Source organism: Pseudomonas sp. SMN5, assembly GCF_052041925.1.
Taxonomy (GTDB): domain Bacteria; phylum Pseudomonadota; class Gammaproteobacteria; order Pseudomonadales; family Pseudomonadaceae; genus Aquipseudomonas.
In genome coordinates this window covers 1-57,671 of record NZ_JBKGGX010000003.1, presented here as the reverse complement: position 1 = coordinate 57,671, position 57,671 = coordinate 1, and the positions used below count along the sequence as shown (strand labels likewise).

Annotated in this window: 51 protein-coding genes and 1 pseudogene (1 of these 52 running past the window's edge); 22 read left to right on the top strand and 30 right to left on the bottom strand. The window is 62.4% G+C overall.

Annotated features, from left to right (window positions below):
• A protein-coding gene (locus tag ACLEJR_RS03680) for an MFS transporter (protein ID WP_440812500.1) crosses the window boundary here: on the top strand, positions 1-816 show its 3' portion. The gene continues 441 nt to the left of window position 1, outside the view; 816 of the gene's 1,257 nt are visible here — the last part of the coding sequence; its start codon lies off the left edge, out of view; the stop codon is at positions 814-816.
• Between the two features lie 178 nt (positions 817-994).
• Here ACLEJR_RS03680 and gspM read toward each other — a convergent pair whose 3' ends face one another.
• The 24 genes from gspM to ACLEJR_RS03560 form a co-directional block, all read right to left on the bottom strand.
• The gene (gene gspM / locus ACLEJR_RS03675) at positions 995-1,447 is read right to left on the bottom strand and encodes a type II secretion system protein GspM (protein ID WP_440812194.1); all 453 of its coding nucleotides are present in this window, start codon (positions 1,445-1,447) and stop codon (positions 995-997) included.
• A complete protein-coding gene (gene gspL / locus ACLEJR_RS03670; RefSeq protein WP_440812193.1) occupies positions 1,447-2,550 on the bottom strand; it encodes a type II secretion system protein GspL in 1,104 nt (367 codons plus the stop codon). Before gspL ends, gspM begins: the two co-directional genes overlap by 1 nt.
• Entirely contained in the window at positions 2,550-3,395 is an 846-nt protein-coding gene (locus ACLEJR_RS03665; RefSeq protein ID WP_440812192.1) for a type II secretion system protein GspK, read from the bottom strand. The genes gspL and ACLEJR_RS03665 overlap by 1 nt, the downstream gene beginning before the upstream one ends.
• Entirely contained in the window at positions 3,392-3,925 is a 534-nt protein-coding gene (locus ACLEJR_RS03660; RefSeq protein WP_440812189.1) for a type II secretion system protein GspJ, read from the bottom strand. Before ACLEJR_RS03660 ends, ACLEJR_RS03665 begins: the two co-directional genes overlap by 4 nt.
• Positions 3,918-4,304: a type II secretion system minor pseudopilin GspI gene (gspI, locus tag ACLEJR_RS03655; RefSeq protein ID WP_440812187.1), complete on the bottom strand. Its 387-nt coding sequence runs from the start codon at positions 4,302-4,304 to the stop codon at positions 3,918-3,920. Before gspI ends, ACLEJR_RS03660 begins: the two co-directional genes overlap by 8 nt.
• On the bottom strand, positions 4,297-4,764 hold the full coding sequence (gene gspH, locus ACLEJR_RS03650) for a type II secretion system minor pseudopilin GspH (protein ID WP_440812185.1): 468 nt from the start codon (positions 4,762-4,764) through the stop codon (positions 4,297-4,299). The genes gspI and gspH overlap by 8 nt, the downstream gene beginning before the upstream one ends.
• A 2-nt stretch (positions 4,765-4,766) precedes the next feature.
• Complete coding sequence (gspG, locus tag ACLEJR_RS03645) at positions 4,767-5,222, bottom strand: type II secretion system major pseudopilin GspG (RefSeq protein ID WP_440812183.1); 456 nt, start codon at positions 5,220-5,222, stop codon at positions 4,767-4,769.
• A gap of 3 nt (positions 5,223-5,225) precedes the next feature.
• Positions 5,226-6,434 (bottom strand): type II secretion system inner membrane protein GspF, encoded by a 1,209-nt coding sequence (gspF, locus tag ACLEJR_RS03640; RefSeq protein ID WP_440812181.1) that lies wholly within the window; start codon positions 6,432-6,434, stop codon positions 5,226-5,228.
• Positions 6,435-6,438: 4 nt separating this feature from the next.
• A complete protein-coding gene (gene gspE / locus ACLEJR_RS03635) occupies positions 6,439-7,902 on the bottom strand; it encodes a type II secretion system ATPase GspE (protein WP_440812179.1) in 1,464 nt (487 codons plus the stop codon).
• The gene (gene gspD, locus ACLEJR_RS03630) at positions 7,899-9,827 is read right to left on the bottom strand and encodes a type II secretion system secretin GspD (RefSeq protein WP_440812177.1); all 1,929 of its coding nucleotides are present in this window, start codon (positions 9,825-9,827) and stop codon (positions 7,899-7,901) included. Before gspD ends, gspE begins: the two co-directional genes overlap by 4 nt.
• A gap of 7 nt (positions 9,828-9,834) precedes the next feature.
• Positions 9,835-10,362, bottom strand: a complete 528-nt coding sequence (locus ACLEJR_RS03625; RefSeq protein ID WP_440812174.1) for a type II secretion system protein N — start codon at positions 10,360-10,362, stop codon at positions 9,835-9,837.
• Complete coding sequence (locus tag ACLEJR_RS03620; RefSeq protein WP_440812172.1) at positions 10,359-10,904, bottom strand: cytochrome b; 546 nt, start codon at positions 10,902-10,904, stop codon at positions 10,359-10,361. The genes ACLEJR_RS03625 and ACLEJR_RS03620 overlap by 4 nt, the downstream gene beginning before the upstream one ends.
• A gap of 65 nt (positions 10,905-10,969) precedes the next feature.
• Positions 10,970-12,436: an N-acetylglucosamine-binding protein GbpA gene (gene gbpA, locus ACLEJR_RS03615; protein WP_440812169.1), complete on the bottom strand. Its 1,467-nt coding sequence runs from the start codon at positions 12,434-12,436 to the stop codon at positions 10,970-10,972.
• Positions 12,437-12,780: 344 nt separating this feature from the next.
• A complete protein-coding gene (gene hemE / locus ACLEJR_RS03610; protein WP_440812167.1) occupies positions 12,781-13,848 on the bottom strand; it encodes a uroporphyrinogen decarboxylase in 1,068 nt (355 codons plus the stop codon).
• Positions 13,849-14,116: 268 nt separating this feature from the next.
• The gene (locus ACLEJR_RS03605; protein ID WP_440812165.1) at positions 14,117-15,535 is read right to left on the bottom strand and encodes an FAD-dependent oxidoreductase; all 1,419 of its coding nucleotides are present in this window, start codon (positions 15,533-15,535) and stop codon (positions 14,117-14,119) included.
• Between the two features lie 33 nt (positions 15,536-15,568).
• Positions 15,569-20,017, bottom strand: a complete 4,449-nt coding sequence (gltB, locus tag ACLEJR_RS03600; RefSeq protein ID WP_440812162.1) for a glutamate synthase large subunit — start codon at positions 20,015-20,017, stop codon at positions 15,569-15,571.
• Between the two features lie 349 nt (positions 20,018-20,366).
• Positions 20,367-21,962 (bottom strand): AAA family ATPase, encoded by a 1,596-nt coding sequence (locus ACLEJR_RS03595; RefSeq protein ID WP_440812160.1) that lies wholly within the window; start codon positions 21,960-21,962, stop codon positions 20,367-20,369.
• 10 nt (positions 21,963-21,972) lie between these two features.
• The gene (aroB, locus tag ACLEJR_RS03590; RefSeq protein WP_440796905.1) at positions 21,973-23,073 is read right to left on the bottom strand and encodes a 3-dehydroquinate synthase; all 1,101 of its coding nucleotides are present in this window, start codon (positions 23,071-23,073) and stop codon (positions 21,973-21,975) included.
• 148 nt (positions 23,074-23,221) lie between these two features.
• Positions 23,222-23,740, bottom strand: coding sequence for a shikimate kinase AroK (gene aroK / locus ACLEJR_RS03585; protein ID WP_245143524.1), 519 nt, complete (start codon positions 23,738-23,740; stop codon positions 23,222-23,224).
• 4 nt (positions 23,741-23,744) lie between these two features.
• Positions 23,745-25,817 carry a type IV pilus secretin PilQ gene (pilQ, locus tag ACLEJR_RS03580; RefSeq protein ID WP_440812157.1) on the bottom strand — a complete coding sequence of 691 codons (2,073 nt, stop codon included), beginning with the start codon at positions 25,815-25,817 and terminating at the stop codon, positions 23,745-23,747.
• The gene (locus ACLEJR_RS03575) at positions 25,814-26,359 is read right to left on the bottom strand and encodes a pilus assembly protein PilP (RefSeq protein ID WP_440812155.1); all 546 of its coding nucleotides are present in this window, start codon (positions 26,357-26,359) and stop codon (positions 25,814-25,816) included. The genes pilQ and ACLEJR_RS03575 overlap by 4 nt, the downstream gene beginning before the upstream one ends.
• Positions 26,356-26,979, bottom strand: a complete 624-nt coding sequence (gene pilO, locus ACLEJR_RS03570; protein ID WP_440812153.1) for a type 4a pilus biogenesis protein PilO — start codon at positions 26,977-26,979, stop codon at positions 26,356-26,358. Before pilO ends, ACLEJR_RS03575 begins: the two co-directional genes overlap by 4 nt.
• Positions 26,976-27,545, bottom strand: coding sequence for a PilN domain-containing protein (locus tag ACLEJR_RS03565; RefSeq protein WP_440812151.1), 570 nt, complete (start codon positions 27,543-27,545; stop codon positions 26,976-26,978). Before ACLEJR_RS03565 ends, pilO begins: the two co-directional genes overlap by 4 nt.
• Positions 27,545-28,609, bottom strand: a complete 1,065-nt coding sequence (locus ACLEJR_RS03560; RefSeq protein ID WP_440796895.1) for a pilus assembly protein PilM — start codon at positions 28,607-28,609, stop codon at positions 27,545-27,547. The genes ACLEJR_RS03565 and ACLEJR_RS03560 overlap by 1 nt, the downstream gene beginning before the upstream one ends.
• 207 nt (positions 28,610-28,816) lie before the next feature.
• Between ACLEJR_RS03560 and ACLEJR_RS03555 the strand changes: the two genes are divergently transcribed.
• Positions 28,817-31,261, top strand: a complete 2,445-nt coding sequence (locus ACLEJR_RS03555) for a penicillin-binding protein 1A (protein WP_440812498.1) — start codon at positions 28,817-28,819, stop codon at positions 31,259-31,261.
• Positions 31,262-31,405: 144 nt separating this feature from the next.
• Here the strand turns inward: ACLEJR_RS03555 and ACLEJR_RS03550 are convergent, their stop codons facing one another.
• The 3 genes from ACLEJR_RS03550 to rpmE form a co-directional block, all read right to left on the bottom strand.
• Entirely contained in the window at positions 31,406-32,674 is a 1,269-nt protein-coding gene (locus ACLEJR_RS03550) for a malic enzyme-like NAD(P)-binding protein (protein WP_440796893.1), read from the bottom strand.
• A 171-nt stretch (positions 32,675-32,845) separates the two neighbouring features.
• Positions 32,846-33,646 carry a thermonuclease family protein gene (locus ACLEJR_RS03545; protein ID WP_440812149.1) on the bottom strand — a complete coding sequence of 267 codons (801 nt, stop codon included), beginning with the start codon at positions 33,644-33,646 and terminating at the stop codon, positions 32,846-32,848.
• A 41-nt stretch (positions 33,647-33,687) separates the two neighbouring features.
• Positions 33,688-33,909, bottom strand: coding sequence for a 50S ribosomal protein L31 (gene rpmE, locus ACLEJR_RS03540; protein ID WP_440796889.1), 222 nt, complete (start codon positions 33,907-33,909; stop codon positions 33,688-33,690).
• A gap of 231 nt (positions 33,910-34,140) precedes the next feature.
• Here rpmE and ACLEJR_RS03535 point away from each other — a divergent pair, with 231 nt between their 5' ends.
• The 10 genes from ACLEJR_RS03535 to ACLEJR_RS03490 all read left to right on the top strand — a co-directional run bounded on the left by ACLEJR_RS03535 (position 34,141) and on the right by ACLEJR_RS03490 (position 47,256).
• Positions 34,141-36,360, top strand: a complete 2,220-nt coding sequence (locus tag ACLEJR_RS03535; RefSeq protein WP_440812146.1) for a primosomal protein N' — start codon at positions 34,141-34,143, stop codon at positions 36,358-36,360.
• A 209-nt stretch (positions 36,361-36,569) separates the two neighbouring features.
• Positions 36,570-38,306 carry an arginine--tRNA ligase gene (gene argS, locus ACLEJR_RS03530; RefSeq protein ID WP_440812144.1) on the top strand — a complete coding sequence of 579 codons (1,737 nt, stop codon included), beginning with the start codon at positions 36,570-36,572 and terminating at the stop codon, positions 38,304-38,306.
• Between the two features lies 1 nt (position 38,307).
• Positions 38,308-39,003 carry an SPOR domain-containing protein gene (locus ACLEJR_RS03525; protein ID WP_440796883.1) on the top strand — a complete coding sequence of 232 codons (696 nt, stop codon included), beginning with the start codon at positions 38,308-38,310 and terminating at the stop codon, positions 39,001-39,003.
• 263 nt (positions 39,004-39,266) lie between these two features.
• Entirely contained in the window at positions 39,267-39,797 is a 531-nt protein-coding gene (gene hslV, locus ACLEJR_RS03520; protein WP_440796881.1) for an ATP-dependent protease subunit HslV, read from the top strand.
• 50 nt (positions 39,798-39,847) lie between these two features.
• Positions 39,848-41,185 (top strand): ATP-dependent protease ATPase subunit HslU, encoded by a 1,338-nt coding sequence (hslU, locus tag ACLEJR_RS03515; protein WP_440796879.1) that lies wholly within the window; start codon positions 39,848-39,850, stop codon positions 41,183-41,185.
• Between the two features lie 194 nt (positions 41,186-41,379).
• Positions 41,380-41,757 (top strand): gamma-butyrobetaine hydroxylase-like domain-containing protein, encoded by a 378-nt coding sequence (locus ACLEJR_RS03510; RefSeq protein WP_440812142.1) that lies wholly within the window; start codon positions 41,380-41,382, stop codon positions 41,755-41,757.
• Between the two features lie 273 nt (positions 41,758-42,030).
• Positions 42,031-43,710 carry a class II poly(R)-hydroxyalkanoic acid synthase gene (phaC, locus tag ACLEJR_RS03505; protein WP_440796875.1) on the top strand — a complete coding sequence of 560 codons (1,680 nt, stop codon included), beginning with the start codon at positions 42,031-42,033 and terminating at the stop codon, positions 43,708-43,710.
• Between the two features lie 213 nt (positions 43,711-43,923).
• Positions 43,924-44,781 (top strand): poly(3-hydroxyalkanoate) depolymerase, encoded by an 858-nt coding sequence (phaZ, locus tag ACLEJR_RS03500; protein WP_440796873.1) that lies wholly within the window; start codon positions 43,924-43,926, stop codon positions 44,779-44,781.
• A gap of 111 nt (positions 44,782-44,892) precedes the next feature.
• Entirely contained in the window at positions 44,893-46,575 is a 1,683-nt protein-coding gene (gene phaC / locus ACLEJR_RS03495) for a class II poly(R)-hydroxyalkanoic acid synthase (RefSeq protein WP_440812140.1), read from the top strand.
• A gap of 60 nt (positions 46,576-46,635) precedes the next feature.
• Complete coding sequence (locus ACLEJR_RS03490; RefSeq protein WP_440796869.1) at positions 46,636-47,256, top strand: TetR/AcrR family transcriptional regulator; 621 nt, start codon at positions 46,636-46,638, stop codon at positions 47,254-47,256.
• 180 nt (positions 47,257-47,436) lie between these two features.
• On the opposite strand, the gene ACLEJR_RS03485 is transcribed toward ACLEJR_RS03490, so the two are convergent.
• The 3 genes from ACLEJR_RS03485 to ACLEJR_RS03475 all read right to left on the bottom strand — a co-directional run bounded on the left by ACLEJR_RS03485 (position 47,437) and on the right by ACLEJR_RS03475 (position 49,300).
• Complete coding sequence (locus ACLEJR_RS03485) at positions 47,437-48,324, bottom strand: phasin family protein (RefSeq protein WP_440812138.1); 888 nt, start codon at positions 48,322-48,324, stop codon at positions 47,437-47,439.
• A gap of 10 nt (positions 48,325-48,334) precedes the next feature.
• Entirely contained in the window at positions 48,335-48,757 is a 423-nt protein-coding gene (locus ACLEJR_RS03480) for a phasin family protein (protein ID WP_440812137.1), read from the bottom strand.
• A gap of 267 nt (positions 48,758-49,024) precedes the next feature.
• On the bottom strand, positions 49,025-49,300 hold the full coding sequence (locus ACLEJR_RS03475) for a polyhydroxyalkanoic acid system family protein (protein ID WP_440812134.1): 276 nt from the start codon (positions 49,298-49,300) through the stop codon (positions 49,025-49,027).
• A 155-nt stretch (positions 49,301-49,455) separates the two neighbouring features.
• Between ACLEJR_RS03475 and ubiE the strand changes: the two genes are divergently transcribed.
• From ubiE to ACLEJR_RS03425, 10 genes and pseudogenes are all read left to right on the top strand, one after another.
• Positions 49,456-50,226: a bifunctional demethylmenaquinone methyltransferase/2-methoxy-6-polyprenyl-1,4-benzoquinol methylase UbiE gene (ubiE, locus tag ACLEJR_RS03470; protein WP_072397963.1), complete on the top strand. Its 771-nt coding sequence runs from the start codon at positions 49,456-49,458 to the stop codon at positions 50,224-50,226.
• A pseudogene (locus tag ACLEJR_RS03465) lies at positions 50,226-50,850 on the top strand (ubiquinone biosynthesis accessory factor UbiJ). The gene ubiE and the pseudogene ACLEJR_RS03465 overlap by 1 nt, the downstream one beginning before the upstream one ends.
• Positions 50,847-52,451 (top strand): ubiquinone biosynthesis regulatory protein kinase UbiB, encoded by a 1,605-nt coding sequence (ubiB, locus tag ACLEJR_RS03460; protein WP_440796861.1) that lies wholly within the window; start codon positions 50,847-50,849, stop codon positions 52,449-52,451. The pseudogene ACLEJR_RS03465 and the gene ubiB overlap by 4 nt, the downstream one beginning before the upstream one ends.
• Positions 52,452-52,563: 112 nt before the next feature.
• Complete coding sequence (hisI, locus tag ACLEJR_RS03455) at positions 52,564-52,962, top strand: phosphoribosyl-AMP cyclohydrolase (protein WP_003196931.1); 399 nt, start codon at positions 52,564-52,566, stop codon at positions 52,960-52,962.
• Positions 52,955-53,287, top strand: coding sequence for a phosphoribosyl-ATP diphosphatase (locus tag ACLEJR_RS03450; protein ID WP_003186671.1), 333 nt, complete (start codon positions 52,955-52,957; stop codon positions 53,285-53,287). Before hisI ends, ACLEJR_RS03450 begins: the two co-directional genes overlap by 8 nt.
• Positions 53,288-53,311: 24 nt before the next feature.
• The gene (locus ACLEJR_RS03445; protein ID WP_440796857.1) at positions 53,312-53,599 is read left to right on the top strand and encodes a twin-arginine translocase TatA/TatE family subunit; all 288 of its coding nucleotides are present in this window, start codon (positions 53,312-53,314) and stop codon (positions 53,597-53,599) included.
• Positions 53,600-53,609: 10 nt separating this feature from the next.
• The gene (gene tatB / locus ACLEJR_RS03440) at positions 53,610-54,026 is read left to right on the top strand and encodes a Sec-independent protein translocase protein TatB (RefSeq protein ID WP_440812132.1); all 417 of its coding nucleotides are present in this window, start codon (positions 53,610-53,612) and stop codon (positions 54,024-54,026) included.
• Positions 54,023-54,814 carry a twin-arginine translocase subunit TatC gene (gene tatC / locus ACLEJR_RS03435; RefSeq protein ID WP_440796853.1) on the top strand — a complete coding sequence of 264 codons (792 nt, stop codon included), beginning with the start codon at positions 54,023-54,025 and terminating at the stop codon, positions 54,812-54,814. The genes tatB and tatC overlap by 4 nt, the downstream gene beginning before the upstream one ends.
• Positions 54,811-55,518 carry a 16S rRNA (uracil(1498)-N(3))-methyltransferase gene (locus tag ACLEJR_RS03430; RefSeq protein ID WP_440812130.1) on the top strand — a complete coding sequence of 236 codons (708 nt, stop codon included), beginning with the start codon at positions 54,811-54,813 and terminating at the stop codon, positions 55,516-55,518. The genes tatC and ACLEJR_RS03430 overlap by 4 nt, the downstream gene beginning before the upstream one ends.
• 102 nt (positions 55,519-55,620) lie before the next feature.
• Positions 55,621-57,525, top strand: a complete 1,905-nt coding sequence (locus ACLEJR_RS03425; RefSeq protein ID WP_440812127.1) for a methyl-accepting chemotaxis protein — start codon at positions 55,621-55,623, stop codon at positions 57,523-57,525.
• The last annotated feature ends 146 nt before the right edge of the window (positions 57,526-57,671 follow it).

Sequence of the window (57,671 nt, the reverse complement as noted above, 5' to 3'; positions counted from 1 at the left end):
ATCCACCCGCGGCACATTGGCCTGGCGATGGGGCTGTATATCGCCGGGAACGCCATCGGCGGCATGTGTGGGCGCTTGATTGCAGGGGTCTTGATCGATTTCGTCAGCTGGCACACGGCGATGCTGGTCATTGGCGGCCTCGCGCTGATCGCGGCGGCGGTGTTCTGGAGAGTTCTGCCGGAGTCGCGCAACTTCCGGCCTCGCTCGCTGCACCCGCGCAACTTGCTTGACGGTTTCATCATGCACTTTCGCGACGCCGGGCTGCCGCTGCTGTTTCTCGAGGCGTTCGTGTTGATGGGCGCGTTCGTGACGCTGTTCAACTACATCGGCTACCGGTTGCTGGCCGAGCCTTATCACTTGGATCAGGCCTACGTCGGATTGCTCTCGGTGGTGTACCTGTCGGGCATCTACAGCTCAGCGAAAGTCGGCGCCCTGGCGGACAAACTGGGCCGGCGCAAAATGCTCTGGGCAACCATCGCGTTGATGCTGGCCGGCCTCGCACTGACCATGGCCACGCCGCTGGTGCTGGTGATCCTCGGCATGCTGGTCTTCACCTTCGGCTTCTTCGGCGCCCACTCGGTCGCCAGTAGCTGGATCGGCCGTCGCGCCCTCAGGGCCAAGGGCCAGGCTTCATCGCTTTATCTGTTCAGCTACTACGCCGGATCGAGCATCGCCGGTACGGCAGGCGGCGTGGCCTGGCACCTGGGAGGCTGGAACGGCGTCGGACTGTTCATCGGTGGTTTGCTGGTAGTGGCGTTGTGGGTGGCGGTGAAACTGGCGAAGTTGCCGTTGTTGCCAGGTAATGCTCCGGTTTGAATCACAGAGGCGCCGCGACAAACACCTCCATCCGGAGTCAACATGCGATCCCGTGGCGAGGGAGCTTGCTCCCGCTGGGCTACGCAGTAGCCCCTTCAACGAGGGCCGCTTCGCGTCCCAGCGGGAGCAAGCTCCCTCGCCACGGGTTGTCCGTTTAGCACGCGCAGATGGAAAGGCGTCAATTGACCTGTCGCCACTCCACTCGCGCATCCAGCACGCCCTCTCGCGCCTGCAAGGTCAGGGACTGCAATACCGCCCCTTCCCGCTCATGCTGATCCAACCAGTCGAGCAACCTGGCGGCATCACCACTCACCGCCAGTCGCAACGAATCGCCGTCACGCTCCATCTCGGCTATTTCCAACCCCGCCGCTGCCGCACTGTCGTTGACCCGTACCGACAACGAGCGTGCGACAACACGGGTGTCCCGGGCCGGTTCGGCGCGCTGGATCCTGGCGCTCAGCTCAGCCTGTTGACGATAATGTCGCTCGGCAACTTCCAGCCGCTGTCGAATCGGCTGCCAGATCGAGGTGTAACCCACCACGATCAACAACGACACAGCAAGGCCCAGCAACAGTCGTTGCTCACGGGGTGAAACCTTCTCCCAGGCCTGTTTCCACTGTTTGAAATCCATCAACTGTTCTCCAGCGTCAGGGTCGCCTGCACCCGGTTGTCCTGTTTGCTGGCGCTGCCTAACGTCACGGGCAAACCGTGTTGCAGCCCGCGCTCACGTAGCTGTTCGAGCTCGATGAAGCTGCTGGCGGTCAGCTGGATTTTCCAGCCCTCATCTTCGCGAAAATCAATACGCTGCACCTCGACATCGCTGGCGCCAATCACTTGCTCCGTCAATCGGACCAACCGTGCGACCTGGGTTTGCTGGCGTGGCCGTCGCGGGTTCTGCAAGGCCTGGAACTGCGCTGCCAGGTCGACGATGCGTTCCTGTTCGGGATACAGCGTCCGGAATCGCTGTTCGCTTTGCGCGTACAGGCGCCGGGTTTCGCCTTCCATGAACCGTACCCGGACCTCGCCAGCCACCCAGGTCAGCAACACCAGTCCCAGTGCCACGCCTGCCATGGTCCGCCACGGCAGGCGTCGGTGCCGACGCTGAAATTCCCCCTGCAACAGGTCGATGGGGTGCCCGCGCGAGCTCAATAACCACTCATCGATACCCTGGCGATCCCGCTCCTCGTCCAGCCAGTGAATATCCTCTGGCAGGCCGGATTTGAGCGCGGCCAGGGTCCGGACCGACAGCGCCACCGGGGCCGGCAACGCGCCCCCCAATAGCCAACGGCCGAACCAGCGCACACCGAACGCCTTGTCCTCGGGCAGCAGGTCGGCATCGACATGCACCGCCCGCACATCGATGCCCTGCTCGGCGAACAGTGTCAGCAGCGCCTGGAACCGGGCTCGCTGAATCACCCGCACCGGATAGCATTGCTGACGGTCCCGGGGGCCGACACTGATGTGCAGAGCCTCCAGGTTTTCACTCAGTTGCTCTTCGATAGCGAATGCCAGCGCCTGGGCCCGAGGCTTGCGCCGCGAAGGCCAGGGATCGCTGCGCAGGCCGCTGCACATTTCCATCGGCAACAGCACATCGACGGCCCGCCCGCTCAATTCGTGCGCCGCTTCGTGCAGGGGCAGGCAGCGGCGTTCGCCGGTGGGCGACCAGACACAGCAGAGCCAGTTGGCAGAGGGCGCAGCCAGGCCTTCGGCTGTGAGGTAAAGCCAGGTTTTCATCAGGGAAGCTCACTGGGACAGGAAGGTAGAAAACGCCGCTGGCGAACGGTCCAGCGTCCGCTGACGGAGTCGCGCTCGATGTCGGAGGCCAGGTGCAGGCGGCTGTCGGCGTGGGTCACACTCACCGTGATGCGAAACCACCGGCTGCTCACGCCCAGGCCATGGCTCGCCAGCCCCAGGCCAGACAGCAACGGGTCGTTGGTGAACGCCTGCACGCTGGCGTACGGACTGTGGCGACGCTGCCTGACCAGCGCCTGGGCCTGCTCGGCCTCCATGCCCTCCAGGGTCATCAGCACCAGCTGCGGTGCGGTGTTGATATTCAGCCGTGCATCTTTGGGCAGCAGCGCCACCCATGGCTCCAGGCGGCGCAACGTCTGCGCATCGACACCCGGCAACAGGCGCAGTTGACTCAACTCATGCACCACCCCGACCTGGGGCAAGGACAACGCGGGCAGTTCCAGCAGCTCCAGCAACCGTGCCCAGCGACCCAGCGTGACTCGGTCGATTTGTCCTTGGGTCAGCAACGCGTTGAGGTTCAGGCGTCCCGACAGATCCTCGATGTCGATATGCAGCTCAGCGTCTGCCAGGTCGAGTGCGGGCTTGAGGAGTGCCCAGTCCTGGCTCAGGTCAACCGGACCGGTCGGGGTCAGCGCACTGCCTTGCAACACCGCCAGCGCCCAGGCCTCGCCGGCCAGCCCCAATTGCCGCGACTCGATCTGTTGCAACTGCCGGGCGCTGCTGTGCAGCAACAACCGATGACTGCGCAACATGCCGCCCACCAGCAGTAACGCCAGGCTCAGCACCAGCAGCACGCTGATCAGCGCCACGCCGCGTTGCCGGTTCATGGCGACGCCCCTGGCAACAGCAGCACCCGGCGGACCTGTTCGAAGCGCCCCGCCGACACGGTCAACTCCAGCGCCAGCGGCGAAGTATCCCGGGCGTTCACGCTCTGCCAGCCGCGTTGCGAATCGTACAAGCGCCAGCTCAGATCACGCACCTCGTCGAGCAACTTCTGCTGCTGCACGACGACGCTGCCTTCCCCCTGACTTTCACGCCACAACGCGCCGCCTTCGAGCCGATAGCTGACCGTCTGCCGCTCGCTGCGCGGCTGGTCCAGCGGGTTGCGCCAGTGGCTACGCTGCAATTGCAGGTGGCCGGACGCCAATTTGATGGAGCCGGCAACCGCCTGCCACGCATCCCGCTCGATCACCCCGACGGCACGCTGCAAGGCTCGGATGTCCCGTTCGTGCTGAGCACTGCCCTGCTGGGTCCGCACGACGCCATCGAACAGGCGCCAACTGGCCAGGCCAAGCAGGGCAAAAATGCTGATCGCGATGACCAGCTCCAACAAGGTGAAACCCGATTGTCTATTCATGTCGATGACCGATCCATCCTGTGGTGCAGTGTACGACTGTCGGGCTGCCGGCACGGCTGACCCGGATCTCGACCTGGAGCAGGTGCGGGTCGCGGGACGGGGCGATACGCTGTTGCACGGTCCAGTCCCGGCGATCCAGGCGCCGGGTCAGTTGCTGTTGCCCTGGAGGCGTCGCAGCTTGCAGGCGCAGTTCGCTCAATTGGTTATCGGCCAGCCAGGCACCGAACAGGCGATCCTCGAGGCTCACGCTTTGCTTGAGCACGAATTGGCCAGCCGAGAGCACCGCCGCCGCCAGCGTGGCGAAAATCGCCAGGGCAATCATGACCTCCAGCAGGGTGAAGCCTCGGCTACCTGCGGCCAGCCTGCGTGCGTCATTCATCGATCGACGGCTCCGCCAGACCATCACTCGACACCCGGACGAACGCCTGGCCAGCGACCTTGATCGACAACCGGAACGGGCTGATCTCGTCACTGCTGAGCATCAGCAATTGCGGTGCGCCTTGCCCGTCATCAAGGGCCACCCCATGACCGTCCAGTTCCAGCCCCAGCGTCAGGTCACCGGGCAGACGCTGAAGGTTCGCCACCGCTGTCCAACCCTCGGCCTCGAAGCGCAACGCCTGATAGCCGCGAGGCTGCAAGCGCACACCGTATTCCTGGGCATCGAGCACCGCCCGTTCGCGCAGCGCTTGCACCACCTGGATAAAGTCCTGGGCCTGCTGCCGGGCCTCACGTCCTGGACTCGGACCCATGGCGAGGCTGACCATGCCCGCCAATACACCCATCAGGACAATGACAACCATCAGCTCCAGCAACGTGAAACCCCGGCAACGCCTGCCCATGTTCATTGGACCCAGTTGCCGATGTCGGCGGCAACCCCATCGCCCCCCGGCATGCCATCGGCGCCCAGCGAGAACAGGTCGTAGCTGCCATCGGCGGATTTGTAGCCCGGGTTCAGATATTGGTAGGGCGTGCCCCAGGGATCGATCGGCAGGCTTTTCAGATAACCCTGGGGGTTCCAGTTCCTGGGCGCAGGCGTGCCGGACGGGCGTTTGTTCAGCGCCTCCAGGCCTTGCTGGGTCGAGGGGTAGTGGAAGTTATCGAGACGGTACATTTCCAGCGCTGTGGAGATCGCCTGGATATCGGTGCGGGCGGCCGTGATCTTGGCCTGGTCGGGCCGGCTCATGAACTGCGGCACGACAATGGCACCGAGCACACCGATGATGACCACCACCACCATGATTTCGATCAGGGTAAAGCCGCGCTGATGGCGGGCCGCTGGGTTGTTTACAGGTTTCATGGGTCAGTTCACCAATTGGTTGAGGCTCAGGATAGGAAGGAGAATGGCCAGGACGATCAGCAGCACGACGCCGCCCATCAGTACCAACATGGCCGGTTCGAAAAGGCTCACCACCAGGGCGATGCGCGCCGCGAGGCTGGCCTCCTGTTGTTCGGCGGCCCGGGCCAGCATGCTGTCGAGTTCGCCGACCCGCTCGCCGCTGGCGATCATGTGCAGCATCAGCGGCGGAATGTCCCCGCCGAGCTCCAACCCACGGGTCAGGGTCCCGCCCTCGCGGACCGAACGGGCGACATCGGCCATGCGCCCGCGAATCGTCAGGTTGCCGATCACTTGGGCGGCGATGTGCAGCGCCTCCACCAGCGGCACCGCGCTTTTACTGAGGATGGCCAGGGTGCTGGCGAACCGGGCCGCTTCCATGGCCCGCAGCACTTCGCCCAGCACCGGCAGCCGGAGCACCAGACGATGCCAGCGCAGACGCCACGTCGCCTGGCGCAGGCTCCAGCGCCACAACCCGAACAGCCCGGCCAGTGCGCCGAGCAACAGCAGGCCGTAGGCGCGTAACCCATCACTCGCGGCGATCATGGCTCGGGTCAGCCAAGGCAACGACTGGCCGCTGTCGACGAAAATCTTCACTACATCCGGCACCACGTAGCCCAACAGGAACGCGACAATCGCCACGCAGGCCAGCATCAGGATCAACGGATAGACCAACGCCAGCTGGATGCGCTGGCGCGATGCCTGGCGCGCCTGGGTGTAGCTCGCCAGTTGTTCCAGCACCTGGCCCAGGTGACCGGATTGCTCGCCCGCCGCCACCGTGGCGCAGAACAGTTCGGGAAATGCCTGGGGGAATGCCCGCAAAGCCGTCGCCAGCGAATGGCCCTCCATGACGCGACTGCGTACCGCCGACAACAGATGGCTGACGCGGCGCTTCTGACTCTGCTGCGCCACGGCGCCCAGGGATTCCTCAAGGGGCAGGCCGGCCTGGACCAAGGTGGAAAGCTGCAAGGTCAGCAACGCCAGGTCTGCCGCGCTCAAGCGCCTCCCGGTCTGTCGAGGGCCGATCGCTCGTGGCTCGCCGGCATCGTGCACCGCGCTGGGCAGCAGGCCACGCTCGCGCAATAACTGGCGGGCATGACGCGGGCTGTCGGCCTCGATGCGGCCCTTGCAGCGACGGCCACGGGTGTCCTCGGCGCGATAGTCGAAGGTCGGCATGGCGCTACTCCTCCTGGGTGATGCGCAGCAGCTCATCGACACTGGTCAGGCCTTCCAGTACCCGCTGACGTCCGTCCTGGAACAGGCTGCGAGAATTCTTGCGCGCCTCGCAGGCCAGCGCCTGCTCGCTGGCACCCTGGTGAATCAGTTGCGAGAAGGCGGGGCTGACAGCCACCAGTTCATAAATGCCGAAGCGCCCGCGATAGCCTTTCTGGCACTGATCGCAGCCCTGGGCCCGGAACAGCCGTGGGGCGGCGTCGGCTTCCAGACCGAGGCGGCGGCAGGTCGCGGCGTCGGCCACATAGGGCGTCTTGCAGGCCGGGCACAAGGCGCGTAACAAGCGCTGGGCCACGATGCCCGCCAGGGACGAAGCCAGCAGATACGCATCCACGCCCATGTCCACCAGCCGCGTGACCGCGCCGACGGCGGTATTGGTGTGCAGGGTCGACAGCACCAGGTGTCCGGTCAGGGAGGCCTGGACCGCAATCTCGGCGGTCTCGCGGTCACGTATCTCACCGACCATCACCACGTCCGGGTCCTGGCGCAGGATGGCCCGTAAGCCACGGGCGAAGGTCATGTCGACTTTCGGGTTGACCGGCATCTGGCCGATGCCCGGCAGGTGGTATTCGATCGGGTCTTCGACGGTGAGGATATTGCGGCTCTGGTCGTTGATGCTGCTCAGCGCCGCATACAGGCTGGTGGTCTTGCCCGAACCCGTGGGGCCGGTGACCAGCACGATGCCGTGGGGTTTGCCCAGCAGTTGGCGCAGGCCCGCCAGGGTATCGTCGGGCAGCCCCAGGCGCTCCAGCTCCAGGCGCCCGGCCTGCTTGTCGAGCAGGCGCAACACCACCCGCTCGCCATGGGCCGACGGCAGGGTCGAGACCCGCACGTCGACTTCATGCCCGGCCAGGCGCAAGGCCATGCGCCCGTCCTGGGGCACGCGTTTCTCGGCAATATCCAGGCGCGCCATGACCTTGATCCGCGACACCAGCAGACTCGCCAGCTCCCGGCGCGGACGGAGCATTTCCTGCAACTGGCCGTCGATGCGCATGCGCACCGAGAGGTACTGCTCGAAGGTTTCCAGGTGCACGTCGGAGGCGTGTTCCCGCACCGCTTCGCTGAGCAAGGCGTTGATCAGCCGGATGATCGGCGCATCGCCCTGCTCCTCCAACAGGTCGGTGGTCTGCGGCACCTGATCGGCCAGGCTGAGCAGGTCCAATTCCTCGTCCAGGCCTTGGGCAACCTGCTCGGCCGCACTCTGGCCCTGGCGATAGACACTGGCCAGGCGCATCGCGAACGGCGCGGGGTCCAGGAGCTCGACAGGCAGATCCCGACCGCACAGGCGCCGCACTTCCGCCACGGCGCTCAACGGCGCATCCCGGCGCAGGACCAGGCTCAGGTCCGGCCCCTCGCCTTGCAGCAGCACGCCGAAACGCCGGGCGAAACCAAAGGGCAGCTGCTCGCTCACGGTTCCTCCGAGCGCGGTTGACGCAGGTCGCTCACCGGCGCCTCGCTGGATGGCTCGAACAACTGGCGGGCGTCCCGAGGCAACAGCAGCGAGTTGTTCTTGCGCGAACCCGGTTTGCTCAATTCCCGCAACGCGTCGTAGCGCTGGCGACTCACATCGGCCAGGTCTTCGCTGCTGCGCACGATGGTTGGCCGCAGGAACACCATCAGGTTGCTCTTGGTCTGGGTGTCGCGGTTCCAGCGAAACAGCGCGCCCAGGTAGGGAATACTGCGCAGCAAAGGCACGCCGCTTTCCTGGGTCCGGACACTGTCGCGGATCAGCCCGCCGATCACGATGATCTGCCCATCGTCTGCCAGGATCGTGCTCTTCAGGGCGCGCTTGTTGGTGATCAGGTCCGATGAGTCCACACCGGAGACCGCCGGCGCGATGTCCGAGACTTCTTGCTGGACCTCCAGGCGCAAGGTCGAACCTTCATTGATATAGGGCTTGACCTTGAGGCTGATGCCGACGTCCTTGCGCTCCACGGTGGTGAACGGATTGTCCGCCCCGCTGCTGTTGGTGGCGTAGGAGCCGGTCTTGAACGGGACGTTCTGGCCGACGATGATCTCCGCTTCCTGGTTGTCCAGGGTCAGCAGGCTGGGCGTGGAAAGCAGATTGCTGTGGCTGTTACCCGCCAGCGCCGAGACCAGCGCGCTGAAACGATCCCCGCCCAGGCGCAGGACCGCGCCTTCCGGGGCTTTTTCAAGGTCATCGAAATTCAGGCCACCCAGGACCGGGATATTGGTTCCCGGGAAATTGACGAAGCCGTTGGCGCTGCCACTGTTGAGGCTCCACTGCACGCCAAGGGCTTCAGAAATGTCCCCGGTGATCTCGACGATGGCTGCGTGGATAAGCACCTGAGCGCGAGGCTGGTCCAACTCGCGGACGATGTTTTCGATGGTGCGCACCTGGGCCGGTTCGGCGATCAGCACCAAGGCATTCTGGCTCTCGTCGGCTTTGATCACGAACGGGCTGGCAGCGCCGGTCTCCCGCTGGCCAGCCAGCGTCGACGTGGCTTTCTTCTCCTGACCGACGCCTTCCAGCACTTCGGCCAACTGCCTGGCATCGCTGTGGCGCAGGCGGATCACCCGTGCATTGCCTTGGGAGGCGGCTGGCGGTACATCCAGGGTGCGGGCCAGATCGACCAGGCGCTGGCGTACCGCCGGCGCGCCGACGATCACCAGGCGATTGCTGCGCGGGTCGCCGATCACCAGGCCAGCCATGTCCCCCTCGCGCTTGCCGGCAGAAGCTTCCACCAGTGGCGCGATGTCCGCGGCCTGGGCATGCCGCAACGGCAGTACCACATGATTGCGATTGCGCCCTGAATCCAGCTGTTGCACCACCGTGGTGATGCGCTGGACATTGGCGACCGTGTCAGTGACCACCAATGCATTGGACGACACTGAGGGCCCCACATAACCGTTACCCGACACGAGCGGCCGGACCAGTCCGGCGATATCGGCGGCGATGCTCGATTGCAGCTCGACGACCCGGGTGACGAATTGCGACGGCGTGGCGCTTTCGGTATCGCTGGTACCGGCGCGCGTCTTGGCATCGCTGACCGGAGTGATCAGGATCCGCTCGCCTTCGTCGATCACCGTGAAATTGTGTGCATCGAGCACCGAGTAAAACAGCCGACGCACGCCTTCACGATCCAGCGCCTGACGAGACGTGACGCTGATCCGTCCCGACACGCGAGGGTCGAGCACTACGGTCTTGCCGAGGATCCCGGAAATCTCATCGACCACGTCGCGCAGTTCCGCATTGTTCATCGCCAGTTGCCAACGGCCCTCTTCGGCTCGTAGCGAACCGGCAAACGCCAAAGGACAGCACACGGCAAGACAGAACAGGACGCGCGAAACACGCCCCCGGATAAAGCTGTTCATGATTCGATCACTCTGATTGCCCGACCACCGGGCGTAGGTATTGCGAGGAAATAAGCGTCGCAGGGGGCCTGTCGTCGGGCCCCAACCGACGCAACAGCGGCTGAGCGGTCTGTTGCAGGACGACCCGCTCCTCCCGACCGTTGCGCCACAAGGCCACGTGGCCGGCCTCGACCCGGCGCAGTACGCTGCCGCCCGGCAGGCGTTCACCCACCTGGTACATCCGCGCGCCGGCGGCGTCCGCCAGCAATGCCTTCGACAAACCCTGGTCCGCGACAAAGATGGCCTGCAAGGTGATCGGCTCGGCGCTCTGCGCTTGGGCTCCTTCAGGCATCAGACCGAGCACGCTTGCCACGGCTTGTACATTGGGTCGCTCGGGGACCGGGACGGCTGGCGCAACGACCGGTACTGGCACATCACGGTGCAATGCCTGGCGATATCGCCACTCCTGCACCGCCAGGAATACCCCGTACAGCAGCGGAACGAGCACCAGCAGAATCGTCGGCAACCAGCTACCGCCCCCGCGCAGAAGACTCATCGCTGCCCTCGCTCGATCACCGCGCCCGGTGCCTTGGCGAATGACATCCGCCGCACGACCCGGCGCCCGGAACACTCATGCCAGAGCACCGCACACAAATGCAGGGCGACGAGCCCGGAAAGCACCATGCAAGATCCGGTATGGATTACGTTGGCCAGCTCGATCAGCGCCGGGTCGTCCAGTGGTTGGGGAATTCGCACGAGTCCGAAGACGCTAATGGCGCTTTTCATCATCAACACGCCCGTCACCAGCACCACACCGACGGTCAGGTAGATCAGCGTGTGAACCGCCAATGCCAATCGCTTGTTCAGCGAAAGCGCCTGCCCATGAGGCTCAAGCTCGCGAACGAACAGCCAGGCTCGCCACGCGAACAGCGGAATGAGCAACGTGGTCAGCGACACATTGAGCGACCCGACCCAATGTTCCACCGAAGCTGAAACGGGCATGTATGCCACATAAAAACCGGACACCAGCGCCCATAAGATAATCACCGCCGACAGCCAGTGCAGCAGCACCCGTCGCCCGGAATAATTGGAATGCATGTCTGCGTCCTCCTTTAAGGCTCCAGGCAACCACGCGGGTCGCCTGGAGCCGTGCCTGTCAGGACTTACAGCTTGTCCCAGGCGCTCTGCCAGGAGGCACCGACGCCCGGCTCGAAGCCGTTGGCGTTCGGGGTGTATTGCTTGCAGTAGCCGGACGCAGGGAATGGCTTGCATTCGAAGACTTCGTCGGTCTTGGGTTGCAGCACTTTGGTACCGGCGGTGTAGTCGCTGAGCCCTTCAGGGAATACGAAGTCGTACTCGATGCCCGCGCCTTCACCGATCAGGGTGACGCTCTGGGTATCCTGGCGAGTGCTGCGTCCGTCTTCGGTGGTCCCCACCAGCGTCAGGGTGTGGGCGCCCGGCACACTGCGTACATCAATGCTCAGCCCGGTGTTGCCTTCAGCCACGGTCTGGCTCACCGCACCCACCTGCTTGTTGTTTTCATCGAACAGCGTGGCCTGCAGGTCCATCCTGCGATTGGTCTGCGCTGCGAACGCCATGCTGACCCGACCCTTGTCCAGTACATATTCCGGCTGCAGGGAAGCGACCTCCATGCTGGCGCCAGGGTCTTCCTTCATGTCCAACTGCACTTCATAGCGGGTCACGCCGCTTTCTTTCTGGGCGTACAGCTTGTTGGTGCCCTTGATCGGCGTGATATTGCCCTCGTCATCGCGGATACCGGCACGAATCAGGGGATAGGCCTTGTTGAGGGCGTCGGCCAGTTTGAACGACCAGTTCTCAGGCCGGCCTTCCTCGGCGTTGTCGATGCTGATCTCGATGCTGTACTCGGCATTTTCACCGGTTGCGGAGAATGCCCGGGCCTTGACCTTGTCTCCGGCCAGCAGTGGCGCCGACGGCGCAATGCTGCCCACCGGGGACCAGCCGCCCGGCAATGCGGCTTCGGCGAGAATGTTCACATCCGTCGGGTTGTAGAATGCGTTATCGGTATCGCCGACCGTCCAGACCGCCAGGATGACGTGATGGCCCGACTTGCTGTCGGGAATCACACAATTGTGCTCGGTGCCGCTTACCGGAATCTGATTACCGCCATCGATCGTGCAGAACGGTGCGCTGTCGAACGATGCACGCTTGAGTGGCTTGTTCGGGTTCCAACCGTCACGGGTAATGAAATATTCGTGCTTGGTCGCCGGATGCGGGGCGATATATCGCCATTGAAAGGCGATGTTGCGATCACGGATTTCGGTCAGCTGCCAGCGAGTGGAGGACTGCGCATCCAAGGCGGAAAACAGCGAGTTGCCACCACTGGCGATTTTGCCGTCGAACGGGCCTTGCAGCGGGGCGCCGCCTGCTCCGTTCGGGAAGCCCTTGAATGTCTCGCCGGTACTATGAGGTTCGTATTGGGCGCCACCGCAGTTTTTGTTTTCACCTTGTCGGCACAACAATGCGCGCGACGGTGGCACTTCGAGATAACCGTGGGCCAGCGCACCCTGGGACACGGCCAGAGACGACAACATAACTAAGGAGGAGGTGCACCCCATTAATAGATTGCGCTTGTTGAAATTGTTTTTCATATAAGTTCCAGACTATCCATCGAGTTTTAAAAAGACGTATTACCGCCCTTTGCAAGGCGCGCCGGATCGTCAGCGCCAGACCTTACAAGCGCCGAACCTTATAGAAACTCGCACGTTCCCTATGTAGGAAAATTCTCTCAAAACAGAAGGAATGATCTCTGATTCCACTTCCCTTACATAACTAGAGAAACTTCTTACGGGCGGTAAATAACTATCAAACAAAAACCAAACAGATACGTCAGACAAAACCTCTGCCCGAGTGAAAATTGAATAGATAAAACAACAAGACATTAAAAAGCCTGTCCGACACGAGTCCGGACAGGCTGGGTGATTCGGGCTGCGATTCAGGCGTGGTATTGCGCCGACAACTCGTGCACCGCACGCAGGAACGCACCGGCATGTTCCGGATCGACTTCCGGAGTGATGCCATGGCCCAGGTTGAACACATGGCCGCCGCCACTGCCGTAGCTGGCGAGGATGCGCCCGACCTCAGCGCGGATCGCTTCAGGCTTGGCGTAGAGCACGGTCGGGTCCATGTTGCCTTGCAAGGCGACTCGATGGCCGACACGTTGGCGAGCGTTGCCGATTTCGCACGTCCAGTCCAGGCCCAGGGCGTCGGCGCCGGCATCAGCGATGCTTTCCAGCCATAGGCCGCCGTTCTTGGTGAACAGGATCACCGGCACCTTACGGCCTTCGTGCTCGCGGATCAGGCCGCTGACGATCTTGCGCATGTAGGCCAGGGAGAACTCCTGGTACGCCGCTGCCGACAGGTTACCGCCCCAGGTATCGAAGATCTGCACCGCTTGTGCACCGGCCCGGATCTGGCCATTGAGGTAGGACGTGACCGACTGCGCCAGCTTGTCCAGCAGCAGATGCATGGCTTGCGGGTTGTCGTAGAGCATGGCCTTGGTCTTGCGGAAGTCCTTGGATGAACCGCCCTCGACCATGTAGGTGGCGAGGGTCCAGGGGCTGCCGGAGAAACCGATCAGCGGCACACGGCCGTTGAGTTCACGGCGGATGGTGCTGACCGCGTCCATGACGTAGCCCAGGTCCTTCTGTGGATCGGGAATCGGCAGCGCTTCGATATCGGCCAGGGTGCTGACGACATTCTTGAAGCGCGGACCTTCGCCTGTCTCGAAGTACAGGCCCTGGCCCATGGCATCGGGAATGGTGAGGATGTCGGAGAACAGAATCGCCGCATCCAGCTGCGGGTAACGGTCCAGCGGCTGCAACGTGACCTCACAGGCGAACTGCGGGTTCATGCACAGGCTCATGAAGTCGCCGGCCTTGGCGCGACTGGCGCGGTATTCCGGCAGGTAGCGACCCGCCTGGCGCATCATCCACACCGGGGTGACGTCTACGGGTTGCTTGAGCAGGGCGCGAAGGAAACGGTCGTTCTTCAGGGCAGTCATGTCGGCATCCGGAAAAAAAGTGCGGGCATTTTCTCAGAGCGCGACGCAAAAGGCACGGCGAGAGCCGTGCCTTTTATCTATCGGGGCAATTTGTCGCATAAAAGCAGTTGCAAGCTATGAGCGGCAAGCCACAAGTGCCTGCTTCAACTTGAAGCTTGTAGCTTGTAGCTTGTAGCTTGTAGCTTGTAGCTTGTAGCTTGTAGCTTGTAGCTTGTAGCTTGAAGCTTGAAGCTTGTAGCTTGAAGCTTGAAGCTTGCAGCTGGGGTCTTTAGACCCCCAGGTAATCCAGAATCCCCTCAGCCGCATTACGGCCTTCGAAGATCGCTGTCACCACCAGGTCGGAACCGCGGACCATGTCGCCGCCGGCGAAGATCTTCGGGTTGCTGGTCTGATGCTTGTACTGGCCCTGTTCCGGGGCCACGACGCGACCCTGGCTGTCGGTCTGGATGCTGAACTGTTCGAACCAGGGCGCCGGGCTCGGGCGGAAACCGAAGGCGATCACCACGGCGTCGGCCGGGATGATTTCTTCGGAGCCCGGGATCGGCTCGGGACTGCGACGGCCACGGGCGTCCGGTTCGCCGAGACGGGTCTCGACCACCTTCACGCCTTCGACCTTGTCTTCACCGACGATGGCGATCGGCTGGCGGTTGTAGAGGAATTTCACGCCCTCTTCCTTGGCGTTCTTCACCTCTTTGCGCGAGCCGGGCATGTTGGCCTCGTCACGACGGTAGGCGCAGGTCACCGACTTGGCGCCCTGGCGAATCGAGGTGCGGTTGCAGTCCATCGCCGTGTCGCCGCCGCCCAGGACCACGACCTTCTTGCCCTTCATGTCGACGAAATCGTCCGGCGACTTTTCAAAGCCCAGGTTGCGGTTGACGTTGGCGATCAGGAAGTCGAGTGCGTCATACACGCCCGGCAGGTCCTCGCCGGCAAAACCGCCCTTCATGTAGGTGTAGGTGCCCATGCCCATGAACACTGCATCGTATTCTTCGAGCAGTTGCTCCATGGTCACGTCCTTGCCCACTTCGGTGTTCAGACGGAACTCGATGCCCATGCCGGTGAAGACTTCGCGACGATTGCTCAGCACAGTCTTTTCCAGCTTGAACTCCGGGATGCCAAAGGTCAGCAGGCCACCGATCTCCGGGTTCTTGTCGAACACCACCGGCGTCACGCCACCGCGCACCAGTACGTCGGCACACCCCAGGCCCGCCGGGCCGGCACCGATGATCGCCACGCGCTTGCCAGTCGGCTTGACCTTGGACATGTCGGGGCGCCAGCCCATGGCGAACGCGGTATCGGTGATGTACTTCTCCACCGAACCGATGGTCACCGCGCCAAAACCGTCGTTCAAAGTGCAGGCACCTTCGCACAGGCGGTCCTGCGGGCAAACCCGGCCGCAGACTTCCGGCAAGGTGTTGGTCTGGTGCGACAATTCGGCGGCCTGGAGAATGTTGCCCTCGGCCACCAGCTTCAGCCAGTTGGGAATGAAGTTGTGCACCGGGCACTTCCATTCGCAATACGGGTTGCCACAACCCAGGCAGCGGTGGGCCTGGTCGGCCGACTGCTGGGGTTTGAAAGGCTCGTAGATCTCCACGAATTCTTTCTTGCGTTGACGCAACAGTTTCTTCTTCGGATCCTTGCGCCCGACATCGATGAACTGGAAGTCGTTATTCAGACGTTCAGCCATTGTTAAAACCTCATCAAACTCTTCAGGCGCATATCACTGCGGGTTGGCACGAGTGCTGGAAAGCAACGACTTCAGGTTGGCAGCCTTAGGCTTGACCAGCCAGAAACGGCGCAAGTAGTCATCGAGGTTTTCGGCGAGTTCACGACCCCACTCGCTGTCGGTTTCGGTGACGTACTCGTTCAGCACGTTTTGCAGGTGGCTGCGATAGGCTTCCATCGCCTCGCCGCTGATCCGCTGGATTTCCACCAGTTCGTGGTTGACCCGGTCAACGAAGGTGTTGTCCTGGTCGAGCACATAGGCGAAACCACCGGTCATGCCTGAGCCGAAGTTGTAACCGGTCTTGCCCAACACGCAGACGAAGCCACCGGTCATGTACTCGCAGCAGTGATCACCGGTGCCTTCCACCACGGTGTGGGCGCCGGAGTTGCGCACGGCGAAACGCTCGCCCGCGGTGCCGGCGGCAAACAGTTTGCCGCCAGTCGCGCCGTACAGGCAGGTGTTGCCGATGATGGCACTGTCCTGGGTCTTGTAGACGCTGCCCTTGGGCGGAACGATGACCAGCTTGCCGCCGGTCATGCCTTTGCCCACGTAGTCGTTGGCATCGCCTTCCAGGTACAGGTTCAGGCCGCCGGCGTTCCACACGCCGAAACTCTGGCCTGCGGTGCCCTTGAAGCGGAACGTGATCGGCGCCTTGGCCATGCCCTGGTTGCCATGCTTACGCGCGATTTCACCGGAGATCCGTGCGCCGATGGAGCGGTCGCAGTTGCAGATATCCAGCTCGAACTCGGCACCGCTGAGATCGTTGATCGCCGCAGCGGCCATGTCGACCATTTTCTCGGCCAGCTCACCCTTGTCGAAGGGCGGGTTGCGATCAACCTCACAGAATTGCGGCTTGTCCGCCGGGATCAGGTCACTGCCCAGCAACGGGGTCAGGTCCAGGTGATGTTGCTTGGCGGTCTGGCCTTCGATCACTTCCAGAAGATCGGTACGGCCGATCAGCTCTTCGAGCGAGCGCACGCCCAGCTTCGCCAGCCACTCACGGGTTTCCTCGGCCACGTAGGTGAAGAAATTCACCACCATGTCCACGGTACCGATGTAGTGGTCCTTGCGCAGCTTGTCGTTCTGGGTCGCCACGCCGGTGGCGCAGTTGTTCAGGTGACAGATGCGCAGGTATTTGCAGCCCAGCGCGATCATCGGCGCGGTGCCGAAGCCGAAGCTCTCGGCGCCGAGGATCGCGGCCTTGATCACGTCGAGGCCGGTTTTCAGGCCGCCGTCGGTCTGCACCCGGACCTTGCCACGCAGGTCGTTGCCGCGCAGGGTCTGGTGGGTTTCCGCCAGGCCCAGTTCCCACGGTGCACCGGCGTACTTGATGGACGTCAGCGGCGATGCGCCGGTGCCGCCGTCGTAGCCGGAGATGGTGATCAGGTCGGCATAAGCCTTCGCCACGCCAGCGGCGATGGTGCCCACACCGGCTTCCGCCACCAGTTTCACCGAGACCAGCGCCTTGGGGTTCACCTGCTTGAGGTCGAAGATCAGTTGCGACAAGTCTTCGATCGAATAGATGTCATGGTGCGGCGGCGGCGAGATCAGCGTCACGCCAGGCACCGCATAACGCAGCTTGGCGATCAGGCCGTTGACCTTGCCACCCGGCAACTGGCCACCCTCGCCGGGCTTGGCACCCTGTGCCACCTTGATCTGCAGCACTTCAGCGTTGACCAGATACTCCGGCGTCACACCGAAACGGCCGGTCGCGACCTGCTTGATTTTCGAGCTCTTGAGGGTGCCGTAGCGCGCCGGATCCTCACCACCTTCGCCGGAGTTGGAACGCGCACCGAGGCGGTTCATGGCTTCGGCCAGGGCTTCGTGGGCTTCCGGAGACAGAGCGCCCAGGGAAATACCGGCCGAGTCGAAACGCTTGAGCACCGATTCCAGCGGTTCCACTTCGCTGATAGCCAGCGGCGTATCCAGGGTCTTGACCTTGAGCAGGTCGCGAATCATCGACACCGGACGGTTGTCCACCAGCGCGGTGTATTCCTTGAACTTGGCGTAGTCGCCCTGCTGCACGGCGGCCTGCAGGGTGTTGACCACGTCGGGGTTGTAGGCATGGTACTCGCCACCGTGGACGAACTTCAGAAGGCCGCCCTGCTGGATCGGCTTGCGCGGGCTCCAGGCTTCGGCCGCCAGGGCTTTCTGTTCGGCTTCGATGTCAACGAAACGCGCCCCCTTGATGCGGCTCGGCACGCCACGGAAACTCAGCTCGCAGACTTCTTCGGACAGACCGATGGCCTCGAACAGTTGCGCACCGCGATACGAGGCGATGGTCGAGATACCCATCTTCGACAGGATCTTGAGCAGGCCCTTGGTGATGCCCTTGCGGTAGTTCTTGAACACCTCATAGAGGTCGCCCAGCACTTCACCGGTACGGATCAGGTCGCCCAGCACTTCGTAGGCCAGGAACGGATAGACCGCCGAGGCACCGAAACCGATCAGCACCGCAAAGTGGTGCGGGTCGCGGGCTGTGGCGGTTTCCACCAGGATGTTGGAATCGCAGCGCAGGCCTTTTTCGGTCAGGCGATGGTGCACCGCGCCGGTGGCCAGGGACGCGTGGATCGGCAGCTTGCCCGGGGCGATATGGCGGTCGGTCAGCACGATCTGGGTGCGACCTGCACGCGCCGCTTCTTCAGCCTGATCGGCGACGTTGCGGATGGCCGCTTCCAGGCCGACGCTTTCGTCGTAGTTCAGGTCGATGACCTGGCGCGCGAAGCCCGGACGGTCGAGGTTGGTCAGCGAACGCCACTTGGCCGGGGAGATCACCGGCGAGCTGAGGATCACCCGCGAGGCGTGCTCCGGCGATTCCTGGAAGATGTTGCGCTCGGCGCCCAGGCAGATTTCCAGGGACATCACGATGGCTTCGCGCAGCGGGTCGATCGGTGGGTTGGTCACCTGGGCGAACTGCTGGCGGAAATAGTCGTATGGCGTGCGTACACGCTGCGACAGCACGGCCATTGGCGTGTCGTCGCCCATGGAACCGACGGCTTCATAGCCTTGCTCACCCAGCGGACGCAGCACCTGGTCACGCTCTTCGAACGTCACCTGGTACATCTTCATGTACTGCTTGAGCTGGTCGACGTCGTAGAAAGCCGAGCCGTGGTCGTTGTCTTCCATGGTCGCCTGGATGCGCAGGGCGTTCTTGCGCAACCATTGCTTGTACGGATGACGGGACTTGAGTCGGTTGTCGATGGCATCGGTGTCGAGGATCTGGCCGGTTTCGGTGTCCACGGCGAAGATCTGGCCAGGGCCTACGCGGCCCTTGGCAATGACGTCTTCGGGCTGGTAGTTCCAGACGCCGATTTCCGACGCCAGGGTGATGAAACCGTTGGTGGTGGTGACCCAGCGCGCCGGGCGCAGGCCGTTGCGGTCGAGCAGGCAAACGGCATAGCGACCGTCGGTCATCACGATACCGGCCGGGCCGTCCCACGGCTCCATGTGCATGGAGTTGTATTCGTAGAACGCCCGCAGGTCCGGGTCCATGGTCTCGACGTTCTGCCATGCCGGCGGCACCAGCATGCGCACGCCGCGGAACAGGTCGATACCGCCGGTCACCATCAATTCGAGCATGTTGTCCATGCTCGAGGAGTCCGAACCCACGCGGTTGACCAGCGGACCGAGCTCTTCGAGGTCCGGCATCAGGTCGTTGGCGAACTTGGTGCGACGGGCCAGCGCCCAGTTACGGTTGCCGGTAATGGTGTTGATCTCGCCGTTGTGGGCGAGGAAGCGGAATGGCTGGGCCAGCGGCCATTTCGGCAGGGTGTTGGTGGAGAAGCGCTGGTGGAACACGCAGATCGCGGTTTTCAGGCGCTCGTCGCTCAGGTCCGGATAAAAGGCGGTAAGGTCCGCCGGCATCATCAGGCCTTTATAGATGATGGTCTTGTGGGAAAAGCTGCAGATGTAGTGATCGGTGTCGGCGGCGTTTGCCACGGACGAGCGACGACGGGAGCTGAACAGCTTGATCGACATTTCCTGGTCGCTCAGGCCTTCGCCGGCGATGAACACCTGTTCGATCTGCGGCAGGCGCTCAAGGGCCAGGCGGCCGAGGACGCTGGTGTCGATCGGCACTTTACGCCAACCCACCAGTTGCAGGCCGGCGGCCAGGATCTCGCGGTTCATGTTCTCGCGAGCCGCTTGGGCCTTCACCGGATCCTGGTTGAAGAACACCATGCCCACGGCGTATTGCTTGGGCAGGGTCACGCCGAACGTTTCCTGGGCAATGGCTCGCAGGAACTCGTCTGGCTTTTGAATCAGCAAGCCACAACCATCACCGGTCTTGCCGTCGGCGTTGATCCCACCGCGGTGGGTCATGCAGGTCAGGGCCTCAATGGCCGTTTGCAAAAGGGTATGGCTGGGCTCGCCCTGCATGTGGGCTATCAGGCCGAAACCGCAGTTATCCTTGAATTCATCTGGTTGGTACAGACCTGCTTTCATAGACACTTTCTCACCAGGCTGCCTCTTTCGAGGCAAATTTCTTTTCAATTCAACCAGTTGCATTCCGCGCCGAACGTACGCCAGCTTTGCGGGGGCAAAAGGGAGGTCATTGTACACACCGACACAGAGCCCCACAAATTTGACGACGAACTGTCGCAAATTCATGTCGCATTTGTGAAAGGTTTAAAGCTATATGCTGTGCTAGTCAAAACTTTTTTGGGTTCGACCGCTACGACTCAAACGCTACTGTGACGCAGACACCACAAGGCGCGCGGCCCGAAAAGGTCGCTCGCCCTTGTGGAAATGTTGAGGTGCCGGGAGAGGCGGCCTGGGTAAGGCCGCCGAATCTTCAGCGAGTTGCAGCCAGTTCCTGTTGGACACTGGCAACAGTGCGAGGCCAAGGTTTACCAGCCTGGACCTTCGCTGGCAAGGCCTTGATGGCGGAAACAGCTGCATCACGGTTGGCAAAGCTGCCGTAAGTGATGACGTACAGCGGCTTGCCGTTAAGGACTTTCTTGAAATAACGGTACTCGCCGCCCTGCTCCTTGACGAAGTTCTGGGCCGTGGCTTCAGAGCTCGTGCCGAGAATCTGCACCACGTAGTTGCCCGGGGCCTGGCCGGCGTACCAGTTGCCACCCGCTGCCTTGGCTGGGGCGGCAGGCTTGGTCGCCGTTGTCGGCGCAGGTGTCGGCGCGGGCTTGGCGGCGGGTGCCGGGGCTGGCTTGGCGGTCGCTACCTGGGTAGGCGCAGGGGTCGGCTTGGCTGCCGGTGCAGGAGCTGGCGTAGGCGTAGGCGTCGGAGCCGGACCCGCCGGCACCCCCACAGGCGGCGCCGTGGTGGTCACGGTCGGCGGAGTATCGCTGCTGTCGTCGATCGGCGGCGCAGCGCCATCGTCGCCTTCGGTAATGCCGCCGGCCGCTTCGGCCAGGGGACCACGCATGACCGGCTGCGATTGGCCGACCAATGGCAGCGGCATCGGCTGGGTGTTACCGGCAAACTCAACCGCCGGCGCGCCGCCAGGCTTTGGTGCGTCCTGGCCAAGAGGCAGTTGCGCCTGTTCGTTGGCGGGGGCGCCCGTGGTGGGTGCCTTGTTGCGACCCGGCATCAGCCAGGCGGCGGCGACCGCAACCACAACCACCGCGGAAATCGCCAATACGTGTTTCTTCGGCATGTTGAACCCCATACTTGGACGCTTCACCGCTGAGCGGCTGGCAATCATGACTTCGATCAGAGCATCGCGGGCGACCTGGTTGATATTGCCAGGCCAGCCTTCGGCGCTTTCGTGAATCTCAGAGATCTGATCGGCGGTAAAAAGTTCGATACCCCGGCCAGCGCCTTCAAGACGCTGGGCCAGATACTCACGGGTTTCTTCTTCGGTGTAGGGCGCCAACTCGATGACGTGGAACCGCTCTTCCTCGAGATTCAACTGCTCCAGCCCGGCGATCAGCGAGGACTCGCCGAACAGGAATACGTGGGGACGACCTTCCGGCGCACCGGCCGCCAGACCCAGCAAGGCTTCGAGGGCCGACTCGTCAAGTTGCTCGGCGTCATCCACCAGCAGATAGACCTCCTGCCCGGTCAAGGCCAGTTGAACGATCTGATCGAGAATTGCACCGACTTCGGCCTGGGCGACATTCAGCGCCTGGGCCACTTGACGCAACACACCGGCCGCATCGCCGGCACCGCGGGCCGATACCACCACGCTCTGCACCGATTGTTTGTTGGTGCTGGCCACCAGCGCCTGGCGCAGCAAGGTCTTGCCGCTGCCCTGGGGACCGGTGACCACCAACAGCAACTGGCTGTAGCGCGCCAGGTGATGCAACTGCCCCAGCACCGGCTTGCGCTGGGCGGGGAAGAACTTGAAGCCCGGGACCCGTGGTGCGAAAGGGTCATGACTCAACTGGAAGTGGCCGAGGAAAGCCTCGTCGGCATGCAAACTAGTCATCGAAATCTTCTTAACCTTTAAGCTGAGCCAGGGCGCGGTAGTCCGCTCCCAGCGTGGCCTGTAGAACCTCTTTCGGATAATCGTCGGTCACCACCGCTTCGCCCATGCGGCGCAGCAGCACCAGACGCAGACGACCGTCGATCACTTTTTTGTCGATTGCCATGTGCTCGAGGAAATCCGCCGCGCTCATTTCCTCGGGCGGAACCACCGGCAGCCCGGCGCGCTGGAACAGGCGGATACCACGATCGCGCTCCTGTTCGCTGATCCAGCCAAGGCGTGCCGACATGTCCAGCGCCATGACCGTGCCGGCGGCAACCGCTTCGCCGTGCAGCCAGACACCATAGCCCATATGGGTTTCGATGGCATGGCCGAAGGTATGACCCAGGTTGAGCGTGGCGCGCACCCCTGATTCGCGTTCATCGGCACCGACCACGGCAGCCTTGGCGGCGCAGGAGCGCTCGATAGCATAGGTCAGCGCCTCCTGGTCCAACGCACGCAGGCGGTCGACATTATCTTCCAGCCAACCGAGGAACGGCTCGTCACAGATCAGCCCGTACTTGATGACTTCCGCCAGTCCTGCGGACAGCTCGCGGGCCGGCAGGGTATTGAGAGTCGCGGTATCGATCAGCACAACGTTGGGCTGGTAGAAAGCGCCAACCATGTTCTTGCCCAGCGGATGGTTGATGCCGGTCTTGCCGCCCACCGACGAGTCGACCTGGGACAGTAATGTGGTCGGGATCTGGATGAAATCGACGCCACGCTGGTAGCAGGCGGCAGCAAAACCGGCCATGTCGCCGATCACCCCACCGCCCAGGGCGACTACCGTAGTGCGGCGGTCATGCCGGGCAGTCAGCAGGCCGTCGAAAATCAGTTGCAGGGTTTCCCAGTTCTTGAACGCTTCACCGTCGGGGAGCACCACCGAAATGACCGAAAATCCCGACAGGCTGCGCGTCAGGCGCTCCAGATACAGCGGGGCAACGGTTTCGTTGGAGATGATCGCCACTTGCCGTCCGGCGATGTGCGGCACCAGCAGCTCGGGCTGGTCCAGCAAGCCTTCGCCAATGTGAATCGGGTAGCTGCGCTCGCCCAGGTCGACCTTAAGTGTCTGCATGTGTCCCCACAGTGAAGATGGAATCAGGCGTCCTGCCTGCAATTAACGAAAATCCACGGTGCCTGCTTTGACGCCATCCAATGGCAATCCGCCACGCCCCAACGGGGCCGCAGCGGGACGTCGAGGATAGCGCATTTCGCCAGGCGCATTAACGGGGAGGCAATTGTTGCAGGCGCTCGAGGATATCCAGGACCACCATGCGCGGCGGCCGCTCATCGGTTTCGACCACCAGGTCGGCGATTTCCCGGTACAGCGGATCACGCAGCTCCAGCAGGTCCCGCAAGGTCTTGGCCGGGTCGGCCGTACGCAACAGCGGCCGGTTGCGATCCCGGGCGGTGCGCCCCACCTGCTGCTCGACAGAAGCGTGCAGATAAACCACTCGTCCGCCGGCGTGCAGCGCCTGACGATTGGCTTCGCGCATCACCGCGCCGCCACCGGTGGCCAGCACCACGCCTTCGAACGCACACAGCTCGGCGATCATCGCCTGCTCGCGGTCGCGAAAGCCGGGCTCGCCTTCTTTATCGAAGATCCATGGGATGTTGGCGCCCGTGCGCAACTCAATTTCCTTGTCGGAATCTTTGAATGGCAGGCGCAGCTCTTTGGCCAGCAAACGGCCGATGGTGCTTTTTCCAGCGCCCATCGGCCCTACAAGAATCAAATTTCGCACAGAATCAACGACTCACAGCAATCGCCTGGTTATTCATGATACGCGGAGTGAGAAACACGAGCAGCTCGGATTTTTTCTCCGAAACCACATCACGCCGGAAAAGGCGGCCAAGATACGGCACATCGCCAAGAAATGGCACCTTATCTACAACCTTGCTCTGAGTATTGGAGAAAACCCCGCCAATCACAATGGTTTCGCCATCATTGACCAGTACCTTGGCGTTGACCTCGTTTTTCTTGATCGGCGGTACATCCTGCACTTTGTTCAGGTAGTCCGGCTCGTCCTTGGTGACCTTGACTTCCATGATGATGCGATTGTCCGGGGTGATCTGCGGGGTGACCTCCAGCGACAGCGAGGCCTCCTTGAACGACACGGATGTCGCGCCGCTGGAACTGGCTTCCTGGTAGGGAATCTCCGTGCCCTTGAGGATTTTTGCAGTCTCCTTGTCGGAGGTCACTACCTTGGGCTGGGAGACGATTTCACCGTTGCCGGTTTTTTCCATGGCCGTCAGCTCCAGGTCCAGCAACACATTGTCGGTAATGAACGCGATACCGATCCCCGAGGTATTGCCCGACGCGCCCATATCGACGAACGGCTGGTTGGTGCTGGTGCTACCCGGCGTGCCGATGGTGGTGGAACTGCCGTTGGTGACCCCGGAAGAATTCCAGTTGCCCTGGTTCTGTATCGAGCCACCCCAGCGGACCCCCAGGCTCTTGTCGTAATCGACGTTGGCTTCGACGATCCGTGCTTCGATCATGACCTGGCGCACCGGGATATCCAACTGGGCCACGATCCGGCGCAACTCATCGAGCCGGTCCTGGGTCTGGTAGGCAATGATGTTGTTGGTTCTTTCGTCCACCGTGATCGTGCCACGCTCGTCGGCCTTCGCCTCGGCACTGGTCACCGACTGGAACAGTTTTGCGATGTCCGCTGCCTTCGCGTAGTTGACCTGCAACAGCTCACGGCGCAGCGGCGCCAGGTCGGCGATCTGCTTCTGGGATTCCAGCTCCTGGCGCTCACGCGCAGCGATTTCGTCGGCCGGCGCCACCAGCAGAACGTTGCCGACCTTGCGCTTGTCCAGCCCCTTGGTCTTGAGCACCAGGTCCAGCGCCTGGTCCCAGGGCACGTTCTGCAAGCGCAGGGTGATGCCGCCCTGCACCGTGTCGCTGGCCACCAGGTTGAGATTGGTGAAGTCGGCAATCAGCTGCAGGACCGAACGCACCTCGATGTCCTGGAAATTGAGGGAGAGTTTCTCGCCACTATAGGCCGCACGGTCGGAATTGCGCTTCTGCAGGTCTTCGACGCTCATGGGCCGCACGCTGACCGTAAGCTTGTTGTCGGTCTGGTAGGTCGAGTAATCGAAGGTGCCACTGGGCTCGATGCTGATGGTCGCCCGATCACTGCCGGCGCTGGCATTGACGAACTGCACCGGTGTGGCGAAGTCCTTGACATCCAGGCGCACCCGCAACGGTTCGGGCAGCTGAGTTCGGGCGAAGGTGAGAATGATCTTGCCATCATGTTCCTGGATATCCGGGGCAACGGATGGATCCGACAGATCGATCACCACGTTGCCTTCACCCTGGGTCCCACGCTGGAAATCCACGCCCCGGATCGCTTTGCCCACCGGCGCGCCGGCCCTTGCCGGCGCAGCGCTGGCTACCGCAGGGCGTGGCGCCTGGGCGGCGGCCTTGGGTGCGGCACCCTTGCCGACCACGACGAACAGGTTGTTGCCTTCGACCCGCGTGGTGTACGGCGCCAGCTGGGTCAGGCCGATGATCAGCCGGGTGCGATCCCCCGCCTCGACCACGGTAGCGCTACGGGCATTGCCACCGCCCAGGTCATGGCTCCTGCTGGCCAGCTGATTGGTCACTCCCGGCAGATCCAAGGCAATTCGCGCCGGTTGCTCGGTGGTGTAGCCCCGGGGTGTCGGGGGCGGCCCGTCGAAAGTCAACTTCAGCTCGACACGGTCCCCCGGAAGCGCCGCGACATCCAGCGTTTTCAGGCTGGCAGCATCAGCCATCGGCGATAACAGCGCTATCCATAGCGAAATACCGAAGGCAGAGAAAATCCTGTTCATTGTTGGGGTTCCACTATTGAGTGCTCTTTCAAAGGTATGGTCCGTGGTCGCTCGAGCCAGGCACCATCGCCATCGGGAACGATCTCCACCACATCGACCTGGGTCGCGCTGATCGAGACGATCCGCCCGTCGTTACGCCCCAGATAGTCACCGACCTTGAGTCGATGCACCCCGCCCGCTCCGCGCAGCAGCGCGAAGGAACCGCTGGCGTTGGAGAGCGTACCGACCATTTCAAACTGCTCGATGTTGAAGCCTTCCAGATACTGCTTGATCCGATTGGGATCGGGCCGGACGTTGTGCGAGCCCTTCTGCCGGCCGGCCAGGTCCACCCGGACCTGCCGGGAAAACGGGCTGCGCAGGTTGGCGGCGCTGTAGGTAAAGGTTTCGGCAGGCTTGAAGGTCGGCGTCGGCTCGATCTTGCCCGGCGGGCGCAGGCGCATTTCGTTCATGTAGGCGTCGAGGTCGCTGAAGCCGTTATCGTTGTTGCAACCCGCCAACGTGAGCAGGCCCACCAGCAGGCAGCTGCGGCACACCGGCTTCATGGCTGCGCCTCCTGCTCGTTGTACCGATAGGTCTTGGCCTGGATGCTCATGCGTAGCTTGGTGCCGGCCTCGGGCTCCATGGGCGCGATCTCAAAATCGTGCAGGGTGACGATCCGGGGCAACCCGGCCACCCCGCTGACAAAGGTCGCCAGGTCGTGATAGTCGCCGGTCACGGTGATCTGGATCGGCAATTCGATGTAGAACGGCTGGGTCTCCTCCGGCAGCAGTTTGATCTCCTCGAACTCCAGGCCACTGCCCAGGCCGGTGCGGGTGATGTCCTCCAGCAGGCCTGGCACTTCGGTATCGCTGGGCAACTGCCGCAGCAACACGCCGAAAGAGGCTTCCATCTGTTTCATCTGCTCGGTGTAGCGCTCCAGGTTGGCCGCCATATGGGCCTTGCCCGCAAACTGTGCCTTGAGGGTGTTTTCTTCCTCGCGCACTTGTTGCAAATGATCTTCTCGCTCACTCAAGGCAAAGTTGTAGCCCAGCCCCAATACCAGGATCACCAGCAGCATTCCGGCCAGCCACTTGACCGGTGCGGGCCATGAGCCAATGTTATTGGTGTCCAGGTCACTGAAATCGACCTTGCGCAGCGCGTCCAGCCACTCCCCAGGCTTCATTGCTCGTCCTCCATTTCGTCGGCCGGACGGGTCTGGCGGACCGTCAACTGGAAAACGTTGGCCTGGTCCAGCTGGCCAGCGGTGGTGGCCTTGACCTCCGTCAGGCTGGGGGCGTCGAACAGGTCCGAGGCATCGAGGTTGCGCATCAGGTCCGAAACCCGATTGTTCGACTCTGCGACGCCCTTGATAGAGAGCGTGTGGTCTTCCATTTTCACTTCGGTGAAATACACCCCGTCCGGCAGGGTCCTTACCAACTGGTCAAAAATACGCCCGCTGACCGGCCGGTTGCCTTGCAGGTCCTGGATGATGCGCATGCGTTCCAGCAGTTGCTGACGGCGGGCTTTCAACTCGCTGATCTGCTTGATGCGCTCATCCAGCACTGCGATCTGTTCTGAAATGTGGCCGTTGCGCGCCAGTTGATGGTCGATCGCGCTGTTGATGTACTGGAGCGCAATCAGCGTCACGCCCACCGCGCCGACCAGCGCCCCCGCCAACGCCAGCAGGAAACGTTTACGACGCTCTTCACGCAGCTCCTCGCGCCATGGAAGCAGGTTGATCCGTGCCATCAGTCGAAACTCCTGAGGGCCAGACCACAGGCAATCATCAGCGCCGGCGCGTCACTGGCCAGGGCACCGGCGTTGACCTTGCTGCTCAGGGCCATGTTGGTAAACGGATTGGCGACCTGGGTCGGCGTGCCCAGGCGCTGCTCGATCAACCGGTCCAGGCCGGCCACCGAGGCCGTGCCGCCGGCCAACAGAATGTGATCGACCGAACTGTACTGGCCCGAGGCGAAGAAAAATTGCAGGGATCGCGAGACCTGCTGTACCAGCGCCTCGCGAAACGGTTGCAGGACCTCGGCGAGGTAATCGTCCGGCAAGCCGCCCTGTTTCTTTGCCAGCCCGGCCTGCTCGGGCGTCAGGCCATAACGGCGCTGGATTTCCTCGGTAAGCTGGCGACCGCCGAACAACTGCTCGCGGGTGTAGATGATGCGCCCGTTGTGCAGGACACTGAGGGTAGTCATGGTGGCGCCCACGTCGACGACCGCAACGGTCAGCCGCTCCTGGGACGCCGCCAACTGCGTGGCGAGCAGGCCAAAGGCACGCTCCAGCGCATAGGCTTCCACATCGACCACCCGGGCCGTCAGCCCCGCCAGGGCAAGGGCAGCCTCGCGCACCTCGACGTTTTCCTTGCGGCAGGCGGCCAGCAGCACTTCGACCCGCTCGGCGCTGCGTGGCGAAACACCCTGCACTTCGAAATCTATGGCCACTTCATCCAGCGGATAGGGAATGTATTGGTCCGCCTCGATCTTGAGCTGGTTTTCCATCTCATCATCGGACAGCCCGGCATCCATCTCGATGGTCTTGGTGATCACCGCCGAGCCTGCCACGGCCACCGCCACACTGCGTACGGGCGTCCGGGCCTTGACCAGCACGCGCGACAGGGCCTGGCCCACGCCTTCGAGCTCGGCGATGTTCTTCTCGACCACGGCATTGGCCGGCAAAGGCTCCACCGCATAGGACTCGACACGATAGCGGTCACCCTGGCGGCTCAACTCGAGCAGCTTCACCGAGGTTGAACTGATGTCGATCCCCAGAAGCGCATGTGTCTTTTTATTGAAGAGTCGTAGCACTACCAATTCCCTATGACTATCCGTGAGTTACGGACTCTCTAATATGCGTTGCGTTCAATCACGCCGGCCCGACGGACGTCCGGGTGGCGTTTGCATCGAAAAAAAATGCTTATAATGCCCAGCGTTTTTTTTCGCTTTGTTGCAAGCTCGGGTCCTTCCCTGCACCTGGCGCCTTTTTCATTCTTGCCTGGATATCCAAAAGCCTTGATTCGTCTGCTGAAATTTTTCGGATGGTCCATCATCGCCGTTTTCTGCGGACTGCTCCTGGGTCTGAGCGGTGCGTTCCTTTACCTTAGTCCGGGATTGCCATCCGTGGAGGCGCTGAGAAGTATTCAGTTGCAGATTCCTCTGCGGGTCTACAGCAGCGATGACAAATTGATCGCCGAATTTGGCGAAATGCGCCGCACGCCGATCCGTTTCGCCGACATTCCACCCAATTTCATCAATGCGTTACTAAGTGCTGAAGACGATAACTTCGCCAACCACTATGGCGTCGACCCCGGCAGCCTGATGCGCGCCGCCAGTCAATTGGTCAAGAGCGGGCACATCCAGTCCGGCGGCAGCACCATCACCATGCAGGTCGCCAAGAACTTCTTCCTGACCAGTGAGCGCAGCTTCTCGCGCAAGACCACCGAGATCCTGCTGGCCCTGCAAATCGAACGGCAGCTGACCAAGGATGAAATCCTCGAGCTGTACGTGAACAAGATTTATCTGGGCAACCGCGCCTATGGCATCGAGGCGGCGGCGCAGGTGTATTACGGCAAGTCGATCCGCGAGGTGAGCCTGGCCCAGATGGCGATGATCGCCGGCCTGCCCAAGGCACCGTCGCGTTTCAACCCGCTGGCCAACCCGGCCCGCAGCAAGGAGCGTCGCGACTGGATCCTGGGGCGCATGTACAAGCTCGGCAAAATCAGCGAGGCCGACTACACCGCCGCGATCAATGAGCCGTTGAACGCCAGCTATCACGTGCCGACCCCGGAAGTGAACGCGCCGTACATCGCCGAGATGGCCCGCGCCGAGATGGTCGGCCGCTACGGCAGCGACGCCTACACCGAAGGTTTCCGCGTGACCACCACGGTACCGAGCAACCTGCAGGAAATGGCCAACACCGCCCTGCATGAGGGCTTGATGACCTACGACCAGCGCCACGGCTACCGCGGACCTGAATCACGCTTGCCAGGCAAGACCAAGGAAGCCTGGGCCCTGGAGCTGACCAAACAACGCGCTATCAGCGGCCTGGAGCCGGCGATCGTCACGTCGGTGGACAAGGACGGCATCAAGGTGCTGACCCGCAATGGCGAACAGGAAGAGCATGTGGGTTGGGAAACCATGAAGTGGGCCCGTCCGTTCCTCAATACCAACAGCATGGGCGCCGTTCCCCGGCAGCCATCGGATGTCGCCCAGGTCGGCGATCTGGTCCGTGTCCAACGCCAGGCCGATAACACTCTCAAATTCAGCCAGATCCCGGCCGCCCAGGGTGCGCTGGTGTCCCTCGATCCGCAGGACGGTGCGATCCGCTCGCTGGTGGGCGGTTTCGCCTTCGAGCAGAGCAACTACAACCGAGCGCTGCAGGCCAAGCGCCAGCCGGGTTCGAGCTTCAAGCCGTTCGTCTACAGCGCGGCCCTGGATAACGGCTATACCGCTGCCAGCCTGGTGAACGATGCGCCGATCGTGTTTGTCGATGAATACCTGGACAAGGTCTGGCGGCCGAAGAACGACACCAACACATTCCTCGGCCCGATCCGCCTGCGCGAAGCGCTGTACAAGTCGCGCAACCTGGTATCGATCCGTCTGCTGCAAGCGCTGGGCGTGGACCGCACCATCGATTACATCAGCAAGTTCGGCTTCAACAAACAGGACCTGCCGCGCAACCTGTCCCTGGCCCTGGGCACCGCGACCCTGACCCCGATGGAAATCGCCACGGGCTGGAGCACCTTCGCCAACGGTGGGTACAAGATCACCCCATACATCATCGACAAGATCGAAAGCCGCAACGGCGACACTCTGTTCGTCGCCAACCCACCGCGAGTACCGACCGGCGAGCAGGCCAGCGACGGCGTCGCTGCACCGGCCACCGAGACGTTCACGGTCAATGCCACGCCAGGCGAAGCCACGACGGCGCCGGCAGTGCCGCAAGCACCGGCAATTGCCGAGCGTATCGTCGACGGTCGCACCACCTACATTCTCAACAGCATGTTGCAGGACGTGATCAAGCTCGGCACCGGTCGCCGCGCCCTGGCCCTGGGCCGTACCGACCTGGCGGGCAAGACAGGCACCACTAACGAATCCAAGGACGCCTGGTTCTCCGGCTACAATGCCGACTACGTGACCACCGTCTGGACCGGCTTCGACCAGCCCGAGAGCCTGGGTCGTCGTGAGTTCGGCGGCACCGTCGCGCTGCCGATCTGGATGAGCTACATGGGCGCCGCCCTCAAGGACAAGCCGCCGCACACCCAGCCGGAGCCGGAAGGCATCCTCAGCCTGCGTGTCGACCCGGTCAGCGGTCGCGCCGCCGCCCCAGGTACCCCTGGCGCGTACTTCGAACTGTTCAAGAGCGAAGACACACCACCGTCGGTCAACGAACTGGGCAACGGCGTCGCCCCAGGCAGCCCGCTGCCGGCGGATGAAGCGGCGCCGATTGATTTGTTCTAGGGGAGCAGCGACGAGCTTCAAGCGACAAGCTTCAAGTGAAGAGCCAGAGCAGTACGCACCGCTTCTACTTGCAGCTTGAAGCTTGCCGCTCGAAGCCCATAAAAAAACCTGGCCTCGGCCAGGTTTTTTTATGGGCGACTGCTGTTAACCGTTGAACACGTCATCCACGCTCTTGAGCGGGTAGTTCTTCGGATAGGGCAGGGTCGCCACGCCGGTCTCGATCGCAGCCTTGGCCACGGCGTCGGAGATCAGGGTGATCAGGCGGGCGTCCATTGGCTTCGGAATGATGTACTCACGACCGAATTCCAGCTTGATGCCGCCGTAGGCATCGCAAACTTCCTGAGGCACCGGCAGCTTGGCCAGTTCGCGCAGGGCGTTGGCGGCCGCGACTTTCATTTCTTCGTTGATGCGCTTGGCGCGAACGTCCAGGGCACCGCGGAAGATGAACGGGAAGCCCAGTACGTTGTTGACCTGGTTCGGGTAGTCCGAACGGCCGGTGGCCATGATCACGTCGCTGCGGGTGGCGTGAGCCAGTTCCGGGGAGATTTCCGGATCCGGGTTCGAGCAGGCGAACACGATCGGGTTCGGCGCCATGCGCAGCAGGTTTTCCGGGCTCAGCAGGTTCGGGCCCGACAGGCCGACGAATACGTCGGCACCGTCCAGTGCGTCGGCCAGGGTGCGCTTTTCAGTCGCGTGGGCGAAGACCGCCTTGTACTGGTTCAGGTCGCTACGGCCGGAGTGGATCACGCCGGTACGGTCGATCATGAAGATGTTTTCGATCTTGGCGCCCATGCTCACCAGCAACTTCATGCAGGAGATGGCCGCAGCGCCGGCGCCCAGGCAGACGATCTTGGCCTCCGGCAGGGTTTTGCCAGCGATTTCCAGGGCGTTGATCATGCCGGCCGCGGTGACGATCGCGGTGCCGTGCTGGTCATCGTGGAACACTGGAATGTCGCACTGCTCGATCAGTGCGCGCTCGATCTCGAAGCACTCGGGCGCCTTGATGTCTTCCAGGTTGATGCCGCCGAAGGTGATGGAGATGCGCTTGACGGTGTCGATGAAGGCTTGCGGGCTTTCAGAGTCGACCTCGATGTCGAACACGTCGATACCGGCGAAGCGCTTGAACAGCACGCCCTTGCCTTCCATGACCGGCTTGGACGCCAGTGGGCCGAGATCACCCAGGCCGAGAATCGCGGTGCCATCGGAAATGACTGCAACCAGGTTGCCCTTGCCGGTGTATTTGTAAGCCAATTCAGGGTCGCGAGCGATTTCGCGTACTGGTTCGGCTACGCCGGGGCTGTAGGCCAGCGACAGGTCGCGGGCAGTAGCGGTGGCCTTGGTGAGCTCGACACTCAGCTTTCCTGGACGAGGATTAGCGTGATATTCGAGAGCGGCAGTTTTCAGATCAGACATGTGGGCATTCCGCTTTTTACTGTGTTGGACAGACGGACCGCCGAGGATACGCGCCTCGTAAAGTCCCTACAAGACTGACCAGTCACCCCTGTCAAGCGCCCTGCCCTACGACTTTGGGCCAAGAGCCACGGAATATAAGGGCTTTATGCATACAATCGAACAAAAAAATGTCTACAATTTTTCAGCTAATGCCATGTTCAACATGGCCGGATCGGTCAGCGGCAGCAACCAGCGGGCCTGCCCGGATTCCAGCCCGCCTCGTCGGGAACGATCCTGCACCCAGCCGCGAGCCTCGACTTGCCGGCCTTCGAGTGCCTCAAGCGCACGCGCGTCGAAGCGCTCCAGCAGATTGGGTGCAACGCGCAATACAACCGATCCCTGCAGCTCGATCCAAACGCCACCCCGATTGCGCTGGACCTTGCTCACCCGACCGGTAAGCACGGCGAACCCGGAAGCACCGATCTGCTCCGCCTTCAGCACCGGGGAACGTCGCCACAGCCCCAGACCGGCCTGACGAGCAGTACGCTCGGCGGCGCGCTGGCAATCCACCAGGTCGACATTCGGCGCGACCGCCACCAGGAAACCCAGCCCATCGGCAAGCATCTGCGCTTCGAGATTAGCGCCGTCGGCGCCGTAGACGTGGGCCAGGATGCGACCGTAGCGGTCCTTGCTCTCCTTGCCCGGCAACAGAGTCACGCGCCCGTTGCTGGCGTCCACCAGCGCCTGCAGACGCTTGCGCGCAGCCACGGCGAACGGCTCGTCGGAACGTCCCCGCTTGCCCAGTTCGGGCGTGTTCAAGCCAATAAGACGCACGTTGCGCCCATCAGCCAGGCGCAGGGTATCGCCATCGACCACCCGCTGCACGGCGACCGGGGTCAGGCCAGCGGGCGCCGGGCAAAAGGCCTGCGCCTGGGCCTGAGCCTGCCAAATCGCGGACACAAAAAAGGCGCCCGCAAGGGACGCCTTTTTCATCAGTCTGGAGCCGTGCAAAGCAGCATCCAAAATGATCAGCCTCAGGCTTTCTTGGCAGCGCCGAAAGCACCGAAACGATCGGCGAACTTCTGAACGCGACCGCCGGTATCCAGAGTCTTTTGCTTACCGGTGTAGAACGGGTGGCATTCGTTGCAAACGTCGATCGCCAGGGCCTTGCCGTAGGTCGAACGGGTTTCGAACTTGTTGCCGCAGCTGCAGGTTACGGCAACTACTGGGTATTCCGGATGGATATCGGTTTTCATGGTGTTTCCTCAGGCTAGCGTGCCGCCACCCAACACGATTGTTGAATACCGCACGTAATTAGGCCGCGGATTCTACCAGACATCGCCGATCACGCAAGCTATGCCTTGTACCAACCGTCTGCTAGGCTCCCCGCCTCATGCGCAAGCGGTTATGTGGGAGCGAGCCTGCTCGCTCCCACATGGATTGCGTTCAGCCCGTGCAAAACTATTCGTCTATCGAGATCCCCCCGCGTGCCCGACGCCATTCTGCGCCTCGCTTTGCCTTCGCCCCTGCGCCGTCTGTTCGACTACCGCGCCCCGGCCGGGATCCCGCGCGCGCGATTACAGCCGGCCATGCGCCTGCGGGTGCCGTTCGGCCGGCGGGAGATGATCGGGATCCTGGTGGAAGTCACCGACCACAGCGAAGTGCCGGCCGACAAGCTCAAACCGGCCCTGGCCCTGCTCGACGACGCGCCGCCGTTGCCTGCCTCGCTGTTCAAGCTGTGCCTGTGGACCGCCCAGTACTATCAGCACAGCCTCGGTGACACCCTGAGCTGGGCATTGCCGGTGCTGTTGCGCCAGGGCGAACCGGCCGAAGCACGACAGGAGCGCTTCTGGTCCGTGGCACCGGGCGCTTCGCTGGACGACCCGCGCATCGCCCGCGCGCCCCGCCAGCGCGAGGCCCTGGCGACCCTGGCGCAGCATCCCCACGGCGTGGCGCATCAACTGCTGAGCAAACTGATGCTCAGCAAAGACAGCCTAGACCTGCTGTTGGCCAAGGACCTGGTCCAGATGGAGGTCCGCCGGCATGCCCCCGATGCCCGCCATGAACATTGGCTGGCCCAACCGGAACTGCCGCTCAATGCCGAACAGCGAGCGGCCTGCGAAGCGATTCGCGCCGGCTTCGACAGCTACCATGCGTTCCTGCTGGCCGGCGTCACCGGCAGTGGCAAGACCGAAGTCTATCTGCAACTGATCCGCCAGACCCTGGAAGCCGGCAAACAGGCGCTGGTGCTGATTCCGGAAATCAACCTCGGGCCACAGACCCTGGCGCGTTTCGAACAGCGCTTCAATGCGCGGATCGCCCTTATCCACTCGGCGGTCAACGACCGCGAACGCCTGGAAGCCTGGCTCGCGGCCCGGGACGGTGAGGCCGACATCATCATCGGCACCCGTTCAGCCCTGTTCACACCGATGAAGCATCCAGGCCTGATCATCATCGATGAGGAACATGACGGCTCATATAAACAGCAGGAGGGCCTGCGCTATCACGCCCGCGACCTGACCCTGGTCCGCGCCCGTCAGGAAAACATTCCCATCGTGCTCGGCTCGGCGACCCCGTCCCTGGAAAGCCTGCACAACGCCTACACCGGGCGCTACGGGTTGCTGCGCCTGAACGAGCGGGCCGGTGGCGCCCAGCAACCGCGCTTCCTGCGCCTGGATGTAAAAAGTCGTCCGCTGGACAGCGGCATTTCCGGGCCCATGCAGCAAGCCATCGGCCAGACCCTTGCCGCCGGGCAACAGGTATTGGTGTTTCTCAATCGCCGGGGCTTCGCGCCGACACTGCTGTGTCATGACTGCGGCTGGATGTCCGGCTGCGAGCGCTGCGATGCACGAATGACCGTACACCAGCGCCATGGCGAACTGCGCTGCCACCATTGCGGACACTGCGAGCGGGTGCCGAGGCACTGTCCGCAGTGCGGCAGAGTCGACCTGCGCCCGGTCGGCGCCGGCACCGAGCGCGCCGAAGAACGGCTGGGCATTCTGTTTCCTGATTACCCGGTGCTGCGGGTGGATCGCGACAGCACTTCGCGCAAGGACGCGATGAGTCAACTGTTTGCGACGATCCAGAAAGGCCAGCCGTGCATCCTGGTGGGCACGCAGATGCTCGCCAAGGGGCACCATTTCCCGCGTGTGACGCTGGTGTCGATCCTCGACGCCGACGGAGGGCTGTTCTCCGGCGACTTCCGCGCAAGCGAGCGCATGGCGCAGTTGATCGTCCAGGTGGCCGGTCGGGCCGGACGCGCCGAAGAGCCGGGCAAAGTGATTATCCAGACCCACCTGGCGGACCACCCGTTGCTGGTCCAACTGACCGAACAAGGCTACTTCGCCTTCGCCGAACAAGCCTTGAGCGAACGGCGCAGCGCCGGGCTGCCGCCCTTTGCCCACCTGGCGCTGCTACGGGCCGAAGCCCACAAGCCAGGACAGGCCGAAGGGTTCCTCGATGAAGCCTGCAGTGAGGCCGAGCGCCTGCTGGCAGAGCAGAGCCTGAGCGGGATCGAACTCTTGGGCCCGGTGCCGGCTCCGATGGAACGGAGGGCGGGGCGCTATCGGGCACAGCTGTTATTACAGGCCAATGCCCGGGCGCCCTTGCATAAACTGCTGAGTGCCTGGCTGCTGGTGCTGGAGCAAATGCCCAGCGGACGGGCGGTGCGCTGGTCGCTGGATGTGGATCCGGTGGATTTGTATTGATCGCAAGATTGCTTCGCGAGCAGGCTCGCTCCCACAGGGGATCGCGTTCCCATGTGGGAGCGAGCCTGCTCGCGATAGGGCCCGAATAGTCACCACACAGTTCCAACCGACCCGCTACAGTTGGCAAGCCCGCCTTCGCCACGGATAATGCCCAGTTTTTCCACCAGCGCCTCGAAGCGCCGCCGCGCCTGCGGTTGAACGAGAAGACCATGAAAGACACCATTCGCCAGCTCATCCAGCAAGCCATCACCCAACTCGTCGCTGAAGGTGTGTTGCCAGAAGGCCTGTCGCCGGCGATTCAGGTCGAAAACACCCGCGACAAGACCCACGGCGATTTCGCCAGCAACATCGCCATGATGCTGGCCAAGCCGGCCGGCATGAAACCGCGCGACCTGGCCGAGAAAATCATTGCCGCATTGCCGGCCGATGAGAACGTCAGCAAGGCTGATATTGCCGGCCCCGGCTTCATCAATTTCTTCCAGAACACCCAGGCCCTGGCCTCGCGCCTGGACGCGGCCCTGGCCGACGCGCGCCTTGGCGTGCGCAAGGCCGGCCCGCTGCAACGCACCGTGGTCGACCTCTCGGCACCCAACCTCGCCAAGGAAATGCACGTCGGCCACTTGCGTTCGACCATCATCGGCGACGGCGTGGCGCGGGTCCTGGAGTTCCTCGGCGACACGGTTATCCGCCAGAACCACGTCGGTGACTGGGGCACCCAGTTCGGCATGCTGATGGCGTACTTGCAGGAAAACCCGATCACCAGCGACGAGCTATCGGACCTGGAGAACTTCTACCGCGCCGCCAAGCAACGCTTCGACGAGTCCCCCGAGTTCGCCGACCGCGCCCGTGGCCTGGTGGTCAAGCTCCAGGCCGGTGATGCCGATTGCCTGGCGCTGTGGACCAAGTTCAAGGACATCTCGCTGTCCCATTGTCAGAAAATCTACGAGTTGCTGAACGTCAAGCTGACCATGGCCGACGTGATGGGCGAAAGCGCCTATAACGACGATCTGATCAACGTGGTCAACGACCTCAAGGCCAAGGGCATGCTGGTGGAGAGCAACGGCGCCCAATGCGTGTTCCTTGAGCAGTTCAAGACCGCCGAAGGCGAGCCGCTGCCGGTGATCATCGTCAAGGCCGACGGCGGCTACCTGTATGCCACCACCGACCTGGCAGCCGTGCGCTACCGCAATGGCGTGCTCAAGGCCGATCGCGTGCTGTATTTCGTCGACCAGCGCCAAGCCCTGCACTTCCAGCAGGTATTCGAAGTGGCGCGTCAGGCCGGTTTCGTTACCCATCCGATGGAGATGGAACACATGGGCTTCGGCACCATGAACGGCGCCGACGGCCGGCCCTTCAAGACCCGCGATGGCGGCACGGTGAAGCTGATCGACCTGCTGACCGAAGCCCAGGACCGCGCCTACACCCTGGTCAAGGGCAAGAACCCGGACCTGGCCGAGGACGAACTGCGCCAGATCGCCAAGGTGGTGGGGATCGACGCGGTGAAATACGCCGACCTGTCCAAGCACCGCACCAGCGACTACAGCTTCAACTTCGACCTGATGCTCAATTTTGAAGGCAATACCGCGCCGTACCTGTTGTACGCCTACACCCGTGTCGCGGGCGTGTTCCGCAAGCTGGGCAAGCGCTTCAGCGAAGTGGACGGCCGGATCGTGCTTGAAGCCGCCCATGAGCAGGAACTGGCGGCCAGACTGGCGCAGTTCGGCGAGGTGCTGAACAACGTGGCCGACAAGGGCACGCCGCACACCCTGTGCGCCTACCTGTACGATGTGGCCGGCCTGTTCTCCAGCTTCTATGAGAACTGCCCGATCCTCAACGCCGATACCCCCGAGCAAATGCAGAGCCGCCTGCGCCTCGCCGCGCTGACCGGGCGTACGCTCAAGCAAGGCCTGGAATTGCTGGGCCTGGAAACCCTGGAGCGCATGTAAGTTGGCCGCCAAGAAAAAACCTGCACCCAAACGCGGCGCCAGTCGTTACCAGCCTCCAGCCAAGAAGCCGATCCCGGGTTGGTTGTGGATGGCCATCGGCCTGAGCGTCGGCGCGTTCATTGTGTTCCTGATGAAGCTGGAGCCGGGCCAGGGCGATGACGTCAAGCGCGTCAAGCAAGAGCAGCAGAAAGCGACGCGCATCGCCGAGGCCAACAAAACCCCGCCGAGCCCGACGCAACCGGTGAAGCCGAAGTATGACTTCTACACCTTGCTGCCGGAGTCGGAGGTCATCGTGCCACCTGACGCCGTGCCGGAGAAAACCCTGCCGACACCACAGGTGCCAACCACCCCGGTGACCCCGGCCGAAGCCGCGAAGATCGACACTGCCCGCGCCCAGGCGGCGCTCGCCGGCATCACGCCACCGCCGGCCCCGCCCGTGCAAAAGGCCGCACCGGTGACCAAGTTCTTCCTGCAAGCCGGCTCGTTCCGCAAGGAAGCCGACGCGGACAAGGTCCGGGCGCAGATCATCCTGCTGGGCCAGTCGGTGTCGGTGGAGTCCGGGACCGTGAAAGACGAAACCTGGTACCGCGTGCTGGTCGGCCCGTTCAGCAATCGCGAAGAACTGACCAAGGCCCAGAAACAACTGGCTGGCAGCGGGTTCAGCAACCTGTTGTTACAACAACGCCAGAGCCGTTGACCCCCCCAACTGAGAACACAGCAGTGACCGGGGGGCCTTTGTGGCGAGGGAGCTTGCTCCCGCTGGGCTGCGCAGCAGCCCCAAAAGCTTGGGACCGCTACGCGGTCCAGCGGGAGCAAGCTCCCTCGCCACAGAAAAGCTCTCTGTCAAAAACCGCCAGGTGCCGCTCGTCCCTTCCCCCGCCCCGCAGTTGAAAAAAACCACGTCACCCCCATATGAGTTCCATCCGGGCATTTTCGCCCCGCTGCGTGGAGACTCTCCCCTTGACCACCATCGTTTCAGTCCGCCGTCATGGCAAAGTCGTCATGGGCGGCGACGGCCAGGTTTCACTGGGCAACACCGTGATGAAAGGCAACGCGAAGAAAGTCCGCCGCCTCTATCACGGCCAGGTCATCGCCGGCTTCGCCGGGGCCACCGCCGATGCCTTCACCCTGTTCGAACGTTTCGAAGGCCAGCTTGAAAAGCACCAGGGCCACCTGATCCGTGCCGCCGTGGAACTGGCCAAGGAATGGCGCACCGACCGCTCCCTGAGCCGCCTCGAAGCCATGCTCGCGGTCGCTAACAAGGATGCGTCGCTGATCATCACCGGCAACGGTGACGTGGTCGAACCCGAGGACGGCCTGATCGCCATGGGTTCCGGCGGTGCCTACGCCCAGGCTGCGGCCAGCGCTCTGCTGAAAAAGACTGACCTGTCGGCCCGGGAGATTGTCGAGACTGCCCTGGGCATTGCCGGCGACATCTGCGTCTTCACCAACCACACCCAGACCATTGAGGAGCAGGACCTCGCGCAATAAGCCCAGGCCCAGCGCCACGGCTCATCGCTGCTTGAGGACCGCCAATTATTATGTCCATGACTCCCCGCGAAATCGTCCACGAACTCAATCGCCATATCATCGGCCAGGACGATGCCAAGCGCGCCGTCGCCATCGCCCTGCGTAACCGCTGGCGTCGGATGCAGCTGCCTGAAGAGCTGCGCGTCGAAGTGACCCCCAAGAACATCCTGATGATCGGCCCGACCGGTGTCGGTAAAACCGAAATTGCCCGGCGCCTGGCCAAGCTCGCCAATGCACCGTTCATCAAGGTCGAAGCCACCAAGTTCACCGAAGTCGGCTATGTCGGCCGCGACGTCGAGTCGATCATCCGTGACCTGGCCGATGCCGCCATCAAGCTGTTGCGCGAGCAGGAGATCACCAAGGTCCGCCATCGCGCCGAAGACGCCGCCGAAGAGCGCATCCTCGATGCCTTGCTGCCACCGGCGCGCATGGGCTTCAACGCTGACTCCGCCGCAACCCAGGATTCCAATACCCGTCAGCTGTTCCGCAAGCGCCTGCGTGAAGGCCAGCTGGACGACAAGGAAATCGAGATCGAAGTGGCCGAGATGGCCGGTGTCGACATTTCCGCGCCGCCGGGCATGGAAGAGATGACCAACCAGTTGCAGAACCTGTTCGCCAACATGGGCAAGGGCAAGAAGAAAAGCCGCAAGCTCAAGGTCAAGGAAGCGCTGAAACTGGTGCGCGATGAAGAAGCCAGTCGCCTGGTCAACGAGGAAGAACTGAAGGCCAAGGCCCTCGAAGCGGTCGAGCAGCACGGCATCGTGTTCATTGACGAAATCGACAAGGTTGCCAAGCGCGGCAACGTCGGCGGCGCCGATGTGTCCCGCGAAGGCGTGCAACGCGACCTGTTGCCGTTGATCGAAGGTTGCACGGTCAACACCAAGCTGGGCATGGTCAAGACCGACCACATCCTGTTCATCGCGTCCGGCGCGTTCCACCTGAGCAAGCCGAGCGACCTGGTGCCAGAGCTGCAAGGCCGCCTGCCGATCCGTGTCGAACTCAAGGCGCTGTCGCCGGAAGACTTCGAACGCATCCTCAGCGAGCCCCATGCGTCCCTGACCGAACAGTATTGCGCACTGCTCAAGACCGAAGGCCTGAACATCGAGTTCACGCCAGAAGGCATCCAGCGCTTGGCGCAGATCGCCTGGCAGGTCAACGAAAAGACCGAAAACATCGGTGCCCGGCGCCTGCACACACTGCTCGAACGCCTGCTTGAGGAAGTCTCGTTCAGCGCCGGCGACCTGGCGAGCAAGCACGACGAAGCGCCGATCCTCATCGATGCCGAGTACGTCAACAGTCACTTGGGTGAATTGGCGCAGAACGAAGATCTGTCGCGGTATATCCTCTGACCCGCACGCTGTGTGAGCGAGCTCCTGTGGCGAGGGAGCTTGCTCCCGCTGGGGCGCGAAGCGGCCCCAGAAAATGACGGGGCCGCGCAAGTCTCAAGTCTTATTGGGGTGGCTGCGCCACCCAGCGGGAGCAAGCTCCCTCGCCACAGGGTACTGTCGGCAAATATCAGGTTCCACGAGACGGACACTCTGCCATGACCAAACTCCCCACCGCCATCAACCTGCACAAAGCCTCCAAGACCCTGACGCTCAAATACGCGCCGGATGAGGAGTACCACCTGAGCGCCGAATTCCTGCGCGTGCATTCGCCTTCCGCCGAGGTCCAGGGGCACGGCAAGCCCATCCTGCAATACGGCAAGCTGAATGTCGGCCTGACGAAAATCGAACCGGCCGGCCAGTACGCACTGAAACTGACCTTCGACGACGGCCATGACAGCGGACTGTTCACCTGGGACTATCTCTATCAGCTGGCGGTGCGTCAGCAAGACCTGTGGAACGATTATCTTGGCGAGCTCAAGACCGCCGGTAAAACCCGCGACCCGGATCAGTCCGTGGTCAGGCTGATGCTCTAGCTCAAGGGCTGGCGCTTTAGGGCGAATTTTCTAGACTCATCTGCTTGAATGCCTGCGCGACAGCGTCAATGACTGGCCTGCTTGCGAAAAAAATTAAACTCGGGTAACCAATGGAGCTGGCAAGTTCCCTGCACAGGAATTGGGGAGTTCCTTGCAAAGGTTTCCTCATTGATCACGATGCGGAATGAATGGTCACCCGAGCAGCGTACCCGGTATCGGCTGTGTGGCTTGACGGCATGGTCCGTGTACTCGTCTGACAATGGAGCGTCGTAGATGAGCAACAAGAACAACGATGACCTGAAGTACCAGGCCTCGGAAAATACCCTGGGGCTCAATCCCGTGGTGGGCCTGCGCAGAAAAGACCTGCTGGCCTCGGCCCGAATGGTGCTGGCCCAGACCATCAGGCAACCACTGCACAGCGTCAAGCACGTGACCCATTTCGGCGCCGAGCTGAGGAAAGTCCTGTTCGGCAAATCCGAGCTGCAACCTGCCAGCGATGACCGGCGCTTCACCGACCCGGCGTGGAGCCAGAACCCACTCTACAAACGGTACCTGCAAACCTACCTGGCGTGGCGCAAGGAGCTGCACGACTGGATCGATGACAGCAGCCTGTCGCCCCAGGACATTAGCCGCGGGCATTTCGTGATCAATCTGATGACCGAAGCCATGGCTCCGACGAACTCGGCGGCCAACCCGGCGGCGGTCAAGCGTTTCTTCGAAACCGGTGGCAAGAGCCTGCTCGATGGCCTGTCGCACCTGGCCAAGGACCTGGTGCACAACGGCGGGATGCCGAGCCAGGTGAACATGGGTGCATTCGAAGTCGGCAAGAGCCTGGGCGTGACCGAAGGCGCGGTGGTGTTCCGCAATGACGTGCTGGAGCTGATCCAGTACCGCCCGATCACCGAGCAGGTGCACGAGCGGCCATTGCTGGTGGTGCCGCCGCAGATCAACAAGTTCTATGTTTTCGACCTCAGCCCGGACAAGAGCCTGGCGCGCTTCTGCCTGCGCAGCAACGTGCAGACTTTCATCATCTCCTGGCGCAACCCCACCAAGGAACAGCGCGAGTGGGGACTGTCGACCTACATCGAGGCGCTCAAGGAAGCGGTGGACGTGGTCACGGCCATTACCGGCAGCAAAGATGTGAACATGCTGGGCGCCTGCTCCGGCGGCATTACCTGCACGGCGCTGCTCGGCCATTACGCCGCCCTCGGCGAGAAAAAGGTCAACGCCCTGACCCTGCTGGTGAGCGTGCTCGACACCACCCTGGACACCGACGTTGCCTTGTTCGTCGACGAGCAGACCCTGGAAACGGCCAAGCGCCATTCCTACCAGGCCGGCGTGCTCGAAGGTCGCGACATGGCCAAGGTCTTCGCCTGGATGCGCCCCAACGACCTGATCTGGAACTATTGGGTCAACAATTACCTGCTGGGCAACGAACCGCCGGTGTTCGACATCCTGTTCTGGAACAACGATACAACCCGGCTCCCGGCAGCGTTCCATGGCGATCTCATCGAGATGTTCAAGACCAACCCGTTGACCCGGCCCAATGCCCTGGAGGTGTGCGGCACGCCGATCGACCTCAAGCAGGTCACCGCCGACATCTTTGCCCTGGCCGGCACCAACGATCACATCACGCCGTGGAAGTCCTGCTACAAGTCGGCGCAATTGTTCGGCGGCAAGGTCGATTTCGTGCTGTCGAGCAGCGGGCATATCCAGAGCATCCTCAACCCGCCAGGCAACCCCAAGTCACGCTACATGACTGGCGAAGACATGCCGGCCAAGCCCGAGGACTGGCAGGAAAACTCCACCAAGCACACCGACTCCTGGTGGCTGCACTGGCAGGCCTGGCTCGCCGAACGCTCGGGCAAGCTGAAAAAAGCCCCGGCCGTGCTGGGCAACAAGACCTATGTGGCGGGCGAGGCGGCGCCGGGGACTTATGTGCATGAGCGCTAGGCAGTACAGCTCGTCTGCCGGGCTGTGGGCTTGCTCACGAATGCACTCAGGCAGCCGACACGCTGTTAACCCCTGTGGGAGCGAGCCTGCTCGCGATGGCGGCGTGTCAGCCAGCGCTGATGTTGAATGTGGCGCCCTCATCGCGAGCAGGCTCGCTCCCACAAGGGATTGGAGAAAATGAAAGACAGCGATCAAAACCACAGGGCTTGAAGCATGCCGCAACCGTACATCTTCCGTACCGTCGATCTGGATGGCCAGACCTTGCGCACCGCGGTACGCCCCGGCAAGCCTCACTTGACGCCCCTGCTGATTTTCAACGGTATCGGCGCCAACCTCGAGCTGGTGTTTCCGTTTATCCAGGCGCTGGATCCAGACCTGGAAGTCATCGCCTTCGATGTGCCCGGCGTCGGCGGCTCATCGACGCCCAGCCGTCCGTATCGCTTTCCGGGCCTGGCAAAACTGGCCGCACGGATGCTCGATTACCTCGACTACGGACAGGTCAACGTGATTGGCGTGTCCTGGGGCGGAGCCCTGGCCCAGCAATTCGCCCATGACTACCCCGAGCGCTGCAAGAAACTAGTGCTGGCCGCCACCGCTGCCGGAGCGGTGATGGTGCCGGGCAAACCGAAAGTGCTGTGGATGATGGCCAGCCCCCGGCGCTACGTTCAGCCGTCCCACGTGCTGCGCATCGCACCGCTGATCTACGGCGGCTCGTTCCGTCGCGACCCGGGCCTTGCGGCCAGTCACGCGGCCAGGGTGCGTTCGGCGGGCAAGCTCGGTTATTACTGGCAGCTGTTCGCCGGCCTGGGCTGGACCAGCATCCACTGGCTGCACAAGATCCACCAGCCGACCCTGGTGCTGGCCGGTGACGACGACCCATTGATTCCGCTGGTCAACATGCGCCTGCTGGCCTGGCGCATCCCCAATGCCCAGTTGCACATCATCGACGACGGCCACCTGTTCCTGATCACTCGGGCCGAAGCCGTCGCGCCGATCATCATGAAATTTCTCGAGGAAGAACGTCAGCGCGCCGTGATGCATCCGCATCCTTCGCCGTTGAGTGGCGGCTGAAACCGCCCATTAGCGCCTGGCAGGACGCCGGGATCGCGCAGCTACCCGAAACAGCGACTATGTTGTCTGGCTCGGTGTGTTGGTTTTTAGCTTGATGAAAGGAGTTGACTCATGCGCGACAAACCGGCGAAGGGCTCCATGCCCGCCCCTGCCAGCTTCATCAACGCACAGAGTGCGGTCACCGGCCTGCGCGGCAGGGACCTGCTGTCCACCTTGCGCAGTGTCGCGTTGCACGGCTTGCGCAACCCGGTGCACAGTGCCCGGCATGCGTTGCGGCTCGGCGGCCAGTTGGGTCGCGTGCTGCTGGGGGAAACCCTGCACCCCACGCACCCCAACGACAAGCGCTTCGCCGATCCTACGTGGGAGCTCAACCCGTTCTACCGCCGCAGCTTGCAGGCGTACCTGAGCTGGCAGAAACAGGTCAGCAGCTGGATCGATGATTGCGGCATGAGTCCCGACGACCAGGCCCGCGCCCACTTCGCCTTCGCCCTGCTCAACGACGCGGTGGCGCCTTCCAACACCCTGCTCAACCCGCTGGCAATCAAGGAGCTGTTCAACTCCGGCGGCTCCAGCCTGGTACGGGGCATCAGCCACTTGGTGGATGACCTGCTGCACAATGACGGACTGCCGCGACAAATCACTCCCGACGCCTTCGAAGTCGGCAAGACACTGGCCACCACGCCCGGTGCCGTGGTGTTTCGCAACGAAATGCTGGAGCTGATCCAGTACCGGCCCATGAGCGAAAAACAATACGCCAGGCCATTGCTGATCGTGCCGCCGCAAATCAACAAGTTCTATATCTTCGACCTGAGCCCTTCCAACAGCTTCGTCCAGTACGCCCTGAAAAACGGCTTGCAGGTGTTCATCATCAGCTGGCGCAATCCCGACGTGCGCCATCGCGAGTGGGGCCTGTCCAGCTACGTCGAAGCAGCGGAGGAAGCCATGAACGTCTGCCGGGCAATCACCGGTGCCCGCGAGGTCAACCTGGTGGGCGCGTGTGCCGGCGGCATGACTATCGCCGCGCTGCAAGGGCATCTGCAAGCCAAGCGCCAGCAGCGCCGGGTCGCCAGCGCCACCTACCTGGTGAGCCTGCTGGACAGCCAGATCGAAAGTCCCGCGACGCTGTTCATCGACGAACAGACCCTCGAAGCCGCCAAGCGCCGCTCTTACCAGAAAGGCATCCTCGATGGCCGCGACATGGCCAGGGTGTTCGCCTGGATGCGACCCAACGACCTGGTCTGGACGTACTTCATCAACAACTACCTGCTGGGCAAGGAACCACCGCCGTTCGATATCCTGTACTGGAATAACGACACCACCCGCCTGCCGGCGGCCTTTCATGGCGACCTGCTGGATTTCTTCAAGCACAACCCATTGACGCATTCCGGCGGCCTGGAGGTGTGCGGCACGCCCATCGACCTGCAGAAAGTCACGGTGGACAGTTTCAGTGTGGGGGGCATCAACGACCACATCACCCCGTGGGACGCGGTCTATCGCTCGACACTGCTGCTGGGTGGTGAAAAACGCTTCGTGCTGTCCAACAGCGGCCATGTGCAAAGCATCCTCAACCCACCGGGCAACCCCAAGGCCAATTACCTTGAAAGCCAGAAACTGAGCAGCGATCCACGAGCCTGGTACTACGACGCCAAGCACGTCGAGGGCAGCTGGTGGACGCAATGGCTGGACTGGGTGCAGGCGCGCTCCGGAGCCCAACGCGAGACCCGGATGACCTTGGGCAACGCCAATTACCCCCCTATGGAAGCGGCCCCTGGCAACTATGTTCGCGTACGCTGAAGACCTCACGCCACGCCCCGCCGGTTGGCCGTGGCGCGACTTGATCACGAAGAAGGCCGGATGAAAACCCGCGATCGCATCCTCGAATGTGCCCTGCAATTGTTCAATGAAAAGGGCGAGCCGAACGTCTCCACCCTGGAAATCGCCAACGAAATGGGGATCAGCCCCGGCAACCTGTATTACCACTTCCACGGTAAGGAGCCGCTGGTCCTCGGGCTGTTCGAGCGATTCCAGGCCGAACTGGCCCCGCTGCTGGACCCGCCCGCAGATGCGCAACTGGCACCGGAAGATTATTGGCTGTTCCTGCACCTGATCGTCGAACGCCTGGCCCAGTACCGGTTTCTGTTCCAGGACCTGTCGAACCTGGCCGGACGCCTGCCGAAGCTGGCCAAGGGCATCCGCCAATTGCTCAATGGCTTGAAACGTACCCTGGCTTCATTGCTCGCGCAGCTCAAGGCTCGGGAACTGTTGGTCAGCGACACCCAGGCCCTGGGGCAACTGGTGGAGCAGATCACCATGACCCTGTTGTTCTCGCTCGATTACCAGCGGATCCTGGATCGCGAAGGCGAGGTTCGGCTGGTGGTCTACCAGATCATGATGTTGGTGGCGCCGCATCTGCCGGCTGCTGCCAAAGGTGCGACCGAGCAACTGGCGTTGCGGTACCTCCAAGAGCACGAGTAAACCCCACCATGGGAGCGAGCCCTGCTCGCGATGGCGGCGGCACATCCGACATCGATGCAAGCTGACCCACCGCTATCGCGAGCAGGGCTCGCTCCCACAGGGGCCCCCCATGTTCTGGATCCGCGACGCAAACAAAAACGCCCGACCTCCTCAGGCCGGGCGTTTTTGCATGTCCTGGACTCAGGATTGACTGGTAGGCGTCGATGGAGCCGGCGCTGGAGTCGGGCTGGCAACCGGGGTCGGAGCCGAGGCGGAGTTCGCCGTGCTCGTGGTGGCTGCCGGCTTGGCGGCCGCCGTCGGTGCCTTGGGCGCAGCGGTTTTCGGCGCGGCCGGTTTTTTCACGGCTGGCTTTTTCGCTGCAGCGGGTTTGGCTGCCGCTTTTGCCGCAGGCTTGGCTGCCGGTTTGGCCGCAACAGGTTTGGCTGCCGCAACTTTGGTCGCAGGTTTTGCCGCAGGCTTCGCTGCCGCCTTGGCCGCGACCGGCTTGGCCGCTGTCTTGACGGCAGGCTTGGCCGCAGCGGTTTTAGCCGCAGGCTTGGCCGCTGCTTTTGCCGCAGGCTTGGCGACCGTTTTCGCCGCTGCCTTGACCAATGGCTTGGCCGCAGCCTTCGTCGCCGGTTTGGCCGCCGCGGTCTTGGTCGCCACCGGTGTAACCTTGGCCCCGGTGAGTTTCTCGATCTGCTTGGTCAGGGTATCGACCTTGGTATGCAGCGCCTTCACTTCATTGCGGCTCGGTACGCCCAGGCGGGAGATCGCGCTGTTCAGGCGCTTGTCGAAAGCCCCTTCCAGTTCATCCCACTTACCGAGTGCCCGATCCTTCACGCCACCGATTCGCGACTTGGCGGACCCGGCAGAGTCCTTGGCGGCATCGACTTGCTTGCCGACCGCTGTCTTGGTGAGTTTTTCGGCCTTCTCGCCGTCCTTGACCAGTGACTCGAAGAGTTTGCTGCCGTCAGTATCGATCTTCGAGTACACGCCTAAACCAGCCAGCCAGATTTTGCGGGAGTACTTTTCAATTTTCCCGGCCCACGAGCTGCCTTCTTTTTCAGTGATCTTTTTGCCAGCCATCCCGTTCTCCTTAATGTTTACGCGCGACACGTTCGAGCAATGCGGTCAGCTCATCGAGCTTAGCCGAGAGTGCCTCAACGTCATGTTTAGACGGAATGCCGATACGATTCAAGGCACTTGCAACACGCGCATCGAATACCCTCTCGACTTTATCGAGTTGCAGTTCAACCCGAGCCTTGAAAGTGGCGACATCGGCCTTGGCTTCAATCAACTCACTATTGGCCGCTTCAAGTTTTCCGGCAACGTTCTTTTTACCTTTGGATTCAATTACTTCGCCGGCCTTAATCAATTCCTGGAAGTACTCGCTGCCCTCCTGACCGACCTTGGTGTAGGCGCCCAGGCCCGCCAGCCAGATCTTGCGCGCGTACGTTTTCACGTCGCTGAGCGTGGAAGATTCAACGTCGGTTTTTTTCTTCAAAATAACTTTGGCCATGGTGCACCTCACTTCAAACGGGTGGGAGGAACTGCCCGCACACGGACGGGCTCAGGCACAAAGTAGTGAGAATATTTAGAAAGGGCACCCTAACAACTGCCACAGATTTCGAGTGCAATGACATCCTGTGGGAGCGAGCCTGCTCGCGATCGCGGTGGGTCAGCAATATTGATATTGGATGACTCGGCGCTATCGCGAGCAGGCTCGCTCCCACAGGGGATGAGTGATGAACCCAAGTTGAGTATCCATCACCACATACTTACAAAATCAAGCCAACGCCTTATCCAGCGCCTTTTCGATTTCCGCCTTGATCGTGCCGCTCATGGCCGACATCAACATCCCCAGTTCTACATCAACGCGGATCGAGTCATCGCCCACATGCACTTCGCCCTTGACCCCGGACCGCTTGAGTTTCAGGGTGTCGCCGGACCACTGCGGCTCCAGGCCGTAGCTGTCGGCCAACTTCTGCGCCAACTTGTCGGCCTTGGCGCGGGCTGCTTCCTTGCCCAGGTCATGGGCACGTTCAACGGTAATACGGGCCATTTGATGACTCCTGTTCTATCGGGACTTGCCTGAACGTTTCGGACGCTGGCTGCGTCAAAACGTCCTGGCGGTGGCTCATCTTACCTTCAGCCTTGCCAAGACAAAGCCCTCCACCGGGATTAGAATGTCCCGCATTCTTTTTTGGTGACAGCGATATGACCGATCAGCGCAAAGGCAGCGATGCCGAACCCACCACCCACTTCGGTTTCAAGAACGTGCCGGAAAGCCAGAAGGCGGAAAAAGTCGCTGAGGTTTTCCACTCGGTGGCCGCCAAGTATGACTTGATGAACGACCTGCTCTCCGGCGGCATGCATCGCCTGTGGAAACGTTTCGCGATCGAACTGTCGGGCGTGCGCAGCGGTAACCGCGTGCTGGACATCGCCGGTGGCACCGGAGACCTGACCAAAAAGTTTTCCCACATCGTCGGCCCGACCGGCCAGGTGGTGCTCGCCGACATCAACGAATCAATGCTCAAGGTCGGCCGCGATCGCCTGCTGGACCTGGGCGTGGCCGGCAACGTCGAGTTCGTCCAGGCCGACGCCGAGAAGCTGCCGTTCCCCGACAACCATTTCGATTGCGTGACCATCGCCTTCGGCCTGCGCAACGTCACCCACAAGGAAGACGCCCTGCGCTCGATGCTGCGGGTGCTCAAGCCTGGTGGTCGGTTGCTGGTGCTGGAGTTCTCCAAGCCGACCAACGCGCTGATGTCCAAGGCCTACGATGCCTATTCGTTTGCCTTCATGCCACTGATGGGCAAGCTGATCACCAACGACGCCGAGAGCTATCGCTACCTGGCCGAATCGATCCGCATGCACCCGGACCAGGAAACCCTGAAGTCGATGATGGTCGAGGCCGGTTTCGACCGCGTGACCTATCACAACATGACCTCGGGCATCGTCGCCCTGCATCGCGGTATCAAGCCCTGATGCTGCTGACCGGACTGCTCGCCAGCGTCGAACTCGGCATCAACCGGGTGCTGCGCCTGGACAGCACGGCGCTCGCGCGCCTGGCGCACTTGAGCGGCAAGGTGATTGCCGTCGACTGTCGCAGTCCGGTGTGGCAGCTGTTTATCCTGCCCAGCGACGAAGGCCTTATGCTTGCCGCGCATTGGGAGGCTGAAGCCGATTGCACGTTGCGCGCCCCAGCTTCGAGCCTGCTGAGCCTGGCCCTGAGCAAGGACAAGACGGCGGTGCTGCACAGTCCCGAAGTCGAGCTCGAGGGTGACAGCGGCGTGCTGTTGGAGCTGGCGGGGATCCTCCAGGACCTGGAACTGGACTGGGAATATGAAGTGTCCCGCTGGATCGGCCCGGTGGCGACCCAATTGCTCAGCGGCCATCTGCGCAGTCGCAGCCGCTGGTACCGCCAGGGCTTCGCCAGCCTGGGACAGAATCTGAGTGAATACCTGGCCGAAGAATCGCGTACTCTGGTAGGCCAACGCGAGGCGCAGGCCCGTTTCGATGAACTGGACCAGATCAAACTCGACCTGGAACGTCTCGAGGCGCGTTTCGAGCGCCTTTCCCGATCCCTTGAACCCAAGCGATAACGCATGAAGCTGCTTGCCGTCCGCCGTCTGTTGCGCATCCAGCGCGTCGTGATCCGTTACCGCCTCGATGACCTGCTGTTCGCCCTGCCGTTGCCGTGGTTCCTGCTGGCACTGCGCTTCGTGTTGCCGTGGCGCTGGTTTCCCCGGCGCGCATTGGACCTGAGCCGCGGCGCCCGCCTGCGCCTGGCCTTGCAAGACCTGGGGCCGATCTTCATCAAGTTCGGGCAGATCCTGTCCACCCGCCGCGACCTGCTGCCCGAAGACATCGCTGATGAACTGATGCTGCTGCAGGACCGCGTGCCCCCGTTCGACTCCAAGTTGTCGGTGGCATTGATCGAGGAGCAACTGGGCAAGACCATCGGCGAAGTCTTCCGCCGTTTCGATGTCGAGCCCCTGGCCTCGGCTTCCGTGGCCCAGGTCCACGCCGCACAGCTCAAGAGCGGTGAAGAGGTGGTGGTCAAGGTCATCCGCCCCGGTCTCAAGCCGGTCATTGCCCAGGACCTGGCGTGGCTGTTCATCCTCGCCCGCGCCGCCGAGCGGCTGTCGGCCGATGCGCGCCTGCTGCATCCGGTGGACGTGGTCCTGGATTACGAGAAAACCATCTACGACGAACTCGACCTTTTGCGCGAAGCCGCCAACGCCAGTCAGCTGCGCCGCAACTTCGAAGGCTCGCCGCTGCTCTATGTCCCGCAGGTCTACTGGGACTGGTGCCGGCCGAAAGTGCTGGTGATGGAGCGCATCTACGGTATCCAGGTCACCGACCTGGCGACCCTGGCCGACCAGCGCACCGACATGAAGATGCTCGCCGAGCGCGGCGTGGAAATCTTCTTCACCCAGGTGTTCCGCGACAGCTTCTTCCACGCGGACATGCACCCGGGCAACATCTTTGTCAGCACCGTGGAGCCGTGGAGTCCGAAATACATCGCGATCGACTGCGGCATCGTCGGCAGCCTCACCCCCGAAGACCAGGACTACCTGGCGCGCAACCTGTTCGCGTTTTTCAAGCGCGACTACCGGCGGGTCGCGCAACTGCACATCGACTCCGGCTGGGTGCCGGCCGAGACCAAGCTCAACGAATTCGAGGCGGCCATCCGCACCGTGTGCGAGCCGATCTTCGAAAAACCGTTAAAGGATATTTCCTTCGGCCAGGTGCTGATGCGCCTGTTCCAGACCGCGCGCCGCTTCAACATGGAGGTCCAGCCGCAACTGGTACTGTTGCAGAAAACCCTGCTGAACATCGAAGGACTCGGTCGCCAGCTGTACCCGGACCTGGACCTGTGGAACACCGCCCAACCTTTCCTCGAACGCTGGATGCGCGAGCGCGTCAGCCCACGCACCTTGCTCGGCAACGTGCAGAGCCAGTTCGAGCAGATCCCGCACCTGGCCAACATGACCCGCGACCTGCTCGAACGCATGTCCCAACCCCATGCCCAGGACCCGGATCCACCGTGGAAACGGCGCAAGGACGACTGGTTCCTGCGCCTGCTGGGTGCCGCCCACCTGGGGGGCGGCGCGGCAGTGGCGGCAGGCGGGCCATTGAACGAACTGGGGCACTGGCCGGCGATTATCATGGTGGCCGTCGGTTTGTATCTGGTCGTTCGTCGATAGCAGGAATCAGTTGCAAGCTTTAAGCTGCAAGCCATAAGTTTCATAGGTACACGAATCCGCTTTTTACTTGCAGCTTGAAGCTCAACGCTTGCCGCTGCCGTCAGGACTCAAGATGAAAAACTGGCAGGACGAGATCAAATGGGACGCTGACGGCCTGGTGCCGGCCATTGCCCAGGATCACAAGACCGGGCGCGTATTGATGATGGCCTGGATGAACCGCGAGGCGCTGGCCCTGACCGCCGCCGAGAACCGCGCCATCTATTGGTCACGTTCCCGTGGCAAGCTGTGGCGCAAAGGTGAAGAGTCCGGGCATGTGCAGCATCTGCACGAGATGCGCCTGGACTGCGACGGCGACGTCATCATCCTGATGGTCGAGCAGGTCGGTGAGATTGCCTGCCACACCGGCCGTCAAAGCTGCTTCTATCGCGTCTTCGAGAACGGCGACTGGAAAACCGTCGATCCGGTGCTCAAGGACCCGCATGCCATCTATTCAGGACATACCCATGAGTGACACCCTGACCCGCTTGGCCCAGGTGCTGGAAGAGCGCAAAGGCGCCGCGGCCGACAGTTCCTATGTCGCCAGCCTGTACCACAAGGGCTTGAACAAGATTCTGGAAAAAGTCGGCGAAGAGTCCGTGGAGACCATCATCGCCGCCAAGGACGCCGCCATCAGCGGCGATTGCAGCGACGTGATCTACGAGACCGCCGACCTGTGGTTCCACAGCCTGGTCATGCTGGCCCAACTGGGGCAGCATCCGCAGGCCGTACTGGATGAACTGGACCGGCGCTTCGGTCTGTCCGGGCATGTCGAGAAAGCCTCGCGCCCGTCCGCCTGATCAACTCTTGAGAGGAATAGCCACATGGGTATCTTTGACTGGAAACACTGGGTCGTCATTCTGGTTGTCGTGGTGCTGGTGTTCGGCACCAAGAAACTGAAAAACCTTGGCACCGATGTCGGCGAGTCGATCAAAGGTTTTCGCAAGGCCATGAACGACGACGAGAAACCGGCCGAGCCGACAGCGGCCCCGACGCAACCGGTGCAGCCGGCTCAACCGGTACACCCTCAGGCCGCCCAGCCGGTGAGCGCACCGCACACCATCGATGTGCAGGCACAGAAAGTCGAAGAGCCTGCCCGCAAAGACTCGTGAGCACTGACTAATGTTTGGGATCAGCTTCACTGAACTGCTGCTCGTCGGCCTCGTCGCCCTGCTGGTCCTGGGCCCCGAGCGCCTGCCGGGTGCTGCGCGCACGGCCGGTCTGTGGATCGGACGCCTGAAGCGCAGCTTCAACGCGATCAAACAGGAAGTTGAACGTGAAATCGGTGCCGACGATATCCGCCGGCAACTTCACAACGAACACATTCTGTCCCTGGAGCAGGAAGCACGGAAAATCCTCGCACCGACCCAACAGGAGCCGACACCGGTCGAGCCTGTGGTCGAGCCGGTGATTGCTCCTCACGCGCCGGTGGCTGACACGGTGCCATTGGCGACGACGCCTGCCAATGCGCCGGAACCGGCCCCGGCGGCGACGCCTGCCGCTCCCCACGACCCTACTTTGCCGCCGCGAGCCCCATGAGCGATATACCGGAAAACGACCAGCCCATGCCGCTGGTATCGCACCTCACCGAGTTGCGCACCCGCCTGCTGCGTTGCGTCGCGGCAGTGTTCATCATCTTCGCCGGGCTGTTTGCCTTCACCCAGCAGATCTACACCTTCGTCTCCACGCCGCTGCGCCAGTACCTGCCGGCCGGGGCGACGATGATTGCCACCGACGTGTCGTCGCCGTTCCTGACGCCGCTGAAACTGACGATGATGGTCTCGCTGTTCCTGGCGATCCCGGTGATCCTGCATCAGATCTGGGGCTTCATCGCACCCGGCCTGTACAAGCACGAAAAACGCATTGCCGTGCCGCTGCTGGTGTCGAGCATCCTGTTGTTCTACACCGGCATGGCCTTCGCCTATTTCCTGGTGTTCCCGCTGATCTTCAAGTTCTTTGCCGCCGCCACCCCGGCAGGCGTGGAAATGATGACCGACATCACCAGCTACCTGGATTTCGTCATGACGCTGTTCTTCGCCTTCGGCGTGGCGTTCGAGATCCCCGTGGCGGTGGTGCTGCTGGTCTGGATCGGCGTGGTCGACGTGGCCTACCTGAAGAAAATCCGCCCGTACGTGATCATCGGTTGCTTTGTGGTCGGCATGATCCTGACCCCGCCGGACATCTTCTCCCAGACGCTGCTGGCCGTGCCGATGTGGCTGCTGTTCGAGATCGGCGTGCTGTTCGGCGGCCTGGTGCGCAAGCGCAGTGAGCATCCGGAAGACGAGCCGGTCGACCACGACGACCAGCCGCCAGCGAAACAAGCGTGAACCTGCTGCTGCTTGAAGAGGCCGATTTCATCGCGCCTGACCGGGTGGTCCTGCGTGACCGCCGGTTGACGCACATGCAGGAAGTCCACCGCAGCGCTGTCGGCGACAGTCTGCGGGTCGGGCGCGTCGACGGCTTGATGGGCAGCGCCCAGGTGTTGCGCCTGGAAGCCCGAGAGGCCGAATTGCAAGTCACCCTCGACCAACCGCCGCCGACCAAGCTGCCGCTGACCCTTGTGCTGGCCCTGCCGCGCCCGAAGATGCTGCGACGGGTGTTCCAGACCGTCGCCACCATGGGCGTGCCGCGGGTGATCCTGGTCAACAGCTATCGAGTGGAGAAGAGCTTCTGGCAGACCCCATTCCTGGAGCCCGAGGCGATTCGCGAGCAGCTGATCCTGGGCCTGGAACAGGCCAGGGACAGCGTGCTGCCGCAAATCATCATCGAAAAGCGCTTCAAGCCCTTCGTCGAAGACCGACTACCGGCTATCGCAGACGACACCCTGGCCCTGGTTGGTCATCCCGGCAACTACCCGCCCTGCCCCCGCGCCGTGACGGAGCCGGTGACCCTGGCGATAGGCCCGGAGGGTGGCTGGATTCCCTACGAAATCGAACTGTTGGCCAAGGCCGGCTTGCAGCCGGTGCAACTGGGTGAACGCATCCTGCGGGTCGAGACTGCCGTGACGGCGCTGCTGGCGCGGTTGTTCTGATCCGCTACCCGTCGCGCAAACCGGCTATTTTCTACAGATTCCCTCCAAACGGCCGATACAGCTCCCATAAAACCACGCACAGTGCTGCAAGGGAGTATCAGTATGTTCCGATGGCTGGGTAACGTAAGTGTCAATCGCAAGCTTGGCTTCGGCTTCGGCCTGGTACTGTTTCTCACCTTGATGATTGCCTTTACCGGCTGGAGCGGCCTGAGCAATGTCATCAGTCGTGGCGATAAGCTGGGGTTCATTGCCAGTCTCAACGACATGAGCAAGGACTTGAACCTGGCGAGCATCGACTACTACACCACACGGGGTGAGAAAGGTCCGCAAACGGTCAACGATCTGCTTGGCAAGCTGGAAGCCGGGCTCGGCACCGCCCGCCAATTGATCGAACAACCCGCCGATGTAGCGCTGATCGACAGCCAACTGGCCGCTGTTGCTGAATACAAGAGCGCCTTTGCCCAAATGACCCGCGCGACCGTAAACCGCGAGGATGCCCGTAGCAAGCTGGGCGCCAACGCTGACAATGCCGTGGCCCGCGTCGCCGAAGTGGAAAAGGCACTGCTGCAAGGCGGCGATGTCACTCCCTTCAACAATGTAGTCACACTGAGCAAAGCCGTTCAGCAAGCGCGCTATCAGGTTCGCGGCTACACCTACAGTGGCAAGAGCGATGCCCAGCAACCGGCCCTCGATGCTATCGATAACGTCCTGAAGCTGCTCGCACGCCTGCCAGAGCAATTGCCAGAAGAGCATCGAGCCAACCTGCAGCAGGCCAACGACTCGTTCAACCTCTATCGTACCGCCGTCGCTCAGTTCCGTGACTCTCAGATCGACAACGCAGCCGCGCTCCAGCGCATGACCGAACAGGGTCAGGTGCTGATCGACGCCAGCCAGAAACTGACCGTGTCCCAGACGGCGGTGCGTGACCACAACGCAGCCCAGGCCAAGACCGTCCTGATCGCAGCCGCCGTTCTGGCGTTGCTGTTCGGCGTGATCGCCGCCCTGTTCATCACTCGACAGATCGTGGGCCCGCTCGGCCAGACCTTGGAGGTTGCCGAGCGCGTGGCCGCTGGCGACCTGACCCACAACCTTACCTCCGAGCGCCGCGACGAACTGGGCCAATTGCAGCGCGCCATGCAAAGCATGACCGTGGGTCTGCGGCAATTGATCGGCGGCATCGGCGAAGGCGTCACACAGATTGCCAGCGCCGCCGAACAACTCTCCGCTGTCACCGAGCAGACCAGCGCCGGGGTCAACAACCAGAAGGTGGAGACCGACCAGGTCGCCACCGCGATGCACGAAATGACCGCCACGGTGCAGGAAGTGGCGCGCAATGCCGAAGAGGCCTCAGAGGCGGCAGCGGCGGCTGATCAACAGGCTCGCGAAGGTGACAAGGTCGTGGGCGAGGCCATTGCGCAGATCGAGCGTCTGGCCCTCGAAGTCGGTAACTCGACCCAGGCCATGGGCGACCTGAAACGTGAAAGCGACAAGATCGGGAGCGTACTGGATGTGATCAAGTCCGTCGCCCAACAGACCAACCTGCTGGCTCTCAATGCCGCCATCGAAGCCGCCCGCGCCGGTGAGGCCGGTCGGGGTTTCGCGGTGGTGGCCGACGAGGTCCGCAGCCTGGCCCAACGTACCCAGAAATCCACCGAAGAGATCGAAGAACTGATCGTCGGCCTCCAAACCGGCACCGAACAGGTCGCGACCATCATGGACAACAGCCGTGGCCTGACCGACAGCAGCGTCGAACTGACGCGTCGTGCTGGCGGTTCCTTGGAAAATATCACTCGTACCGTCTCGGCGATCCAGTCGATGAACCAACAGATCGCCGCGGCCGCCGAACAGCAAAGCGCCACGGCCGAAGAAATCAACCGCAGCGTGCTGAATGTGCGCGATGTGTCGGAGCAGACTTCTGCGGCCAGTGAAGAAACTGCGGCTTCGAGTGCTGAACTGGCGCGGTTGGGGGTGCATTTGCAGACGTTGGTGGGGCGGTTCAGGGTTTAGTCAGGGTTTAGGCGCTTGACCCTGTTGGTGGTGCTTTCTGGGTGGGGTGTAGATCCGTTTCTTCGGTAACGGCGGCTTAGGGTTCCGCCCTGACGGCGGCTCACTTTTTTTCAAGCGCCAAAAAAAGTAAGCAAAAAAGGCTGTGC

Bases quoted from the DNA above. Each gene is read 5' to 3' on its own strand.
- ubiB (WP_440796861.1), top strand. From the start codon at position 50,847: ATGAAGCTGCTTGCCGTCCGCCGTCTGTTGCGCATCCAGCGCGTCGTG.
- hslU (WP_440796879.1), top strand. From the start codon at position 39,848: ATGTCCATGACTCCCCGCGAAATCGTCCACGAACTCAATCGCCATATC.
- ACLEJR_RS03625 (WP_440812174.1), bottom strand. From the start codon at position 10,362: ATGAGTCTTCTGCGCGGGGGCGGTAGCTGGTTGCCGACGATTCTGCTG.
- gbpA (WP_440812169.1), bottom strand. From the start codon at position 12,436: ATGAAAAACAATTTCAACAAGCGCAATCTATTAATGGGGTGCACCTCC.
- ACLEJR_RS03620 (WP_440812172.1), bottom strand. From the start codon at position 10,904: ATGCATTCCAATTATTCCGGGCGACGGGTGCTGCTGCACTGGCTGTCG.
- gltB (WP_440812162.1), bottom strand. From the start codon at position 20,017: ATGAAAGCAGGTCTGTACCAACCAGATGAATTCAAGGATAACTGCGGT.
- ACLEJR_RS03545 (WP_440812149.1), bottom strand. From the start codon at position 33,646: ATGAAAAAGGCGTCCCTTGCGGGCGCCTTTTTTGTGTCCGCGATTTGG.
- gspG (WP_440812183.1), bottom strand. From the start codon at position 5,222: ATGAAACCTGTAAACAACCCAGCGGCCCGCCATCAGCGCGGCTTTACC.
- hisI (WP_003196931.1), top strand. From the start codon at position 52,564: ATGAAAAACTGGCAGGACGAGATCAAATGGGACGCTGACGGCCTGGTG.
- ACLEJR_RS03660 (WP_440812189.1), bottom strand. From the start codon at position 3,925: ATGAATAGACAATCGGGTTTCACCTTGTTGGAGCTGGTCATCGCGATC.
- gspH (WP_440812185.1), bottom strand. From the start codon at position 4,764: ATGGGCAGGCGTTGCCGGGGTTTCACGTTGCTGGAGCTGATGGTTGTC.
- ACLEJR_RS03510 (WP_440812142.1), top strand. From the start codon at position 41,380: ATGACCAAACTCCCCACCGCCATCAACCTGCACAAAGCCTCCAAGACC.
- ACLEJR_RS03475 (WP_440812134.1), bottom strand. From the start codon at position 49,300: ATGGCCCGTATTACCGTTGAACGTGCCCATGACCTGGGCAAGGAAGCA.
- gspL (WP_440812193.1), bottom strand. From the start codon at position 2,550: ATGAAAACCTGGCTTTACCTCACAGCCGAAGGCCTGGCTGCGCCCTCT.
- ACLEJR_RS03665 (WP_440812192.1), bottom strand. From the start codon at position 3,395: ATGAACCGGCAACGCGGCGTGGCGCTGATCAGCGTGCTGCTGGTGCTG.
- gspI (WP_440812187.1), bottom strand. From the start codon at position 4,304: ATGAATGACGCACGCAGGCTGGCCGCAGGTAGCCGAGGCTTCACCCTG.
- ACLEJR_RS03565 (WP_440812151.1), bottom strand. From the start codon at position 27,545: ATGGCACGGATCAACCTGCTTCCATGGCGCGAGGAGCTGCGTGAAGAG.
- ACLEJR_RS03485 (WP_440812138.1), bottom strand. From the start codon at position 48,324: ATGGCTGGCAAAAAGATCACTGAAAAAGAAGGCAGCTCGTGGGCCGGG.
- ACLEJR_RS03595 (WP_440812160.1), bottom strand. From the start codon at position 21,962: ATGACTAGTTTGCATGCCGACGAGGCTTTCCTCGGCCACTTCCAGTTG.
- phaC (WP_440812140.1), top strand. From the start codon at position 44,893: ATGCGCGACAAACCGGCGAAGGGCTCCATGCCCGCCCCTGCCAGCTTC.
- ACLEJR_RS03605 (WP_440812165.1), bottom strand. From the start codon at position 15,535: ATGGCTGAACGTCTGAATAACGACTTCCAGTTCATCGATGTCGGGCGC.
- ACLEJR_RS03450 (WP_003186671.1), top strand. From the start codon at position 52,955: ATGAGTGACACCCTGACCCGCTTGGCCCAGGTGCTGGAAGAGCGCAAA.
- gspF (WP_440812181.1), bottom strand. From the start codon at position 6,434: ATGCCGACCTTCGACTATCGCGCCGAGGACACCCGTGGCCGTCGCTGC.
- ACLEJR_RS03425 (WP_440812127.1), top strand. From the start codon at position 55,621: ATGTTCCGATGGCTGGGTAACGTAAGTGTCAATCGCAAGCTTGGCTTC.
- aroB (WP_440796905.1), bottom strand. From the start codon at position 23,073: ATGCAGACACTTAAGGTCGACCTGGGCGAGCGCAGCTACCCGATTCAC.
- ACLEJR_RS03445 (WP_440796857.1), top strand. From the start codon at position 53,312: ATGGGTATCTTTGACTGGAAACACTGGGTCGTCATTCTGGTTGTCGTG.
- pilO (WP_440812153.1), bottom strand. From the start codon at position 26,979: ATGAAGCCTGGGGAGTGGCTGGACGCGCTGCGCAAGGTCGATTTCAGT.
- gspM (WP_440812194.1), bottom strand. From the start codon at position 1,447: ATGGATTTCAAACAGTGGAAACAGGCCTGGGAGAAGGTTTCACCCCGT.
- ACLEJR_RS03480 (WP_440812137.1), bottom strand. From the start codon at position 48,757: ATGGCCAAAGTTATTTTGAAGAAAAAAACCGACGTTGAATCTTCCACG.
- gspD (WP_440812177.1), bottom strand. From the start codon at position 9,827: ATGAACAGCTTTATCCGGGGGCGTGTTTCGCGCGTCCTGTTCTGTCTT.
- tatB (WP_440812132.1), top strand. From the start codon at position 53,610: ATGTTTGGGATCAGCTTCACTGAACTGCTGCTCGTCGGCCTCGTCGCC.
- rpmE (WP_440796889.1), bottom strand. From the start codon at position 33,909: ATGAAAACCGATATCCATCCGGAATACCCAGTAGTTGCCGTAACCTGC.
- ACLEJR_RS03550 (WP_440796893.1), bottom strand. From the start codon at position 32,674: ATGTCTGATCTGAAAACTGCCGCTCTCGAATATCACGCTAATCCTCGT.
- ACLEJR_RS03575 (WP_440812155.1), bottom strand. From the start codon at position 26,359: ATGAAGCCGGTGTGCCGCAGCTGCCTGCTGGTGGGCCTGCTCACGTTG.
- argS (WP_440812144.1), top strand. From the start codon at position 36,570: ATGAAAGACACCATTCGCCAGCTCATCCAGCAAGCCATCACCCAACTC.
- pilQ (WP_440812157.1), bottom strand. From the start codon at position 25,817: ATGAACAGGATTTTCTCTGCCTTCGGTATTTCGCTATGGATAGCGCTG.
- tatC (WP_440796853.1), top strand. From the start codon at position 54,023: ATGAGCGATATACCGGAAAACGACCAGCCCATGCCGCTGGTATCGCAC.
- ACLEJR_RS03490 (WP_440796869.1), top strand. From the start codon at position 46,636: ATGAAAACCCGCGATCGCATCCTCGAATGTGCCCTGCAATTGTTCAAT.
- hemE (WP_440812167.1), bottom strand. From the start codon at position 13,848: ATGACTGCCCTGAAGAACGACCGTTTCCTTCGCGCCCTGCTCAAGCAA.
- ubiE (WP_072397963.1), top strand. From the start codon at position 49,456: ATGACCGATCAGCGCAAAGGCAGCGATGCCGAACCCACCACCCACTTC.
- phaC (WP_440796875.1), top strand. From the start codon at position 42,031: ATGAGCAACAAGAACAACGATGACCTGAAGTACCAGGCCTCGGAAAAT.
- phaZ (WP_440796873.1), top strand. From the start codon at position 43,924: ATGCCGCAACCGTACATCTTCCGTACCGTCGATCTGGATGGCCAGACC.